The sequence below is a fragment of the Pseudomonas sp. sp1636 genome (assembly GCF_030376615.1).
GTDB lineage: Bacteria > Pseudomonadota > Gammaproteobacteria > Pseudomonadales > Pseudomonadaceae > Aquipseudomonas.
Genome location: NZ_JARRAB010000015.1, coordinates 1 through 57671, shown reverse-complemented (window position 1 = coordinate 57671; position 57671 = coordinate 1). Strand labels below are relative to the sequence as shown.

At 65.2% G+C, this 57671-nt stretch carries 45 protein-coding genes (1 of these 45 running past the window's edge); 20 read left to right on the top strand and 25 right to left on the bottom strand.

Features of this window, described 5'->3' with window-relative positions:
- The 4 genes from P8H27_RS15310 to P8H27_RS15295 all read right to left on the bottom strand — a co-directional run.
- Positions 1–2250 carry the 5' portion of an efflux RND transporter permease subunit gene (locus P8H27_RS15310; protein ID WP_289638459.1) on the bottom strand. The gene continues 858 nt to the left of window position 1, outside the view, so 2250 of the gene's 3108 nt are visible here — the first part of the coding sequence; the start codon lies at positions 2248–2250; the stop codon falls past the left edge of the window.
- Positions 2247–5339 carry an MdtB/MuxB family multidrug efflux RND transporter permease subunit gene (locus P8H27_RS15305; protein WP_289638458.1) on the bottom strand — a complete coding sequence of 1031 codons (3093 nt, stop codon included), beginning with the start codon at positions 5337–5339 and terminating at the stop codon, positions 2247–2249. The genes P8H27_RS15310 and P8H27_RS15305 overlap by 4 nt, the downstream gene beginning before the upstream one ends.
- The gene (locus P8H27_RS15300; RefSeq protein ID WP_289638457.1) at positions 5336–6556 is read right to left on the bottom strand and encodes an MdtA/MuxA family multidrug efflux RND transporter periplasmic adaptor subunit; all 1221 of its coding nucleotides are present in this window, start codon (positions 6554–6556) and stop codon (positions 5336–5338) included. The genes P8H27_RS15305 and P8H27_RS15300 overlap by 4 nt, the downstream gene beginning before the upstream one ends.
- Positions 6557–6741: 185 nt before the next feature.
- The gene (locus tag P8H27_RS15295; RefSeq protein WP_289638456.1) at positions 6742–7653 is read right to left on the bottom strand and encodes a LysR family transcriptional regulator; all 912 of its coding nucleotides are present in this window, start codon (positions 7651–7653) and stop codon (positions 6742–6744) included.
- 116 nt (positions 7654–7769) lie between these two features.
- Here P8H27_RS15295 and P8H27_RS15290 point away from each other — a divergent pair, with 116 nt between their 5' ends.
- Positions 7770–8765 (top strand): aldo/keto reductase, encoded by a 996-nt coding sequence (locus P8H27_RS15290; protein WP_289638455.1) that lies wholly within the window; start codon positions 7770–7772, stop codon positions 8763–8765.
- A gap of 58 nt (positions 8766–8823) precedes the next feature.
- Here the strand turns inward: P8H27_RS15290 and tpx are convergent, their stop codons facing one another.
- The 5 genes from tpx to P8H27_RS15265 all read right to left on the bottom strand — a co-directional run bounded on the left by tpx (position 8824) and on the right by P8H27_RS15265 (position 17344).
- Positions 8824–9324, bottom strand: a complete 501-nt coding sequence (tpx, locus tag P8H27_RS15285) for a thiol peroxidase (protein WP_289638454.1) — start codon at positions 9322–9324, stop codon at positions 8824–8826.
- A gap of 157 nt (positions 9325–9481) precedes the next feature.
- Positions 9482–10858, bottom strand: a complete 1377-nt coding sequence (locus P8H27_RS15280; protein ID WP_289638453.1) for a sodium:alanine symporter family protein — start codon at positions 10856–10858, stop codon at positions 9482–9484.
- Between the two features lie 317 nt (positions 10859–11175).
- Positions 11176–14841: a translocation/assembly module TamB domain-containing protein gene (locus tag P8H27_RS15275; RefSeq protein ID WP_289638452.1), complete on the bottom strand. Its 3666-nt coding sequence runs from the start codon at positions 14839–14841 to the stop codon at positions 11176–11178.
- Entirely contained in the window at positions 14838–16565 is a 1728-nt protein-coding gene (locus P8H27_RS15270; protein ID WP_289638450.1) for an autotransporter assembly complex family protein, read from the bottom strand. Before P8H27_RS15270 ends, P8H27_RS15275 begins: the two co-directional genes overlap by 4 nt.
- A gap of 137 nt (positions 16566–16702) precedes the next feature.
- The gene (locus tag P8H27_RS15265) at positions 16703–17344 is read right to left on the bottom strand and encodes an N-acetyltransferase (protein ID WP_289638448.1); all 642 of its coding nucleotides are present in this window, start codon (positions 17342–17344) and stop codon (positions 16703–16705) included.
- Positions 17345–17483: 139 nt separating this feature from the next.
- On the opposite strand from P8H27_RS15265, the gene xthA reads away from it, so the two are divergent.
- From xthA to P8H27_RS15245, 4 genes are all read left to right on the top strand, one after another.
- Entirely contained in the window at positions 17484–18296 is an 813-nt protein-coding gene (xthA, locus tag P8H27_RS15260) for an exodeoxyribonuclease III (RefSeq protein WP_289638446.1), read from the top strand.
- 151 nt (positions 18297–18447) lie between these two features.
- Positions 18448–19830 carry a phosphate ABC transporter substrate-binding/OmpA family protein gene (locus P8H27_RS15255; RefSeq protein ID WP_289638444.1) on the top strand — a complete coding sequence of 461 codons (1383 nt, stop codon included), beginning with the start codon at positions 18448–18450 and terminating at the stop codon, positions 19828–19830.
- A 213-nt stretch (positions 19831–20043) separates the two neighbouring features.
- Positions 20044–21042, top strand: coding sequence for a TerC family protein (locus P8H27_RS15250; protein ID WP_289638443.1), 999 nt, complete (start codon positions 20044–20046; stop codon positions 21040–21042).
- A complete protein-coding gene (locus P8H27_RS15245; protein WP_289638442.1) occupies positions 21039–21224 on the top strand; it encodes a hypothetical protein in 186 nt (61 codons plus the stop codon). Before P8H27_RS15250 ends, P8H27_RS15245 begins: the two co-directional genes overlap by 4 nt.
- 85 nt (positions 21225–21309) lie before the next feature.
- Here P8H27_RS15245 and P8H27_RS15240 read toward each other — a convergent pair whose 3' ends face one another.
- Positions 21310–22518 (bottom strand): acyl-CoA dehydrogenase, encoded by a 1209-nt coding sequence (locus P8H27_RS15240; protein ID WP_289638441.1) that lies wholly within the window; start codon positions 22516–22518, stop codon positions 21310–21312.
- Between the two features lie 154 nt (positions 22519–22672).
- Between P8H27_RS15240 and P8H27_RS15235 the strand changes: the two genes are divergently transcribed.
- The 3 genes from P8H27_RS15235 (at position 22673) to P8H27_RS15225 (ending at position 24879) form a co-directional block, all read left to right on the top strand.
- A complete protein-coding gene (locus P8H27_RS15235; RefSeq protein WP_289638439.1) occupies positions 22673–23608 on the top strand; it encodes a LysR family transcriptional regulator in 936 nt (311 codons plus the stop codon).
- A 186-nt stretch (positions 23609–23794) separates the two neighbouring features.
- Positions 23795–24199 (top strand): MbcA/ParS/Xre antitoxin family protein, encoded by a 405-nt coding sequence (locus tag P8H27_RS15230; RefSeq protein WP_289638437.1) that lies wholly within the window; start codon positions 23795–23797, stop codon positions 24197–24199.
- 2 nt (positions 24200–24201) lie between these two features.
- Positions 24202–24879, top strand: a complete 678-nt coding sequence (locus P8H27_RS15225) for an RES family NAD+ phosphorylase (RefSeq protein ID WP_289638525.1) — start codon at positions 24202–24204, stop codon at positions 24877–24879.
- A 27-nt stretch (positions 24880–24906) separates the two neighbouring features.
- Here P8H27_RS15225 and P8H27_RS15220 read toward each other — a convergent pair whose 3' ends face one another.
- The 6 genes from P8H27_RS15220 to P8H27_RS15195 all read right to left on the bottom strand — a co-directional run bounded on the left by P8H27_RS15220 (position 24907) and on the right by P8H27_RS15195 (position 32056).
- Positions 24907–26034 carry an acyl-CoA dehydrogenase family protein gene (locus P8H27_RS15220; RefSeq protein WP_289638436.1) on the bottom strand — a complete coding sequence of 376 codons (1128 nt, stop codon included), beginning with the start codon at positions 26032–26034 and terminating at the stop codon, positions 24907–24909.
- Positions 26035–26159: 125 nt separating this feature from the next.
- Positions 26160–27344 carry an acetyl-CoA C-acyltransferase gene (locus P8H27_RS15215; protein WP_289638523.1) on the bottom strand — a complete coding sequence of 395 codons (1185 nt, stop codon included), beginning with the start codon at positions 27342–27344 and terminating at the stop codon, positions 26160–26162.
- Between the two features lie 107 nt (positions 27345–27451).
- Positions 27452–28219: a 3-hydroxyacyl-CoA dehydrogenase gene (locus P8H27_RS15210; protein ID WP_289638435.1), complete on the bottom strand. Its 768-nt coding sequence runs from the start codon at positions 28217–28219 to the stop codon at positions 27452–27454.
- Positions 28220–28235: 16 nt separating this feature from the next.
- Positions 28236–29888, bottom strand: coding sequence for an acyl-CoA synthetase (locus P8H27_RS15205; protein ID WP_289638434.1), 1653 nt, complete (start codon positions 29886–29888; stop codon positions 28236–28238).
- A gap of 113 nt (positions 29889–30001) precedes the next feature.
- Positions 30002–31036 (bottom strand): AraC family transcriptional regulator, encoded by a 1035-nt coding sequence (locus tag P8H27_RS15200; protein WP_289638433.1) that lies wholly within the window; start codon positions 31034–31036, stop codon positions 30002–30004.
- Between the two features lie 54 nt (positions 31037–31090).
- Complete coding sequence (locus P8H27_RS15195; protein WP_289638432.1) at positions 31091–32056, bottom strand: LysR family transcriptional regulator; 966 nt, start codon at positions 32054–32056, stop codon at positions 31091–31093.
- Between the two features lie 261 nt (positions 32057–32317).
- Here P8H27_RS15195 and P8H27_RS15190 point away from each other — a divergent pair, with 261 nt between their 5' ends.
- The 7 genes from P8H27_RS15190 (at position 32318) to P8H27_RS15160 (ending at position 40340) form a co-directional block, all read left to right on the top strand.
- Positions 32318–34021 carry an AMP-binding protein gene (locus P8H27_RS15190; protein WP_289638431.1) on the top strand — a complete coding sequence of 568 codons (1704 nt, stop codon included), beginning with the start codon at positions 32318–32320 and terminating at the stop codon, positions 34019–34021.
- A gap of 92 nt (positions 34022–34113) precedes the next feature.
- Entirely contained in the window at positions 34114–35622 is a 1509-nt protein-coding gene (locus tag P8H27_RS15185) for a CoA-acylating methylmalonate-semialdehyde dehydrogenase (RefSeq protein ID WP_289638430.1), read from the top strand.
- 44 nt (positions 35623–35666) lie between these two features.
- Positions 35667–36440 carry an enoyl-CoA hydratase gene (locus tag P8H27_RS15180; RefSeq protein ID WP_289638429.1) on the top strand — a complete coding sequence of 258 codons (774 nt, stop codon included), beginning with the start codon at positions 35667–35669 and terminating at the stop codon, positions 36438–36440.
- A gap of 25 nt (positions 36441–36465) precedes the next feature.
- Positions 36466–37362: a 3-hydroxyisobutyrate dehydrogenase gene (mmsB, locus tag P8H27_RS15175; protein WP_289638428.1), complete on the top strand. Its 897-nt coding sequence runs from the start codon at positions 36466–36468 to the stop codon at positions 37360–37362.
- On the top strand, positions 37359–38447 hold the full coding sequence (locus P8H27_RS15170; RefSeq protein ID WP_289638427.1) for an enoyl-CoA hydratase/isomerase family protein: 1089 nt from the start codon (positions 37359–37361) through the stop codon (positions 38445–38447). Before mmsB ends, P8H27_RS15170 begins: the two co-directional genes overlap by 4 nt.
- Positions 38448–38479: 32 nt before the next feature.
- Positions 38480–39631, top strand: a complete 1152-nt coding sequence (locus P8H27_RS15165) for an acyl-CoA dehydrogenase family protein (protein ID WP_289638426.1) — start codon at positions 38480–38482, stop codon at positions 39629–39631.
- 106 nt (positions 39632–39737) lie between these two features.
- Positions 39738–40340: a TetR/AcrR family transcriptional regulator gene (locus tag P8H27_RS15160; RefSeq protein WP_289638425.1), complete on the top strand. Its 603-nt coding sequence runs from the start codon at positions 39738–39740 to the stop codon at positions 40338–40340.
- A gap of 19 nt (positions 40341–40359) precedes the next feature.
- Here P8H27_RS15160 and P8H27_RS15155 read toward each other — a convergent pair whose 3' ends face one another.
- The 9 genes from P8H27_RS15155 to P8H27_RS15115 form a co-directional block, all read right to left on the bottom strand.
- Positions 40360–40749, bottom strand: coding sequence for a MerR family DNA-binding transcriptional regulator (locus tag P8H27_RS15155; RefSeq protein ID WP_289638424.1), 390 nt, complete (start codon positions 40747–40749; stop codon positions 40360–40362).
- Between the two features lie 412 nt (positions 40750–41161).
- On the bottom strand, positions 41162–42496 hold the full coding sequence (locus tag P8H27_RS15150; RefSeq protein WP_289638423.1) for a DcaP family trimeric outer membrane transporter: 1335 nt from the start codon (positions 42494–42496) through the stop codon (positions 41162–41164).
- 215 nt (positions 42497–42711) lie between these two features.
- Complete coding sequence (locus P8H27_RS15145) at positions 42712–43716, bottom strand: branched-chain amino acid ABC transporter permease (RefSeq protein WP_289638422.1); 1005 nt, start codon at positions 43714–43716, stop codon at positions 42712–42714.
- Between the two features lie 2 nt (positions 43717–43718).
- Complete coding sequence (locus tag P8H27_RS15140; RefSeq protein ID WP_289638421.1) at positions 43719–44606, bottom strand: branched-chain amino acid ABC transporter permease; 888 nt, start codon at positions 44604–44606, stop codon at positions 43719–43721.
- A gap of 73 nt (positions 44607–44679) precedes the next feature.
- Positions 44680–45894, bottom strand: a complete 1215-nt coding sequence (locus tag P8H27_RS15135) for an ABC transporter substrate-binding protein (protein WP_289638419.1) — start codon at positions 45892–45894, stop codon at positions 44680–44682.
- Between the two features lie 103 nt (positions 45895–45997).
- On the bottom strand, positions 45998–46720 hold the full coding sequence (locus P8H27_RS15130) for an ABC transporter ATP-binding protein (protein ID WP_289638418.1): 723 nt from the start codon (positions 46718–46720) through the stop codon (positions 45998–46000).
- Positions 46717–47493 (bottom strand): ABC transporter ATP-binding protein, encoded by a 777-nt coding sequence (locus tag P8H27_RS15125; protein WP_289638417.1) that lies wholly within the window; start codon positions 47491–47493, stop codon positions 46717–46719. The genes P8H27_RS15130 and P8H27_RS15125 overlap by 4 nt, the downstream gene beginning before the upstream one ends.
- Positions 47494–47912: 419 nt before the next feature.
- Positions 47913–48503, bottom strand: coding sequence for a peroxidase-related enzyme (locus P8H27_RS15120; protein WP_289638416.1), 591 nt, complete (start codon positions 48501–48503; stop codon positions 47913–47915).
- A gap of 57 nt (positions 48504–48560) precedes the next feature.
- The gene (locus tag P8H27_RS15115; protein WP_289638414.1) at positions 48561–50243 is read right to left on the bottom strand and encodes an AMP-binding protein; all 1683 of its coding nucleotides are present in this window, start codon (positions 50241–50243) and stop codon (positions 48561–48563) included.
- Between the two features lie 163 nt (positions 50244–50406).
- On the opposite strand from P8H27_RS15115, the gene P8H27_RS15110 reads away from it, so the two are divergent.
- From P8H27_RS15110 to P8H27_RS15090, 5 genes are all read left to right on the top strand, one after another.
- The gene (locus P8H27_RS15110) at positions 50407–51570 is read left to right on the top strand and encodes an isovaleryl-CoA dehydrogenase (protein ID WP_289638413.1); all 1164 of its coding nucleotides are present in this window, start codon (positions 50407–50409) and stop codon (positions 51568–51570) included.
- Positions 51571–51673: 103 nt separating this feature from the next.
- Positions 51674–53281, top strand: coding sequence for a carboxyl transferase domain-containing protein (locus P8H27_RS15105; protein WP_289638411.1), 1608 nt, complete (start codon positions 51674–51676; stop codon positions 53279–53281).
- Positions 53282–53416: 135 nt separating this feature from the next.
- A complete protein-coding gene (locus P8H27_RS15100; RefSeq protein ID WP_289638409.1) occupies positions 53417–54214 on the top strand; it encodes a gamma-carboxygeranoyl-CoA hydratase in 798 nt (265 codons plus the stop codon).
- Positions 54215–54299: 85 nt separating this feature from the next.
- Positions 54300–56255, top strand: a complete 1956-nt coding sequence (locus tag P8H27_RS15095) for an acetyl/propionyl/methylcrotonyl-CoA carboxylase subunit alpha (protein ID WP_289638407.1) — start codon at positions 54300–54302, stop codon at positions 56253–56255.
- 230 nt (positions 56256–56485) lie between these two features.
- Positions 56486–57388, top strand: coding sequence for a hydroxymethylglutaryl-CoA lyase (locus P8H27_RS15090; RefSeq protein ID WP_289638406.1), 903 nt, complete (start codon positions 56486–56488; stop codon positions 57386–57388).
- The last annotated feature ends 283 nt before the right edge of the window (positions 57389–57671 follow it).

The window sequence follows — 57671 nt, the reverse complement described above, 5'->3', positions numbered from 1 at the left end:
GTACTGGTTGAGGCTGTCGTAGATGGTCGACACCTGGCGCTGACTGAAGGCGTTGTTGAGCAGTGCGGTGATCATGTTCATGTCCACGCCGAGGCGTTTGGCCGTGTCGCGGTCGACCAGCAGGCGGATCTGCTGGGCGCCCTCGGTCTCCTTGGCGTCGATGTCGGTCAGCTCGGGCAGCGTTCGCAAGGCCTCGCGCACCTTCGGCAACCACTCGCGGAGCAGCTCTAGGTCGCCGGACAACAGCATGTATTCGTTTTCCGAGCTACGCCCTTCCCGCCCGCCGATCTGCAGATCCTGATCCGGCATGAGGAACATGCGCCCACCGGCCACCTTCGGCGCGTTGCGGCGCAGGCGATTGATCACCTCCTGGGCCGACAGGTCGCGCTCGGCGATGGGCTTCAGGCGCACTATCATGAAGGCGTTGTTGATCCCGCCGGAGCCGCCGATGAAGCCGGCCACGCTGTCCACTGCCGGATCGGCCAGCAGCGCGCGGCGGTAGATTTCCATCTTCGGCTGCATGACCTGGAACGACAGGCCGTCGTCGCCGCGGATCATGCCGATCAACTGGCCGGTGTCCTGCTGCGGCAGGAAGGTCTTGGGTACGCTGACGAACAGAAAGACATTCAGCGCGATGGTCGCCAGCAAGCTGAACAGCATCAGCAGCGCATGGTTGAGCGCCCAGTCCAGGCTGCGCCGGTAACCGTCCAGCACCCGCGCCTGCATCCGCGCCGCGCAACGCTGCAAGGCATTGGGCTGACGCTCGAGCTGTTCGGCCTTGAGCCAACGGGCGCACAGCATCGGCGTGAGGGTCAACGAAACCAGCAGCGAGACGACTATGGCCACCGCCAGGGTGATGGAAAACTCGCGAAACAGCCGTTCGACGATGCCGCCCATAAACAGGATCGAGATAAACACCGCGACCAGCGACAGATTCATCGCCAGCAGGGTGAAGCCCACCTCGCGCGCGCCCTTGAGGGACGCGGCCATGGGCGTTTCACCGGCCTCGATATGGCGGGTGATGTTTTCCAGCACGACGATGGCGTCGTCCACCACCAGGCCGGTGGCGATGATCAACGCCATCAGCGACAGGTTGTTCAGGGAAAAACCCAGCAGGTGCATCGCCGCGAAAGTGCCGACCAGCGACACCGGCACCGCCAGCGCCGGGATCAGCGCGGCGCGCCAACGGCCGAGGAAGGCGAACACCACCAGGATCACCAGGGCCACGGCGATCAACAGGGTGCGCTCGGCCTCGTGCAGGGTGGCGCGGATCACCGGCGAGCGATCCATCGCCACGGCCAACTTGACGCTGGCCGGAATCACCGCACGCAGCGCCGGTAGCTGCTCGCGGATGCTGGCGATGGTTTCGATGATATTGGCCCCGGTCTGGCGGTTGATCACCATTAGCACGGCTTGTTCATCGTTGTAGAATCCGCTGTTATAGCGATCCTCCACCCCATCGCTGACCGTGGCCACATCGCCCAGGCGCACCGCGGCGCCGTCCCGATAGCGAATGATCAGCGGCAGGTAATCGGCCGCTTTCTCCAACTGGTCGCTGGCTTGCACCTGCCAATAGCGCTCGCCATTTTCCAGCGCGCCTTTCGGCCGCTGGGCATTGGCTGCGCTGATCGTCTGGCGCACCTCGTCCAGGGCGATGCCGTACTGGTCGAGCAGGCGCGGCTCCAAGGCCACGCGCACCGCCGGCAGCGAGCTGCCGCCGATGCTCACCTCGCCGACGCCGCTGACCTGCGCGAGCTTCTGCGCCAGGATGGTCGAAGCCACGTCATACAGCTGGCCCTTATCCAGCACCTCGCTGGTCAGCGACAGCACCATGATCGGCGCCTGCGACGGGTTGAACTTGCGGTAGCTCGGCATGCTGCGCATGCCGCTGGGCAGCAGCTCGCGCGCGGCATTGAGCGCCGCCTGTACCTCGCGGGCGGCGACGTTGCTGTCTTTATCCAGCTCGAACTGCAGCATGATCCGCGTGCTGCCCTGGCTGCTGCGGCTGTTCATCTGGCTGATACCGGCGATGGTGCCGAGCGAGCGTTCCAACGGCGTGGCCACGCTGGAGGCCATGATCTGCGGGCTGGCCCCCGGCAGGCTGGCCTGCACGCTGATGGTCGGAAAATCCATCTGCGGCAGCGGTGCCACCGGCAACAAGCCGAAGCTGACGCCGCCGAGCAGGAGGATCGCCAGGCTCAGCAGCAGGGTCGCCACCGGTCGGCGGATAAAGGGCGCGGAGAGGTTCACACCAGCACTCCCGCCGCGCTGCGCCCGCTCAGGCGCCGCGACAACCGGTCGAAGTACAGGTAGATCACCGGCGTGGTGAACAGGGTCAGCACCTGGCTGAGCAACAGGCCGCCGACCATCACCAGGCCCAGCGGATGACGCAGTTCGGCACCGGAACCCGAGGCCAGCATCAGCGGAATGGCGCCGAACAGCGCCGCCAGGGTGGTCATCAGAATCGGCCGGAAGCGCAGCAAGGCCGCCTGGTAGATCGCCGCTTCCGGGGCCATGCCTTGATTGCGTTCGGCGTCGAGGGCGAAGTCGATCATCATGATCGCGTTCTTCTTGACGATGCCGATCAACAGGATAATGCCGATGACCGCGATCAGGCCCAGCTCGTTGCCGGTCAAGAGCAGCGCGAGCAACGCGCCGACCCCGGCCGAAGGCAAGGTCGAGAGGATGGTGATCGGGTGGATGTAGCTCTCGTAGAGCACGCCGAGGACGATGTACATGGTGACGATGGCGGCCAGGATCAGCAGCAGGGTGCTCGACAGCGAGGCGCGAAAGGCCTCGGCCGCCCCCTGGAACCGGGTCTGCACCCCGCCGGGCAAGCCGATGTCCTGCTCTACCCGCTCGATCGCCGCCACCGCCTCGCCGAGGGCAACACCTGCGGCCAGGTTGAACGACAGGGTCGCCGCCGGGAACTGGCCGATGCGGTTGGTCAGCAGACTGGCGGCGCGCTCGTCGATGCGCGCCAGCGACGACAAGGGAATTTGCCTGCCGTCGGCCGTCGCCACGTGGATCTGGCGCAATGCGGCCGGGCCGATGCTGCCGGCGTTGTCGCTTTCCAGCACCACCCGATACTGGCTGGCCTGGGTGTAGATGGTCGAGATCTGCCGTTGGCCGAAGGCGTCGTAGAGCGCATCGTCGATGGCGGCGACGCTCACGCCGAGGCGCGAGGCAGCGTCCCGGTCGATCTGCAGGAATACCTGCAGGCCACGGCTTTGCAGGTCGCTGGCGACATCGCTGAGTTGCGGCTGCTGACGCAGCGCGGCAACCAGCTTGGCCACCCATTCCTCCAGCAACGCCTGGTCTGGCGACTCCATGCTGAACTGGAACTGGGTGCGGCTGACCCTATCCTCGATGGTCAGATCCTGCACCGGCTGCAGGTACAGCTCGATGCCGGCCAGTTTGGCCAAGCGCGGGCGCAGGCGCTCGATCACCTGACTGGCCGTGACATCGCGCTCGGCATGCGGCTTGAGGTTGATCAACAGACGCCCGCTGTTGAGGGTCGGGTTGTCGCCATCCACGCCAATGTAGGACGACAGGCTGGCCACCGCCGGATCCTGCAGGATCAGCTCGGCCAGGCGCTGCTGGCGCTCGCTCATGGCGCCGAAGGAAATCGACTGCGGCGCCTCGGAAATGCCCTGGATCACCCCGGTGTCCTGCACCGGAAAGAAGCCCTTGGGCACCGCCAGGTAGAGCAGCACGGTCAACGCCAGGGTGACGATGGCGACCAACAGGGTCAGCGGCTGGCGCCTGAGCACCCATTGCAGGCAGATGCCGTAATGGGCGATCAACTTGTCGATCCACTGGCCGCTGCTGCGGTAGAAGCGCCCCTGCTCGGCCTGCGCCTGATGCTTGAGCAGGCGCGCGCACATCATCGGCGTCAGGGTCAGCGACACCACCAGGGAAATCAGGATCGCCACCGCCAGGGTGATGGCGAACTCGCGGAACAGCCGGCCGACCACATCGGCCATGAATAACAGCGGAATCAGCACCGCGATCAACGAGATGGTCAGCGAGATCAGGGTGAAGCCGATCTGCTTGGCGCCCTTGAGCGCGGCATTCAGCGGGGTTTCGCCGGCTTCCAGGTGGCGGGCGATGTTTTCCAGCATGACGATGGCGTCGTCGACCACGAAGCCGGTGGCAATGGTCAGGGCCATCAGGGTCAGGTTGTTGATGGTGAAGCCGGCCAGGTACATCACGCCGAAGGTGCCGATCAGCGACAGCGGCACGACTATCGACGGAATGATGGTCGCCGACAGCTTGCGCAGGAACAGGAAGGTCACCAGCACCACCAGCAGCACCGCCAGCAGCAACTCGTGCTGTACGTCACGTACCGCGGCGCGAATGGTCTGGGTGCGGTCGGTCAGCACACTGACCTCGACAGTGGCCGGCAAGCCTGCACTGAGAGTGGGCAACAAGGCCTGGATGCGCTCGACCACCTCGATCACGTTGGCGCCGGGCTGGCGCTGCACATTGACCAGCACCGCCTCGTTGCGGTTGGCCCAGGCCGCCAGGCGATTGTTTTCCGCGCCGTCGACGATCTCGGCGACCTCCTTCAGGCGCAGCGCCGCGCCGTTCTGGTAGCTCAAGATCAGCTCGCGGTATTCCTCCGGGGATTTGAGCTGGTCGTTGGCATCCAGTTGCGAGACGCGGGTCGGGCCGTCGAAGTTGCCTTTGGGCTGGTTGACGTTGCTCGCGGTGATCAGGCTGCGCACATCGGCGAGATTCAGGCCGTAGGCGGCCAGGGCTTGCGGATTGACCCGGATGCGTACCGCCGGGCGCTGGCCGCCGGCCAGGGTGACCAGGCCGACGCCGCTGGTTTGCGCCAGCTTCTGCGCCAGGCGGGTATCGACCAGGTCGAACACCTGCGGCAACGGCATAGTGGCCGAACGAATCGCCAGGGTCAGCACCGGGGTATCGGCCGGGTTGACCTTGTTGTACACCGGCGGCGCCGGCAGATCGTTGGGCAGCAGGTTGCTCGCCCCGTTGATCGCCGCCTGCACCTCCTGCTCGGCAACCTCCAGTTGCACCTCCAGGTCGAAGCGCAGGGTGATCACCGAGGCGCCCGCGGAGCTGCTCGAAGACATCTGCTTCAAGCCCGCCATCTGGCCGAACTGGCGTTCCAGCGGGGCGGTCACCGCACTGGCCATCACGTCCGGGCTGGCGCCGGGATAGAGGGTCATGACGCGAATGGTCGGGTAATCCACCTCGGGCAAGGCCGATACCGGCAGCAGGCGATAGGCGATCAGGCCGCTGAGCAGGATCGCCAGCATGATCAGGGTGGTGGCGACCGGGCGCAGGATAAACAGGCGGGAAGCGTTCATGCGTCTGCCGGTGTCCGCACTGCCCGCACGTTGGTTTGCTTGGCGGTCGGAGCCTGGCTTTCGCCGATCACCTCGACGGCGCTGCCGTCACGCAGGCGGTCGGTGCCCTCCAGCACCAGGCGCTCGCCCAGCTCGACGCCCTCCTCGATCAGGGTCAACTCACCATTGCTCGGCCCGGTCACGATCGGCCGCACCTGCACCTTGTCTTGCGCGTCGACCACATAGACGAAGGTGCCGCGCGCGCCGAACTGCAAGGCTGCAGCGGGTATCAACAGGGCCTGCTCGCGGGTCTCCAGCAGCAGGCGGACGTTGACGAACTGGTTGGGAAACAGCAGCTCCTCGGCATTCTCGAAACGTGCCTTGAGCTTGACCGTGCCGGTGGCGGTATCGATCAGGTTATCCAGGCTGTCCAGCTGCCCTTCGGCCAGTTTGAGCGTGTCGTTGCGATCCCAGGCTTCGACCCGCAACCGCTGCCCAGCCCTGAACTGGCGCAACACCGCCGGCAGCTCGGCCTCGGGCAAGGTGAACAGCAGGGCAATCGGCAGGGTTTGGGTAATCACCACCAGCGGCAGTGCATCGGCGGAGTTGACCAGGTTGCCGCGATCCACCTGGCGCAGACCGAGACGGCCACTGATAGGCGCACGCACCTGGGTGAAGTCGAGGTTCAGGCGCGCCTCTGCGACCGCCGCCTGGTTGCTCTTGAGCACGCCGCGGTATTGGTTGACCAGGGCCTGCTGGGTGTCCAGGGTCTGTTTGGCGATGGAGTCTTCGGCGTACAGGCCACGATAACGGGCCAGATCCAACTCGGCGTTGTGCAGTTGCGCCTGATTCTCCTGCTGCACGCCCAAGGCCTGTTGCAGGGCCACTTCATAAGGCCGTGGATCGATCACCGCGAGCAGGTCGCCGGCCTCGACCCGCTGGCCATCCTCGAACAACAACTTGACCAGCTCACCTTCCACCCGGCCGCGTACATGCACCGTGTTGTAGGCGGTCACCGTGCCCAGGGCTTTCAACTCGACCGGGAAATCGCCTTGCGTGACCGCCGTCACCCGCACCGGCACCGGCCCGCCATCGCGCCAGTGGCCGCCCGCCTGGGCCTGCGGTTCGTTGGGCCAGAACCACCAGATCAGGGCGATGATCAGCGCCAACAGAATCAGACCGATCAGCCATTGGCGTGACTGCTTCGAGGTACGGGGTAATGCGGTTGTCTCAGACATGGCCAGGTCACTTCTTTGGAGTGCCTGAACGATAAGCAGTGTCAGGCACGAAGCAAAGCCTCTTTACCGGCTATTTACCTCTAACTTAGGTTGCTAAGCCCATGCCCTGTCGATAAAAAACCGCCTGACACAGAGCGCTGACGCTGGCTTTACGAGGGTTTCGCCCCGGCTGCCAGCGGCTCGGCTCAATTCGGCCGTAGCGAATCGTGCCGGGCAAACAGTTCGACCAACCAATCGACGAACACCCGCACCCGCCGCGACAGCTGTCTGTGCGGCGGGTAGAGCGCCGCCAAGGGCATCGGTGCCGGGCGGAAGTCGGCGAGGATTTCGCGCAGGCTGCCGGCTGCCAGTTGCTCGCGCAGGTGGTAATAAGGCGCCTGGATGATGCCCATCCCCGCTTCGCAGGCGGCGACATAGCCTTCGGCGGTACTCAGGGCGATGTTGCCGGGCAGCTCCAGCTCGACCCGCGCGCCCGCCACCATAAAATCCAGGGGAAGACGCCGTCCGGTGCGGGCGGAGAAGTAATTGACGGCGCGGTGCCCCTCCAACTCGGCGAGCGTCTGCGGGATACCGTAGCGCTGCAGGTAAGCCGCACTGGCGCAGGTAATCTGCGGCAATGCGCTCAACGGCCGCGCCACCAGGCTGGTGTCGTACACCTCGCCGGCACGCAGCACGCAGTCCACCCCTTCGCGAATCAGCTCCACCGGGCGGTCGCTGGCGCCGACTTCCAGTTCGATGCGCGGGAAACGGGCGCAGAAATCTGGCAACGCCGGAATCACCAGCCGGTGCGCCAGCGAGGCCGGCAGGTCGACCCGCAGCCGCCCCTGTGGGCCGCTGCCGCTCTGCGAGAAAAACGACTCGGCTTCCTCCAGATCAGCCAACAAACGCAGACAGCGCTCGTAGTAGGCCTGACCATCCGGGGTCGGGCCGACCTGGCGGGTGGTACGACGCAACAGTTGCACCCCGAGATGGGCCTCCAGCTGCTTGATCAGCTGGGTGGCCGAGGCCCGCGGCAGACCCAGGCTGTCCGCAGCCTTGCCGAAGCCGCGCAATTCGACGATCCGACTGAACACCCGCATGGCGAGAAAACGATCCATCTGCAGCACCACTATTTCGAATAAGCAAATAGTGAATACGTTTTCAGTAGGTTTATCCACTCAGCCTTAACATTCAGACTGGGCGTGACCCTTCCCCACCACACAGGAGCACCCCCATGAAAACTCGCCGACTCGGCCGTAACGGCCCTCTGGTTTCAGCCATCGGCCTCGGCTGCATGGGCATGAGCGAGTTCTATGTCGCCGGCCGCGATGAGCGCGAATCCATCGCCACCGTACACCGCGCCCTGGAACTGGGCCTGAACCTGCTCGACACGGCAGACGCCTATGGCCCGCACAGCAACGAGCTGTTGCTGGGCAAGGCCCTGGCCGGCAGGCGCGAGCAGGCCTTCCTGGCCAGCAAGTTCGGTTTGTTGCGCGATCCGCAGGATCCGCAGCGGCGTGGCGTCAGCGGCCGGCCGGAGTACGTGCGCCAATCGATCGAGGGCAGCCTAAAGCGCCTAGGCACCGACTACCTGGACCTCTACTACCAGCACCGCATCGACCCCGAGGTGCCGATCGAGGAGACCGTCGGCGCCATGGCCGAGCTGGTGCAGCAGGGCAAGGTGCGCTACCTCGGCCTGAGCGAGGTTGCCCCCGAGACCCTGGAACGTGCCCAGCGGGTACACCCGATCAGCGCGGTGCAGAGCGAATACTCGCTATGGACCCGCGACCCCGAGGAGAATGGCGTGCTGGCGACCTGCCGCCGGCTGGGCATCGCCTTCGTGCCCTACAGCCCGCTGGGCCGCGGCTTTCTCACCGGCACCTTGAAGAGCCCGGAAGACTTCGCCGCCGACGACTACCGGCGCTTCAGTCCGCGCTTCCAGGGCGACAACTTCGCCAAGAATCTGCAACTGGTCAGCCAGGTCGAGCGACTGGCCGCGGATAAAGGCGTGCTGGCCTCGCAACTGGCGCTGGCCTGGGTGCTGGCCCAAGGCGAGGATCTGCTGCCGATCCCCGGCACCAAGCGCCGCAGCTACCTGGAACAGAACGTCACCGCGCTGGACATCCCGTTGAGCGCCGTCGAGATCGCCGCGCTGGACGCCATCTTCCCGCCGCGAGCCGCCGCCGGCGAACGCTATGCGGCGGAGTCGATGGCGATGCTGACGCGCTGAGTCCGCCAGGAAAAACCCGGCCTACCGAAGTAGGCCGTTTTGTCTGAATCGCTTGCGCTTACTTGAGTGCGGCCAGCGCCGCTTGGTAATTCGGCTCGTTGCCGATCTCGCCGACCAGCTCGCTGTGCAGCACCTTGTCGTGCTCGTCCAGCACCACCACGGCGCGGGCGGCAACGCCGGCCAGCGGGCCGTCGGCGATGGCTACGCCGTAGTCCTTGAGGAACTCGGTGCCGCGCATGCTCGACAGGTTGACCACGTTCTCCAGGCCTTCGGCACCGCAGAAGCGCGCCTGGGCGAACGGCAGATCGGCGGAGATGCACAGCACCAGGGTGTTCTCCAGTTTGCTGGCACTGGCATTGAAGGTGCGTACCGAGGTGGCACAGGTTGGGGTGTCGACGCTGGGGAAAATATTCAGCACTTTGCGCTTGCCCGCCAGGCTGCTCAGGCTGACATCGGCCAGACCGGCGCCGACCAGGGTGAAGGCCGGCGCCTGCTGCCCGACCTGTGGCAGCTGACCTTCGACTTGTACCGGGTTGCCATGCAGGGTTACTTGAGTCATCGAGGTGTCCTCTTTTGCCGGAACGGGGGGATATTTAGTTGTCGGAAAAATACACAACGCAATCAGAGTTAACCATGCCGCCTACGAAAAAGCCCCGAAATCCGGGGCTTTTTCATTGCAGCAAATAACCAGCGTTTATGCAGAAAATCGGCAGCGGCTAACGCTGCAGGCTTTCGATGCCGCCCACGCGAGTCTCACGGGCGAAGTGGTCGCGGGTCAGCTTGACCACCACCGGACTGAGCAGCAACAGCGACAGCAGGTTGGGAATCGCCATCAGGCCATTGAGGGTGTCCGCCACCAGCCAGGCGAAGTCCAGTTGCGCGACTGCCCCGAACGGCACAGCCAGCACCCAGAGGATGCGGAATGGCAGGATAGCCTTGGTGCCGACCATGAATTCCCAGCACTTCTCGCCGAAATAGCTCCAGCCGAGGATGGTGGTGAAGGCGAACACCACCAGGGCAATGGTCAGGATATAACCACCGACACCCGGCATGGCCGACTCGAAGGCTGCCGCCGAGAGTGCCGCGCCGCTGACGCCGCTGGTCCAGACCCCGGAGCAGATGATCGCCAGGCCGGTCAGGCTGCAAATGACGATGGTGTCGATAAAGGTGCCGAGCATGCCGATCATGCCCGAACGCACCGCGCTGTTGGTGGTGCCGGCTGCCTGGGCGATACCGGCCGTGCCGAGGCCGGCTTCGTTGGAGAAGATGCCGCGGGCCACACCGAAACGGATCGCCGCCATCACCGCCGCACCAGCGAAACCGCCAGTCGCTGCGACTGGGGTGAAGGCGTAGGTGAAGATCATCTCGAACGCGGCCGGGATCTGGGCAGAGTTGACCACCAGCACCACGATGGCGGCGACGATGTAGGCCACGCACATGAAGGGCACCAGGGTCGCGGCGACCTTACCGATGCGTTTGATGCCGCCGAGGATAACCAGGCCGACGAAGAACATGGTGACCAGACCGGTGACCCACAACGGCACGTTGAAGGTGGTTTCCAGGGCCGCGGCCATGCTGTTGACCTGCACCATGTTGCCGATGCCGAAGCCGGCCAGGCCGCCGAAGATGGCGAACGCAGTGCCTAGCCACAGCCATTTCTTGCCCAAGCCGTTCTTGATCGCATACATCGGCCCGCCGACGTGCTCGCCGCGCTCGTCTTTCTCGCGGTAATGCACCGCCAGCACCACTTCACAGTATTTGGTGGCCATGCCGACCAGGGCGGTGCACCACATCCAGAACAGGGCGCCGGGGCCGCCAAGAAAAATTGCAGTGGCCACGCCGGCAATATTGCCGGTGCCCACGGTTGCCGCCAGGCAGGTCATCAACGCTTGGAACGGAGTGATTTCGCCGCTTTCGGCATCGCCTTTCTTGCGGCCTTGCCACATTAGTTTGAAACCGTCACCGATCTTGCTCAGCGGCATGAATTTCAGGCGTAGCATCAGGAACAAGCCGGTGCCGAGGATCGCCACCAGCATCGGTGGCCCCCAGACAAGACCGTTGAGTTGATTGACCAAACTGTTGAGGGTTTCCATCTAAAGTTCCTTATTCTTGTAGTAATTGCGAGGTTGGGTACCCTGCGCATGCTCGACCGCCGGATAGGCAGTACTGATTGACCGACTGACGCCATCAGCGCCACATCCAGCAGGGCGAACGCTGGAAACGTTCGCCCTGCTGGAGCGGGCGTCAGTATATGAAGAGATGTGCAGTCTATTTTACTGTTTAGCCAGCAGTACTTAGCTGTATCTGCCGTTAAAAGCCGAATAAGCCAGATGTAGTTGGCCACATACTGAAAAGACACCGCACATTCAGCGATTTAAGCGCAAGCGGGCACTCGGCACGCCGGGGGGGACTAGAAATCGCGCCGGTAGAACAGGTCTAGGGAACTGGCCAGACCGCTGGCAGCTTCGAGGTAGAGGCGTTTGCTCAGTTCATAACGCAACGCGACAGTATTCACCGGTTCGAATACGCCGACGCCGTAACGCAAGCTCAGGCGCTCAGACAGGCTGCCACTGGCCACCACGCTGGTATTGACGCCGCTGCCCTCACTGTCCAGCTGGAAGTCGCGAATGCCGAGCGTCTGTGCCACGCTGCCGGTCACCGAGGCACTCCCGGCCAAGCCCATGGCCAGCGCCGCCTGGCCCAGCATGTTGTCGCCGCTGCTCTGCCCCAGAGGCCGGCCCTGCACCAGGTAGGAGAGCGCCTGCTGCTGACTCATGGCCGGCTCGGCAAACACCTCGGTGCTGGGTTGTTCGGCATTGCCGCTCAGGCGCAGGCCGGCGACCACCGCATCGACTCGGCGAATCGCCTCGACATCCAGATAGGGCTGATCGATCGGCCCGGCGAACAGCAAGCGCGCACGGCGGAGGGTCAAGCGTTGGCCATAGGCACGAAAACGGCCATTGTTCAGGTTCAGCTCACCGCGAGTGTCGAGGTCGTTGCCGATGTGCACGCGTCCGGCCAGATCGGCATTCAGGCCGAAACCCTTGAAACTCAGGCGCTCCTGCCCCACCTCGACGGCGATGTCCATGGCGATTGCCACCGGCTGCGGCTCGACGCGGTCACTGCCGACGATCAGCGCATCCTCCGAGACCTTGACCGTCGACGGCGGCAGTTCGCGGATGACAATCTGACCGCGCGGAATCAGCACCTTGCCAGTGATCGACAGCTGTTCGGCGGCGATGCGCAGGGTCAAGTCCGGTGCGACCTCCAGCTGCGCATAGGGCTCGATATCGAGCGGCAAACGGCTGCCACGCACCCGCAACTCGCCCAGCAAGTCGCCATCCCAGGACAACTCGCCGGCCAGACCGGCCTGGCCGCTGTCGCCACTGCGCCAGCCGCCGCTGAGTTGCAGGCTGGCCCCGGCAATCACGGCCTGCACCTGCAACGCCTCGACAGTGCTGGGCAATTGGCCGCCGGACAGTTCACCGCCGCTGAGCTGCAAACGACCCGCTACCTGGGGGGCCAGCAAGCTGCCGGACAGACTGCCACTGCCGTCGAGCCGCCCGGCCAGACGCTCGACCATCGGCACGAACGGCCGCGCCAGTGCCAGATCCAGAGCGCTCAGACGAAACTCGCCGGACAAGGGTTTAGTGGCCGGCCGCGGATCGAGACGGGCTTGCAACAACAGCTCGCCGATTTTCGGCCCGCGCAGATCCAGCCGGGTATCGATTTGCTGCGGGCGCAGCTGGCTCTCCAGGCGCAGGCTGTCGTAGGCAAAGTCCAGCCATTGGCCTTGATCGCGAATGCGCCAGGTGCCACTGCCGGCATCCAGCAGCACCCGGCCGCTCGGCCCCGCGGCAGGCAAGTCGAGTTGCACTTCGGCATTCAGCAGGCCTTGCCAGGCGAAGTCCTTGGGTAGCCATGGCGCCAGGCTGTCGAGGGGGAAATCGCGCAGACGATAGCGCAGCCTGGGCTCGGGCAGCAGCCGCTGCGCCTCGCCGCACAGGCTGGCCGCGGCGGAACGCCAGCAGTGCGCGGCGAGGCTGAGCTGGCCGTTGGCCAGGCGCAGCAGCGCGGCGGGTTGTTGCAAGCGCCAATTCTGACCGCCGCTGTGCACCTCGGCGCTGCTCAGGCGTCCGCGCCAGGCACCTTGATCCAGACGGCCGTCGAGGGCCAAGGCGCTCTGCAGCAAGGGGCCCGCGAGTTTCAGTTGCAGGCGTTGCTGGCGCCGATCGCCCTGCCCGCTGGCCGTCAGCCGGCCCAGTTCGGTTTCGCCCAGGACAATGCCTTGGCCGTCCAGCGCGATCCGCGCCTGCTGGGCAGCGTCGAGCGAAGCATCGAGTTGCAGGTGCTGCAGACGTCGGTCGCGGTAGCCCAGGCGCTGCCCTTGCAGGCTCAGCTGGCCTTGGGGCGCCTGCAGGCTGCCGGCCAGGTCGAGTTGGCCCGCGAGTTGCCCGTGCAACTGCGGCCAGAGCTGGCCCAGGCGCGCTAGCTTCAGGCGCAATTGCCCGCTCAGGCGCTGGTTCAACTCGGCACTGCCGTCGATGCGATTGTCGCCCAGGCGCAGCGCCAATCGCGGCAGCCCCCAGCGCTGCCCGGCCCCGCTAACCTGGGCCTGGAACTGCGCCGGCTGGCCTCGCAAGCGGCCGTTGAGGTCGACCTGCGCATTCAGGCGCAGTTGCTGATCCTTCAACTGGCCCTGGCTGTGCAGCGGCCCGCCCAGGCTGCCCGGCAGTTCCGCCAGCCAGTAGGCCGGATCCAACTCGTGCAGCTGCAAGCGCGCATCCCAGCGCAGGCCATCGGCAAAACCCAGGCTCAGCTGGCCATCGGCCCGGCCCTGGCCGGCACGCAGCTGCAGATCGGGCAGGTGCAACTGCTGCCAATCGCCACTGAGCGGGCTCGCCAGAGTGAAAGCCCCGGCCGGGCCATCCAGCTCGGCGGCGAAGTGGCCCAGGTAGTTGCCGTCGCGATAGCTCAGCTCACCGCTCAGCCGCTGCAATGCCAACGGTGGTTGTGCAAGATCGGGATACAGGCGGCGCCAGGGAAAGTCCTGCCAATCGAAACTACTGTCCAGGCCGAAGCCCTCGCGCCAGTCCAACTGGCCACTGAGGTGCACACGCTGCTCGGCGCTGGCGCTCAGATCCAGCGCGGCGATCTCGGCCCCGTCTGCGTTCAGCAGCCCTTGCAGGGTCAGAGCCAGCGGCCCGCCCTCGCCCGGCAACTCGGCGTGGCCGCTGACTTGGTAGCCGTCGGCCAGATCGCCGCTGGCATTCAGCGCTATCTGGTTCAGGTGCAAGGTAGCCGGTAATTCGCTGCTGGCCATGAACCCATCGGCCAGCAACTGCGCGCTGGCCGGTAGATTATCCGCCAGCGGCTGCACGCTGCCGCGCAAACGCCCATTCAGGTAGCCCGTGCTGTCGGCGCTGACCCGCAGGCTCTGCTGCAGATCGCCGACAATCTGGACGGCCAGCTGCCAGCCCTGTTGCTCGGGCGCCGGCAGTTGCAGCGTGCCGGCGATGCTCAATGGCCAGTCTCCGCTGGGCCGCAACTGGCCGCTCAGTTCCAGCGCCAAGTCGCCGCGCTGCAGGCGCAGGCTGTCGATCCGCAAGCCCCCATTGCTCCAGCGCGCCGTCAGGTGCAGGCCTTGCAGCTGCTCATCGCCATTCAGTTGCAGGCTGCCGATGCGCACCTCGCCCAGTTGCAGGGCCAATGGCAGCTGCACCTGCGGCAAGCGCAATGGTGCGTCGTCCGTCTCCTCGTCAGGCGGCAAGCTCAGCTCGACGCGCTCGACCCGCAGCCGCTCGATACACAGGCGCATGCGCAACAAACACAGCGGTGACCAGGCCACCTCGGCCAGGTGGAGCTTCACCAGGTTGTCGCCCTGCTGCCAACGCAACTGTTCGGCGCGCCACTGCCCGCCCAGTTGGCCGCTGAAGGTGCTCACCTGCAAGCCCGGCACCTGGGCCAACGCCCAACGGCTGCCGGCCTGGCTGCCGAGCAGCCAGGTCAGCGTCAACACCAGCATCAGCAAGGCGCCGAGCAGAGCATAGAGACCGGATCTCAAGCCGCGCCTCACAGTTCCGGCCCCATCGAGAAATGCACCCGCACACCGCCCTGGTCATCCAGCGGATGCGCCAGGTCGAGGCGCAACGGGCCGACCGGCGAGACCCAACGCAAGCCGATGCCGACGGCGTTTTTCAAGGAGGGAAAGTCCAGCGAATCGAAGCTGTTGCCCTGATCGACAAAGGTCGCCAGGCGCCAGCGCTCGGCCACGCCGTACTGGTATTCGGCGCTGGCGGCGAACAGGTAACGGCCGCCAATTTTATCGCCCTGGGCGTTTTCCGGCGACAGGCTCTGGTAGTCGTAACCGCGCACGCTCTGATCGCCGCCGGCGAAGAACCGCAGCGACGGCGGCACTGCGGAAAAACCGCCGGATTCAGTCGCACCGAACTGCACCCGGCCGAGCAAACGATGCTTCTGCGCCAGGCTGGTCAAGCCTTTGAGCAGGACATTGGCGTGCAGCACATCGGCGTCGGAGAGTAAGCCGCGTTTGGCCGCCGACAGATCGAATTGCAGGCGGTAGCCATGCTGAGGGTCGACCTGATTGTCGCTGTGCAGGTACGCGTAGCTGATGTCGGGCATCAGCAAGGTGCTCAGACCTGAATCGTCGCCCAGCCGGTATTGCTCATGCTGCCACTTCAACGAGATGACCCGTTGCCAGCCACTGTCCAGCTTGCTGTGCCACTCCGGCCCCAGGCTCAGCAGGCGGCTGAGGCTGTCGGTGTCGGCCAGTTCCTGATACTGATAGCCGCCGGCGTAGCGCAACTTGTCGGTCAGCGGCGGGTCGCCGGGCACGTCGTACCACAGGCCGACGTTCTGCCGCGGCGCCGACCACTCCATCTCGGCGCCGTAGCTGTGGCCCTGCGGGTTGACCCAATGGCGTGTCCAGTTGGCGCGACCACGCGGACCGACATCGGTGGAAAACCCCAGCCCCAGCCCCAGGCTGCGTGGCTTGCGCGTTTGCAGCTGAACATGCACCGGAATCCGCTGTTGCTCGGCGGCGTTCGGATTGGCCTCGACGCTCACCGACTCGAAATAACCACTGGAGCGCAGCCTCTGGTACAGCTCGGCGATCCGCTCGGAGTCATAGGGCGCGTCGACGGCAAACGGCACCATGCGTTGCAGCAGTTGCTCTGCGAACGGCGCATCGCCGGCGAAACTGACGGCGCCCAACTGGTAGCGCGGGCCACTGGCATAGACCAGTTCGATGTCGGCGACCCCGGCGCGCGGGTCGATACTCAGGCGTTGCCGGGTGAAGCGCCCCGCGAAAAAACCATAGCGCGAGGCCTGGTTCTGGATCTGCCGCTTGGCGCTGTCGTAACGGCCATGATTGAGTACCGCGCCGGTTTTCAGCCGGGAATCGCTGGGCAGGCGGAATTCGCGCATCTGGTTGGCCGGCCCGTCGATGCGCAAGATCACCTCACGCAACCTGACCGGTTCGCCGGGGACGATGCGGACGCTCAGGCGTAATGGTTCACCGGCGCTGACCTCGCTGACGATCTGCGCCTGGTAGTAACCCAGGGCCTGCGCAGCCTTTTCCGCCTGCGCCTCGGCTACCCGGCGAAAACGCTGCAAGGCCTCGCGGTCGCGCTCGCCCAGGCTGCCGATATAGCCTTCCACATTGGCCTTGAGCGCGGGATTGGCCGGCTGCACCCTGACCACCAGACGCGCCTCGGCCAGCACCGACGTGCTCAGCAGGAACAGCGCCAATCCGGCGCAAACTGTGGGAAACGTTCTCATGAAGGCGATGCTAGCACGTGCCAAGCCGCATGCCAGAGCGCATGGCAGTGTTCTCGCAGTTACGCTTTATTACTGCACTCCAGCCCCCAGCGGGGAAACGCCAGTCTGCGCGCCCCCCCCTGCTGACCTGCGAGCCATCAGGCGCTGGTTCTGACGGCCGGCTGCGGGTTGGGATGGAGGAACACATGTTCGATGATCGGCCCAACCGCCACTTCGCCGATTTCTTCATAGCCATGGCGCTTGTAGAAGTCCAGATAATGCGGGTTGCCGGTGTCGATCACCACGCCGAGCGAACCGGCATCCTCGGCGCACCAGTGGTGCAGCGCTTCGAGCAGTTGCTCACCCAGGTGCTGGCCCTGGAACTCGGGGTGCATGCCAAGCAATGGCAGCACGTGGTAAGACCCGGGCGGCAGGCAGGCCAAGATGGCATCGTGGTAGGCCAGATAACGTTTGGTACAGCGAAACCCGGCGGTCAACAGCATGCGCATGCGCCAGTTCCAGCTTTCGGTGATATCCAGGCGCCGCTGCGGTGGGGCGATCAGCGCCATGCCGATCAGGCGGTCATCGATCAGTAAGCCAATCGCCGGCAGATCCTCGCCGAAGTGTTGTTGCACCAACTCGCGGACGGTGGCGCGCACGCGCTGGTCATAGCCAGGCCGCTCGGCTTCGAACAGATAAGAAAAGGTCGGCTCATGTCGATAGGCGAGGTACAGCAGCGAGCGCGCTTCGCGGGCATAGCCGCTATCAAGCATGCGGACTTCGACAGGATTGTTCGGCATCGGGAGCGACCTCTGTTCTTATCCAACCTGGCTTGTGGCAACCCTAGCATCGCAACCCGACGACAGCCAGAACTGGCCGGGCGGTCGCTGGATCGGCTAGCATCCTAGCTTGCCCCAACGACCCCAGGACTTGCCGCCCATGAAGATCGTCTCCTTCAATATCAACGGCCTGCGTGCGCGCCCCCATCAATTGGCGGCCTTGATCGAGAAACACCAGCCGGACGTGATCGGCTTGCAGGAAACCAAAGTCGCCGACGAGCAATTCCCCGAAGCGGACATTCGCCAACTCGGCTACCACGTGCATTACCACGGCCAGAAAGGCCATTACGGCGTCGCCCTGCTGTCGCGCCAAGAGCCCCTGGCGCTGCACAAGGGCTTCCCCGGCGATGACGAGGACAGCCAGCGGCGCTTTATCTATGGCACCTTCGCCGATGCCCAGGGCAACCCGGTGACCGTGATGAACGGTTATTTCCCCCAAGGCGAAAACCGCGACCATCCGCTCAAGTTCCCCGCCAAGCAACGCTTCTACGCCGACCTGCAGCAACTCTTGCACAACCAGTTTCAGCCAGAGCAAGCGCTGGTGGTGATGGGCGATATCAATATTTCGCCGCAAGACTGCGACATCGGCATTGGCGAGGAGAACCGCAAGCGCTGGCTGAGAACCGGCAAATGCAGCTTTCTGCCGGAAGAGCGCGAGTGGCTGGCCCGCTTGAAGAACTGGGGCCTGGTCGACAGCTTCCGCCAGCTCAACCCCACGGTCAGCGATCGGTTCAGTTGGTTCGACTACCGCAGCCGCGGTTTCGAGGACGAGCCCAAACGCGGTCTGCGTATCGATGTGATCCTGGCCTCGCAGCCCCTGCAAGCGCGCTTCAAGGACGCAGGGATCGACTACGAGTTGCGCGGCATGGAAAAGCCTTCCGATCATGCCCCGATCTGGCTGGAGCTGAGCTGAAGACGCCCCCCCCTGAGCTAGGTTGGGCTCGGCACCGCTCAGCCTACGCGTGCGTAGCCCCTCCCCGGCCAACGCCATGTTGTCATATTGCAGTCATCTATTTGTCTTACCGTCGCGGCACCTTCAATTGCCTCTACAAGGTGTCCACCGCATGCCGCGCGCCCTGCCTACTTGTAATCAGCCCACCTGGAACAGTACCGGCGCCGCCCTGCTGCTCGGTTTTATCTGCTACGCACTGCCCTGGTCGGTGTTCGCCGCCCTGCCGATCCCCGCGGACAACCGCAGCGTCCTGCGGATTCAGGGCTCCAACACCATTGGCGCCACCCTTGGCCCGGCGCTGGTCAGAGGCCTGTTCGAAGAACAGGGCCTGAACGCCATACACCTCGAAGCCGGCGCCGTCGACAACGAGCAGAAGGTCATCGGCACAACCCGCGACGGGCGCCGGGTGACCGTCGAAGTCGCCGCCCATGGCTCCGGTACCGGGTTTAGCGCCTTGCAGGACGGCAGCACCGATCTGGCCGCCTCCTCACGGCCGATCAAGGCCAGCGAACTCAGCGCCCTGGCGGCCTTGGGCGACCTGCAAAGCCGGGAGGCCGAGCAAATCATTGCCCTCGATGGCCTGGCGATCATCCTGCACCCGGGCAACCCGCTCGGGGCGTTGCGTATCGATCAGTTGGCGCAGATATTCTCGGGCGAGCTGCAGGACTGGGCGCAGCTAGGCGGTAACCGCGGGCCGATCAAGCTGTACGCGCGCGATGACAACTCGGGTACCTACGACACCTTCAAGGAACTGGTGCTGAGCGCCCACGAGACAACCCTGGCGGCCAGCGCGCAGCGCTTCGAGTCCAGCGAAGCATTGTCCGACGCGGTCAGCCAAGACCCGAACGGCATCGGCTTTATCGGCCTGCCCTATGTCCGCCAGGCCAAGGCCGTGGCCATCGCCGCCGGCGATTCGCAAGCAATGCGGCCCAGCCTGAACCTGATCGCGACCGAGGACTACCCGTTGTCACGGCGGCTGTTTCTCTATAATCAGCCAGGCTTGCCCAACCCCTGGGCCAAGGCGCTGGTCAGTTTCGCCCATAGTCCACGCGGCCAGGCGATAGTCGCGCACAGCGGCTTTATCGCGCAGACCGTGCAAGCGATAACCATCGTCCCTGACAGCGGCATGCCTGAGACCTACCAGGCCCTGGCCCGTGAAGCAAAACGGCTGTCGGTGAACTTCCGCTTCCAGCAAGGCAGCGCCGTGCTGGACAACAAGGCCCTGCGCGACCTCGAGCGGCTACTCGCCTACCTGAAAGAGCAAGACAAACTGCGCCAGAAGGTGGTGCTGGTCGGCTTCGGCGATGCCAAGGCCGATCCGGCCAGGGCCGAGTTGCTGTCAAAACTGCGGGCCATGGCCGTGCGTCGCGAACTGGCCAGGCACGGGGTCGTGTTCCGCGAGATCACCGGGCTCGGCGACGAGCTGCCGGTGGCCGTGAATGACGCCGAGGACGGGCGGATCAAGAACCGTCGCGTCGAGGTGTGGGTGTATTGAGCCCCTGGCGCAGCGAGGCCGGAGAGTTGCCTGGATCAACCCTCATCCACCAGCACCGCCCCGCCCGACAGCAACACCGCGGAGTTGCCCCACAGTCTTTTCGGCTCTAGCCTTACTGCATGTGACACCGGGCCCCTCTGGCGGCGAGCTCCTCACCGTGATGTCGGAGTCACTAAGTTGGTTCTCAACTTAGCCTGATGACAGGGAGGGCTCATGACCGCGCTACATGCTTTTTTTACCGAGCCCTTTCTTGGCACGCCCAGTTGGTTCTGGCTGGCCTTTATCGCCATTGTCCTGGCGTTGTTGGTATTCGACCTCGGCGTGCTGCATCGCGACCAGCATGCGATTGAAATGCGTGAAAGCCTGCTGCTGTACAGCGGCTATTTCAGTGCGGGCTTGTTGTTCGGCGGCTGGATCTGGTGGCAGCTCGGTGCCAGCAAGGCAATGGAGTTCTACACCGGCTTTCTGGTCGAGCAATCGCTGTCGATGGACAACGTGTTCGTCATGGCGATGATTCTCGGTTTCTTCGGCATTCCAAGGCGCTACCAGCACCGGGTGTTGTTCTGGGGCATCCTCGGGGTTATCGTCCTGCGTGCGATCATGATCGCCCTGGGCACGGTGCTGGTGCAGCGTTTCGATTGGGTTCTCTACGTATTCGCGGCCTTTCTGCTGCTGACCGGGGTGAAGATGCTGTTCAGCCGCGAAGTGGCGCACCCGGATCTGGCGCACAATCGCGTGCTGAAATTCTTGCATCGGCATACCCGCATCAGCGACGAACTGCATCAGGGGCGCTTTCTCGTGCGCCTACGCGACCCGGCCAACGGCCAGCGGCGGCTCTACGCCACCCCCCTGTTGTTGGCGCTGGTGCTGATCGAACTGGCTGACCTGGTGTTCGCGGTGGACAGCGTGCCCGCGGTATTCGCCATCACCCAGGATCCGTTTATCGTTTACACCTCGAACATCTTCGCGATCCTCGGCTTGCGCGCGCTGTACTTCGCCCTCGCCGCACTGATGCATCGCTTCATCTACCTGAAATACGCGTTGGCGCTGGTGCTGATCTTTATCGGCGGGAAGATTTTCCTGCACGGCTTTATCGGCAAGGTTCCAGCATTGCTGTCGCTTAGCGTAACCTTCGGTTTACTGGCGGGCGGCGTACTGTTGTCGTTGCTGAAAACCCGCAATCACCCGGCAAAGGATCGGCAAGCCCATTGACTCACCCCGACGTACAGATCGAAACCCTGCGGCAACACGGCCGTCAACTCTGGCAGGTGCGCATGGGCCGGCGTGCGCTGACCTTTCACGAAGAACTGAGCGCGCGCACCTTTGCCGCACAGTTGCATATGCGCCTGAGCTGGCTACGGCAACAAGCCATGCAGGAAAACCTGGACACTTGACCCTCCTGAGCACTCCCGGACAAAGCCCAAGGCCCGTATAAAGGCGAGCCTTGGGCTTTGTACCGCGGGGGCGGGCTGGCGCCCTTCAACGCGCCATGTATTTACCGATCTCGAACTTGCCGATGGCCATGCGATGCACTTCGTCCGGGCCGTCGGCCAGGCGCAGGGTGCGCTGCATGGCGTACCAGTAAGCCAGCGGGAAGTCGTTGGAGACCCCGGCACCGCCGTGGATCTGGATGGCGCGGTCGATCACCTTGAGCGCGACATTCGGCGCCACCACCTTGATCTGGGCGATCTCGCTGGCGGCGATCTTGTTGCCGACGGTGTCCATCATATAAGCCGCATTCAGGGTCAACAGGCGCGCCATGTTGATCTCCATGCGCGAGTCGGCAATGTGGTCGAGGTTGCCGCCCAGGCGCGCCAGCGGCTTGCCGAAGGCGGTACGACTGATCGAGCGCTGGCACATCAGCTTCAAGGCACGCTCGGCCATGCCGATCGAACGCATGCAGTGGTGGATCCGCCCCGGGCCGAGGCGGCCTTGGGCGATCTCGAAGCCGCGGCCTTCGCCGAGCAGCACGTTCTCGTAGGGCACCCGAACATTCTCGAACAACACTTCGGCGTGACCATGCGGTGCATCGTCGTAGCCGAACACCGGCAGCGAGCGCACGACCTTGACTCCGGCGGCGTCCATCGGCACCAGGATCATCGAATGCTGCTGGTGGCGCGGCGCATCGGGGTTGGTCAGGCCCATGAAGACCATGATCTTGCAGCGCGGATCGCAGGCGCCGGAAGTCCACCACTTGCGCCCGTTGATCACCCACTCGTCGCCCTCGCGCACGGCGCGGGCTTGCATGTTGGTGGCATCGGATGAGGCCACGCCCGGTTCGGTCATGGCGAAGGCCGAACGAATCTCCCCGGCCAGCAGCGGCTTCAGCCATTGCTCCTTCTGCGCCTGGTTGGCGTAGCGCACCAGCACTTCCATATTGCCGGTGTCCGGCGCGGCGCAGTTGAACGGCTCGGAACCGATCAGCGAGCTGCCCATGATTTCCGCGAGCGGCGCGTATTCGGTATTGCTCAGGCCGGCGCCCAGTTCCGACTCGGGTAGAAACAGGTTCCACAGACCTTCGGCCTTGGCCTTGGCTTTCAGCTCTTCCATGATCGCGGTCGGCTGCCAGCGGTCGCCTTGATTGACCTGCTGCTCGAACACGGCCTCGGCCGGATAGACGTGGGTTTGCATAAACGCGCTGACGCGCTCACGCAATTCCTGAACCTTGGGGGAGTAGGCGAAATCCATGGGCTACCTTCTACGAGCTGTTTGGTGAGGTGTTCGATCTGAAAATGATGCTAGAACAGGGACTAAGATTTATCTAATCTATTCCCGCCGTGTATAAACATTCATCACCGATATATGATCCACGGACACCGACAACCCTCGGAGCGCGCGCGGAATGAATCTGAACAAGGTCGACCTCAACCTCTTTATCGTCTTCGATGCCATCTACACCGAGGCCAACCTGACCCGGGCCGGGCAGATCGTCGGCATCACCCAGCCCGCGGTGTCCAATGCCCTCGCCCGCCTGCGCGAGACCTTCAACGATCCCTTGTTCGTGCGCACCGCCCAGGGCATGGTGCCCACGCCGATGGCGCAGAACATCATCGCCCCGGTACGCAGCGCCTTGCAGCAGCTGCGCATCTCGGTGCAGGAAAGCCGCATCTTCAATCCGGCCGAGGCCAACAAGACCTATCGCATCAGCATGACCGACCTCACCGAGGCGGTGATGCTGCCCTCCTTGTTCCAGCGCCTGCGCCGCCTGGCGCCGAATGTCAGCCTCGAGAGCATGCTCGCCCGCCGGCGCGAAACCACCAAGGAACTGGCTGCGGGTCGGCTCGACTTCGCCGTCGATGCGCCGCTCAACACCGATCCCCAGGTGCGTCACGTCAAGATGATGGAAGACCGCTACGTCTGCGCCATGCGCAAGGGGCATCCGCTGGCCGGTAAGGACAAGATCGGCCTGGACGAATACCTGGCGCTGACCCATATCCATATTTCCAGCCGCCGTAGCGGCCTCGGCTATATCGACCTGTCGCTGGGCAAGATGGGCCTGAAACGGCGGGTCGCCTTGCGTTCGCAACATTACCTGATGGCCTCCACCGTGCTGCAGAACACCGACATGGCGATCACCGTGCCGGAGCGCTTCGCCCGGCGTAACGACCTGCACTACGTCGAGCTGCCGGTTAGCGACGTGCCGGCCCTGGAAACCCACCTGTACTGGCACGAAAGCACCGACCAGGATCCGGCCAACCGCTGGATGCGCGAGCAGATCATCGAAATCTGCCAGCACGTTATCGCCCAGGAAAAGAAGCTCGATAAAGCCTCAGATTAACTCTGCAAGATATTGATTTAAAATATAAAAATGTGACTTTTAAACCAAACTCTAGCTTTCCAACGTGCTCCTGCGCAACCTCCGTTCGAGACTCACATCGATCTCCTGGCCCCCGCTTTCGCGCCATTGCGCCATATCTATATGAGGACTAACATTACAAATAAGTCCTCATATGGAGATAGTGCCATGACCGCTAACGCACAACGCAAGGCTCCGGCCCTCGACCTCGAGTCGACCAAGGCGGGTCAGGTCGCGCTGAAATTCTTCTTCAATCTGATGGACAAGTGGCAGTGCACGGTCGAGGAACAGATGGTGCTGCTCGGTTCAATCGGCCGCAGCACCCTGTACAAATACCGGCAGTTGCCGGAGATCCGCCTGCCGCGCGACACCCTGGAGCGGGTCTCCTACCTGATGGGCATTCACAAGTCCCTGCGCATCCTGTTCGGCGACCAACCCTCGACCTATGAGTGGGTGAGAAAAGCCAACAGCGAGGCGCCGTTCAATGGCAACAGTGCCCTGCAATTGATGCTTGCGGGCAGCGTGGTCGATCTCGCCGACGTGCGCCGCTACCTCGATGGTGTGCGCGGTTGAGCATGTTGAAGCAGACCCTGCCGGTCTGGCCGCGGGCCTATCGACTGGTTACCAGTGCCTATCCGTCGATCTCGCTGTTCGAGGACGTGCTGGATCCCGCCGACCTCGAACAAGCCTTCCTGATCGAGGGGCTGACCAACGACCGCCTGCGCGAAGAAGCCGGCCTGCTCGCCCACGTGGCGCCGCAAGACCGGGTCAGCGGCCCGGGTTCGTCGCCGCTGATGGCCGCCTTTACCCATGTCGGCGCAATCAGCCGTTTCACCGCCGGGCAGTATGGCGTCTACTACTGCGGCGACAGCCTGCACACCGCGGTGGCGGAAACCCGCTACCACCGCGAACGCTTCCTGCGTGCGACCCGTGAGCCGAGCATGGAACTGACCCTGCGTGCCTACGTCTGCCGGGTGGTCAAGGCGCTGGACGACATTCGCCAGGATCACGAGCAGCTGCACGACCCGGATCCCGCCGCCTACCCGATCGCCCAGCGCTTCGCCGCCGAACGGCGCAAGCAGGACTCCTGGGGCCTGCTCTATCGCAGCGTGCGCCACCCCGAGGGCGAATGCGCGGCGCTGTTCCGGCCGCCGGCGGCGAGCATCCCGCGCCAGGGCGTGCATCTGCGCTACGTCTGGGATGGCAAGCTGCAGCGCATCGTCGACGTGTTCGAGATCAAGCACCTGGCCTGATCGCGCAGAGCCGCCTACAAAAGCCTGTTACAGGCTGCGGGCGATCACCAGGCGTTGCACGTCGCTGGTGCCTTCGTAGATCTGGCACACGCGTACGTCGCGGTAGATGCGCTCGAGCGGAAAGTCCTTGAGGTAGCCGTAACCGCCGAGGGTCTGCAGCGCCGCCGAGCAGACCCGCTCGGCCATCTCCGAGGCGAACAGCTTGGCCATCGAGGCCTCGGTCAGGCAAGCCAGGCCGGCTTCGCGCAGGCTGGCGGCGTGGTGCACCATCTGCCGCGCCACGGCGATCTGGGTGGCCATGTCGGCCAGGCGGAAGGCCACCGCCTGGTGCTCGATGATCGGCTTGCCGAAGGTCACCCGCTCATGGGCGTAGTCGCGCGCCGCCTCGAAGGCCGCGCGGGCCATGCCGACGGATTGCGCGGCGATGCCGATGCGCCCGCCTTCGAGGTTGCCCAGGGCGATGCGATAGCCCTCGCCCTCCTCGCCCAGGCGCAGGCTGGCCGGAATGCGCAGCTCGTCGAACTGGATCTGGCAGGTGTCCGAGGCGTGCTGACCGAGTTTTTCCTCGACTCGCAGCACCTTATAACCGGGCGTGTCGGTGGGCACGATAAAGGCGCTGATGCCCTTCTTGCCGGCTGCCGGATCGGTCACGGCGAAAACGATCACCAGCCCGGCATGGTTGCCGGAGGTGATGAACTGCTTGCTGCCGTTCAGCACATAGTGCTCGCCGTCGCGCCGGGCGCGGGTGCGCAGGTCGCTGGCGTCCGAGCCGGCCTGGGGTTCGGTGAGGGCGAAGGCGCCGAGCATGCTGCCGGCCGCCAAGGGCTTGAGAAAACGCTGCTTCTGCTCCTCGCTGCCGTACTTGAGGATCGGCATGCAGCCCACCGAATTGTGCACGCTCATGATGGTCGAGCAGGCGCCGTCGCCGGCGGCGATTTCCTCCAGGGCCATGGCGTAGGCCAGGTGGCCGGTCTCGGCGCCGCCCCACTGCTCCGGCACCAGCATGCCCATGAAACCCAGCTCGCCCATTTCTCGCAGCGCCTCGGCGGGGAAGCGGTGCTCGCGATCCCACTCGGCGGCGAACGGCTTGAGCCGTTCCTGGGCGAACTGGCGGGCCATGTCGCGGATCTGCAAATCTTGTTCTGAAGGAATCATTCTCGGTCTCTCCGCAAACGGGGGGATTTCGTCCTTGCCGCATAGCCTGTAGGAGCCAGCTTGCTGGCGATGCTTTTGACCTAAAAAGATCGCCAGCAAGCTGGCTCCTACCAGGTGGTTAGCGTCTACAGCAGTTCGATGGCCATGGCCGTGGCTTCGCCGCCGCCGATGCACAACGAGGCGACTCCGCGCTTGAGGTCGTACTGCTGCAGGGCGCTGAGCAGGGTCACCAGCACCCGCGCGCCGGACGCGCCGATCGGGTGGCCGAGGGCGCAGGCGCCGCCATGCACGTTGAGCTTATCGTGGGGGATGTCGAGGTCGCGCATGGCCGCCATCGGCACCACGGCGAAGGCCTCGTTGATCTCGAACAGATCGACCTCGCTCAGCGCCCAGCCGGTGCGGTTCATCAAGCGCTGCACGGCGCCGACCGGCGCGGTGGCGAACAGGCCCGGCGCATGGGCGAAGCTGGCGTGGCCGCGAATCGCCGCCAGCGGCGTGAGGCCGCGTTTCTCCGCCTCGGACAGGCGCATCAGCAGCAGCGCCGCGGCGCCGTCGGAGATCGAGCTGGCATTGGCCGCGGTCACCGTACCGCCCTCGCGAAACGCCGGTTTCAGGGTGGGGATCTTCTCCGGGCGCGCCTTGGGCGGCTGCTCGTCGCTGTCGATCAGGCGCGATTCGCGCCCCACCTTGGCTTCGACCGCGACTATTTCGGCGGCAAAGCGCCCTTGGTTCATGGCCTGCTGCGCCCGGCTCAGGGAAGCGATGGCGAAGGCGTCCTGCTGCTCGCGACTGAAGCCGTAAGCCTGGGCGCAGTCCTCGGCGAAGGTGCCCATCAAGCGGCCCTTGTCGTAGGCGTCTTCCAGGCCGTCGAGGAACATATGGTCGAGCACCCGGCCGTGGCCCATGCGGTAGCCGCTGCGCGCGCGCTCCAGCAGATAGGGCGCATTCGACATGCTTTCCATGCCGCCGGCCAGCACCACGTCGGCGCTGCCGGCGAGCAGCAGGTCGTGGCCGAGCATCGCCGCCTTCATCCCCGAACCGCACATCTTGTTCACCGTCGAACACACCGTGCCCAAGGCCAAGCCGGCGCCGAGGGCCGCCTGACGCGCCGGCGCCTGACCCTGGCCGGCCTGCAGCACGCAGCCCATCAGCGCCTCGTCCACCGCGTCACAGGCCAGACCGGCGCGTTCGAGGGTGGCGCGGATCGCCACGGCGCCCAGCTGCGCGGCGGTGACGTCCTTGAAGTCGCCGAGAAAGCCGCCCATCGGCGTGCGCGCGGCGCTGACTATTACTACCGGATCGGAATTCATGGTCATCTTGTTGTCTCTCATCGCCAAATTCTCTAGCCCGGATACAATCCGGGGTTGCCGTTACAGCGCTCCCGGATTGCATCCGGGCTACCCACTGTTTAGACCATTTATTTCGCCGCCATGCGCAAGGCGCCATCCAGGCGGATAACCTCGCCGTTGAGCATGCTGTTCTCGATGATATGGCGCACCAGCGCGGCGTATTCGTCCGGCCGGCCGAGGCGCGGCGGGAACGGCACGTTGGCCGCCAGCGAATCGCGGACTTCCTGCGGCATGCCGGCCATCATCGGCGTCTCGAAGATACCCGGAGCGATGCACATCACGCGGATCCCCGAACGCGCCAGATCGCGCGCCGCCGGCAGGGTCAGGGCCGCCACCGCGCCTTTCGAGGCGGCATAGGCGGCCTGGCCCATCTGCCCGTCGAAAGCGGCGACCGAGGCCGTATTGATGATCACCCCGCGCTCGCCCTGCTCGTTCGCCTCGCCCTGGGCCATGGCCTCGGCGGCCAGGCGCAGCATATTGAAGCTGCCGATCAGGTTGACCTCGATCACCCGGCTGAAACTGTCCAATCCGTGCACGCCGTTGCGCCCCAGGATCTTTTCCGCCGGCGCGATGCCGGCGCAGTTGACCAGCCCGTGCAGGCCGCCGAAGACCTGCAGGGCAGTGGCCACCGCATGGCGGCCGTCTTCCTCGCGGGTGATGTCGGTCTGCACGAAGCGGGCGTTGCCACCCAGTTCCTCGGCCCGCGCCGCGCCGGCCTCGGCATTGATGTCGGCCAGTACGACCTTGCCGCCCTGCTCGACCAGGGCACGGGCGCTGGCCAGGCCCAGGCCGGAACTGGCACCGGTGAGCAGGAACACTCGGTTTTCGATACGCATGCTTGCAATTCCTTGTTCAGTGGCTCGCGGCCGTTTGGGCCTTGGCGATCTCTTGGTTGCGCAGGAGAAAGCGCTGGATCTTGCCGCTCGGGGTCTTCGGCAGCTCGCTGACGAACTCGACCTCGCGCGGATAGGCGTGCGCGGAGAGGCGCTTGCGCACGTATTGCTGCAGCTCTTCGGCCAGGGCGGGGGCGGCGCGGAACTGCGGCTGCAGCACGACGAAGGCCTTGACCAGTTCGGTGCGTTCCGGATCGGGCTTGCCGATCACCGCCGCCTCGATCACCGCCGGATGCTCGATCAGCGCGCTCTCCACGTCGAAGGGGCCGACCCGGTAGCCGGAAGTGGTGATCACGTCGTCGCTGCGGCCGACGAAGCTGATGCTGCCGTCCTCGTTCAGCTCGACGGTATCGCCGCTTAGGTAATAGTCGCCGACGAAGGCGCGGGTTGCCATGCCCAGGTAGCCGGGAAACCAGAACAACGGCGAGCGCGACCGGTCGAGCGCGAGAATGCCCGGCTGGCCTGGCGGCAGCTCGCGCTGCTGTTCATCGAGCACCACCACGCGATGGCCGGGGACGGCGAAACCGGCGGCGCCGAGGCGCACCGGATGGGCCAGCGCATGGTGGTTGCACAGCACCATGCCCAGTTCGGTCTGGCCGTAGTGATCGTGAATGGTCACGTCGAGGCCGCCCGCGAACCAGCGAATCACCTCCGGGGTCAGTGGTTCACCGGCGCTGCTGACCGCACGCAGGCGCCCCTTGAGCAGCGGTTCGACCTGCTCCCTGGCGGCCAGCAGCAGGCGGTAGGCAGTCGGCGAGCCGGCCAAATTAGTGATGCCGTATTGGCGGATGATCCGGCAGGTGCTCTCCACCGTGAACGGCCCTTCGTAGAAGGTGGTCGGATGGCCCATGGCCAAGGGGCCGGTCACCGCGTAGTAAAGGCCATAGGCCCAACCGGGATCGGCCAGGTTCCAGAACGCATCCTCGGGGCGCAGATCCACCGCCTCGCGCATATAACCGACGAACGCCAGGATCGCCTTGAGCGGCACCGCCAGCGGCTTGGCCGGGCCGGTGGTGCCGGAGGTGAACATCATCAGGAAGGGGTCTTCGGCCGAGCGCAGCACCGGCTCGAACTCGGCCGAATGACGCTCCAGCTCGGCCCAGAAACTGAAGTCGCCGCGCTGGATGCCCTGGCCCTTGGCGCCAGCGACCGTGACGATCAGCGGCGCGTCCGCGACCTCGTCCAGCTTGGCCCGATTGGCCGCATCGGTGACCACCAGCCTGGCGCCGGAACTCTGCACCCGGTGCTCGATGGCCTTGGGGCCGAAGGCGGTGAACAGCGGTTGGTACACCGCACCCAGGCGCCAGGTGCCGAGGACGGTGATCAGCAACTCGACATTGCGCGGCAACAGCCCCGCCACGCAATCGCCCGCCCGCACGCCCTGGGCCTGGAGGAAATTGGCGAAACGCGCCGACTGCTGTTGCAGCTCAGCGAAGGTGTAGCTGGCGCTGCTGCCGTCGCGACCTTCCCAGAACAGGGCGATGCGCCCGGGTAAGGCGTGCCGGTCACAGCATTCGACGCAGGCGTTGAGCGCATCGAGCGAACCCGCCAGAGTCGTGGCGGCGGCACTCGGATAGTCGAACTCGCGGGCAGCGTTGAGGTAATCGCGCATCAGGAAGACTCCCGGTTTGTTGTTGTCTGGAGTAACCACGATAGTCGCGGTGCAGGTGCGTCGCGGCAATGTCGAGGCGGGTCAATCTGGCTGAGCAATTTGGACAATCGCGCCTAATCAGGCTGTAACTCGGGGTGCATCAGCGCGCGATATTGTCCCGGCGTGGTTCCGGTCCACTTCTTGAACGCCTTGTAGAAGGCGCTGCTGTCGGCAAACCCCAGCTCGAAGGCCAGCTCGGTGAAATTACCCGCGTCGCTGTCCAGGCGAGCGATGGCCAGGTCGCGGCGCACCTGATCCTTGAGCCCCTGGTAGGACTGGCCTTCCAGCGCCAACTTGCGCCGTAGGGTCGAGGGCGCCATGTAGAAGTGCCCGGACAGCGCCTCGAAGTCCGGCCAGCGCTCGGCCTTGAGGTTGCGCAGGTAGGCCTTGATGCGGGCGGCATGGCTCTGCGGATCGCGATACCGAACCAGGATATTGGCCGGCGCCCCGGCGAGGAAACGCTTGAGCTCGCGCTCGCTGCGGCGCAGCGGCTGCGCCAGGCAATCGGCATTGAACAGCAGGCGACTGTGCGGGCGGGCGAAACGCAGGTTGGCGCTGAACATCACCCGGTAATCTTCCAGGTAGTCCGGCTGCGGGCAACGCAGCTCCACCGCCAGGATCGGGATACGCCGCCCCAGCAGCCAGCAAGCCAGGCCGTGCACGATGATCCACAGGGTAAAGCAGCCAAAGGCCCGGCAGGCCTGTCCCGGCGGCTCGTCGATAACGATGGCCGCCAGCCCGGCCTGGTGCTCCAGACGCAGTGTCAGGTCGTCGAACACCAGGCTGAGAAAGGCCAAGGCGTTGTCCAGCGCCGCGCCCAGGCTTGGCTCTTTCAGCGCCGAACGGGCCATGAAGGCGTAGCTGCCGGACTTCATCCGCCGCGCGTTCATGCCGAAGAACTCGTCGTCCATGGCCTTGGCCAACAGCAACCACAGCCGTGCATAAGCCTGCGCGGAAACCCGCGCATAGGGCTTGTCCAGCAGCTCGGGAGCGATCTCGGCCTGGCTCAGCAGCGCGCTGGCATCCCGGCCCTGGGCACGCCATTCGCGCAGGGCTTCGCCGACCAGCCTGACCGAGATGGTGCCTTTGTCGACGCTGCGAGCGGTCATGCCGGGGCTCCGTTCATTTGCATAGCCTCAGTCGCCTGGCAATCGCCACCTGGATCATTTCCCGCTCGACAAGCCGGGAGCCGGGTAGGCCATTTCCGTGGACTCACCGAGGAGCAAGGGCCGATTGAGTTCGGCACAGGCACGCAGGTACTCGGCCACCAGGGTGATGCGTTTGAGTCTGCGCAGGTCTTCGCTGTAGTACATCCAGAACTGGCGGGTGACCTCGATCTCCTCGGGCAGGATCTCGTTCAGCCGCGGGTCGGGGCCGGCGATAAAGCACGGCAGGATAGCCATTGCGCGGCCCTCCAGAGCCGCATGATAGTGCGCGATCACACTGGTGCTGCGTAATTGGCTTGAGGCACCGGGAATCAGATCGTTGAGGTAGAGCAGCTTGGGACTGAACGCCAGATCATCAACATAGCCGATGAACGAGTGGCCGTTGAGATCCTCGCGACTGTGGATCGGCGCATGGCCCGCCAGATAATCCGCCGTGGCATACAGGCGCAAGCGGTAATCGCAGAGTTTGGAGCAGACATAGGGGCCGCGCTCCGGGCGCTCCAGGGTGATGGCGATATCCGCCTCGCGCCGCGACAGGCTGACGAAGTGCGGCACCGGCAGCACATCGAGCGAAATTTGCGGATAAGCCTCGAGAAAATGGCTCATCTGCGCGGTGACGAAATAGCAGCCGAATGCTTCGGTGCAGCCGATGCGCAGATGCCCGGAGAGCTCCATGCTGGAACCGGACACCTGCTCGCAAGCGGCCTGCAGGGTGCTCTCCAGGGTTTCCGCATGGCCCAGCAGGCGCTGGCCCTCGACGGTCAGGACAAAGCCGGCCGAGCGCGATTTCTCGAACAACAGCGCCCCCAGGCTCAGCTCCAGGGCACGGATGCGCCGCGACACCGTGGTGTAGTCCACTTCCAGGCGGCGGGCGGCGGCACTCGCCGTGCGGGTACGCGCCACGGCGAGAAAGAAACGCAGATCATCCCAGTTGAGTTTGTCGCCAGCCGTATTTTTTTGCATATGGGCTCAGCTTTTTCAGGTAGGCATATCGGAAATGTGCACACATATACCCCGCGCGCCACTTCTTGACCAGCCCGCCCCCGCGGAATGCCGAACAGCTCTATGCCCGCCCGTACACTCGATCAGCTATAAGTTTTTTGCATATCTGTTCGGCTTATTTACACCTTCTTACTGCGCAAACGCCTACCTATACTCGGCCCATAAGCCTGATCGAGCTGGGTATCAGGCCAGTCCCGACAACAACAAGACAGGGCCGAAACCATGAACAGCAATTGCCAACCCTTCCTCGCCGCCCGCGACTTCCTGCTGGCCAACCGCAGCGACTACGCCACCGCCGTGCGCGATTTCCGCTGGCCGCAACTCGACAGCTTCAACTGGGCGCTGGACTACTTCGACGCCATGGCCGCCGGCAACCAGGCACCGGCGCTGTGGATAGTCGAGGAAGACGGCAGCGAGCGGCGTTACAGCTTCGCCGAGCTGGCCGAACGCTCCAATCGGGTGGCCAACCACCTGCGTGAGCGGGGCGTGCGCCGTGGTGAGCGCATCCTGTTGATGCTCGGCAACCACATCGCCCTGTGGGAAACCATGCTGGCGGCCTTCAAGCTCGGCGCCGTGGTGATCCCGGCCACCGCCCTGCTCACCAGCGATGATCTGCGCGACCGCATCGAGCGCGGCGGCGTGCGTCACCTGGTGGTCGGCAGCGAGCATACCGCCAAATTCGCCGACCAGGCCCCGGGCTGCACGCGCATCTGCGTCGGCGAGGCCGTCAGCGGCTGGGTCGAGCATGATGCCGCGAGCCATTACCCCGTCCACTTCCAGGTCGATGGCATCACCAAGGCCAGCGACCCGCTGCTGCTGTATTTCACCTCCGGCACCACCAGCAAGCCGAAGATGGTGCTGCACAGCCACCAGAGCTACCCGGTCGGCCACCTGTCGACCCTGTACTGGATCGGCCTGCAGCCGGGCGATGTCCACCTGAACATCTCCTCGCCGGGCTGGGCCAAGCATGCCTGGAGCTGCTTCTTCGCCCCCTGGAACGCTGGCGCCTGCGTGTTCATCCATAACGTCGCACGTTTCAGCGCCCCGGCCCTGCTCAAGGTGCTGGAAAGTCACGGCATCACCAGCCTGTGTGCGCCGCCGACGGTCTGGCGCATGCTGATCCAGGAAGACCTGGCCGGCTGCCGCGAGCGCCTGCGTCTGCGCGAGCTGGTCGGTGCCGGCGAACCGCTCAACCCGGAGATCATCGAGCAAATCCAGCAAGCCTGGGGGCTGCCCCTGCGCGACGGCTTCGGCCAGTCGGAAACCACCGCGCTGGTCGGCAACACCCCCGGCCAGCCGCTCAAGCCCGGTTCCATGGGCCGTCCGTTGCCCGGCTACAGCGTGTGCATGCTCGACCCGGACGGCGCGCCCGCCAGCGAAGGCGAAGTCGCCCTGCCCCTGACGCCCCATCCGCTGGGCCTGATGCTCGGCTACGAAGACAGCCCGGAGAAAACCGCCGAGGCGATGCGTGACGGTTACTACCGCACCGGCGACACCGCGGCCATCGACGCCGACGGCTATATCACTTTCGTCGGCCGCGCCGACGACGTGTTCAAGGCCTCCGACTACCGCATCAGCCCCTTCGAACTGGAGAGCGCGCTGATCGAGCACCCGGCGGTGATGGAAGTGGCCGTGGTGCCCAGCCCCGACCCGCTGCGCCTGGCGGTGCCCAAGGCGTTCCTGATCCTGGCCCACGACCAGACCGGCAATGCGGCGCTGGCCGAACAGATCTTCACCTTCGCCCGCGAGCACCTGGCGCCCTACAAGCGGGTGCGGCGCATCGAGTTCGTCCTTGAGTTGCCCAAGACCATCTCCGGCAAGATCCGCCGGGTGGAACTGCGACAGATGGAGGCGCAGCGCCGCCAGGGCGAGGCGCGCGGCGCCCAGGAATATTTCGAAGAAGACTTCCCGCAACTGAAGGGCTGAACCGGGCCGCTACGCCCACCCCTACCCCCCGCCCCTCGGCCCAAGGCGCCGAGGAGGCGTACTCGACCTACGACCGCAGACAGGATCCGAAAATGACCTCTTCCACAGTTCCCAGCGTCAAGCTATTGATCAACGGCGAATTCGTCGAATCCAAGACCCAACAATGGCGCGACGTGGTCAACCCGGCCACCCAGGAAGTCCTGGCGCGCGTGCCCTTCGCCACTGCCGAGGAAATGCACGCCGCCGTGGCCAGCGCCGCCGAAGCCTTCAAGACCTGGCGCAAGACCCCGATCGGCGCCCGCGCGCGGATCTTCCTCAAGTACCAGCAACTGATCCGCGAGAACATGAAAGAACTGGCGGCGCTGCTCACCGCCGAACAGGGCAAGACCCTGCCGGACGCCGAGGGCGACGTGTTCCGCGGCCTGGAAGTGGTCGAGCACGCCGCCAATATCGGCAGCCTGCAGATGGGCGAGCTGGCCAACAACGTCGCCGGCGGGGTCGACACCTACACCCTGCTGCAACCGCTGGGCGTATGCGCCGGGATCACCCCGTTCAACTTCCCGGCGATGATCCCGCTGTGGATGTTCCCCATGGCCATCGCCACCGGCAACACCTTCGTCCTCAAGCCGTCCGAGCAGGATCCGCTGGTGACCATGCGCCTGGCCGAGCTGGCCCTCGAAGCCGGCGTACCCAAGGGCGTGCTCAACGTCATCCACGGCGGCGTCGAGGCGGTCAATCTGATCTGTGACCACCCGGACATCAAGGCGGTGTCCTTCGTCGGTTCGACCAAGGTCGGCACCCATGTCTACAACCGCGCCACCGCCAACGGCAAGCGCGCGCAGTGCATGATGGGCGCGAAAAACCACGCCATCGTCCTGCCGGATGCCAACAAGCAGCAGACCCTGAACAACCTGCTGGGCGCCTCCTTCGGCGCCGCCGGCCAACGCTGCATGGCCCTGCCGGTGGTGATCCTGGTGGGCGAGGCGCAAAGCTGGCTGCCGGATCTGATCGAACGAAGCAAAACCCTCAAGGTCAACGCCGGCACCGAGCCAGGCACCGACATCGGCCCGGTGATCTCCTGCGCCGCGCTGGAGCGTGTCAACGGCCTGATCGCCAGCGGCATCGCCGAAGGCGCCACCCTCGAACTGGATGGGCGCAACCCGAGCGTGCCGGGCTACCAGGACGGCAACTTCGTCGGCCCAACGATCTTCTCCGGGGTCACCGCACAGATGAGCGTTTACCAGGAGGAAATCTTCGGCCCGGTGCTCTGCATCATGCACGCCGCCAACCTCAACGAGGCGATCGAGCTGATCAACGCCAACCCGAACGGCAACGGCACCGCCCTGTTCACCCGCTCCGGCGCCGCCGCCCGCCACTTCCAGGAAGAGATCGACGTCGGCCAGGTCGGCATCAACGTGCCGATTCCGGTGCCGGTGCCGCTGTTCTCCTTCTCCGGTTCGCGCGGTTCCAAGCTCGGCGACCTGGGCCCCTACGGCAAACAGGTGGTGACCTTCTACACCCAGACCAAGACGGTCACCCAGCGCTGGTTCGACGAGGACGACAGCAGCGCCGCGGTCAACACCACCATCACCCTCAAGTAAGGCTGCCGGGCCGGCCTGGCGCCGGCCTCTCAGGAGACATCGCCATGGACTATCAAACCCTGCTGGTCGAGGTGCGCGAACGCGTCGGCCTGATCACCCTCAACCGACCGCAAGCGCTCAACGCCCTGAACAGCCAGCTGATCGGCGAACTCAACCAGGTGCTCGACCGCCTGGAAACCGACCCGGAAGTCGGCTGTATGGTCATCACCGGCTCGGCCAAGGCGTTCGCCGCCGGCGCCGACATCAAGGAGATGGTCGACAAGGGCTACCCGCAGATCTACCTCGACGACTTCTTCGCCGCCGCCGACCGCATCGGCAACCGGCGCAAGCCGCTGATCGCCGCGGTGGCCGGCTACGCCCTGGGCGGCGGTTGCGAGCTGGCGCTGATGTGCGACTTCATCTACGCCGCCGACACCGCCCGCTTCGGCCTGCCGGAGCTGAGCCTGGGAGTGATCCCCGGCATCGGCGGCACCCAGCGCCTGACCCACGCCCTGGGCAAGGCCAAGGCCATGGAGCTGTGCCTGACCGGCCGCCAGCTCGGCGCCGAGGAAGCCGAGCGTGCCGGCTTGGTGGCGCGGGTATTCCCCGCCGCCGAGCTGCTCGAACAGACCCTGGCGGCGGCCCGTGGCATCGCCGCCAAGTCGCTGCCGGCCAGCATGCTGGTCAAGGAATGCGTCAACCGGGCCTTCGAACTGGGCCTGGCCGAGGGCGTGCGTTTCGAACGCCGGCTGTTCCATTCGCTGTTCGCCAGTCACGACCAGAAGGAAGGCATGCGCGCCTTCGTGGAAAAACGCCAACCGCAGTTTCAGCACCGCTGAGCCCCCCATTACAGAGGTATTCACCATGCATATCGGATTTCTCGGTCTCGGCAACATGGGCGGCCCCATGGCCCGCAACCTGCTCAAGGCCGGCCACAGCGTCACCGTCTTCGACCCCAGCGCCCAGGCTGTCGCCGCCCTGGTAGAGGCCGGCGCCACGAGTGCCGCATCGCCTGCCGCGGTGGCCCAGGCGCCGGTCGCGGCCATCGTCAGCATGCTGCCGGCGGCGGCCCAGGTGAAGCAGGTCTACCTCGGCCAGGACGGCCTGCTGGCGCAAGTCGCTCCGGGCGTGGTGCTGATCGACAGCTCCACCATCGACCCGCTCAGCGCCCGCGAAGTGGCCGCCCAGGCAGCCGCCCAGGGCAATCCCATGCTCGATGCGCCGGTCTCCGGCGGCACCGGCGGCGCCGCAGCGGGCACCCTGACCTTCATGGTCGGCGGCGATGTCGCCGACTTCGACCGCGCCCAACCGATCCTCGCCGCCATGGGCAAGAACATCGTCCACTGTGGCGCGGCGGGCAACGGCCAGGTGGCCAAGATCGCCAACAACATGCTGCTGGGTATCTCCATGGTCGGCGTCGCCGAAGCCATGGCCCTCGGCGTGGCGCTGGGCATGGACGCCAAAGTCCTGGCCGGCATCATCAACACCTCCAGCGGCCGTTGCTGGAGCTCGGAGATCAACAACCCGTTCCCCGGCGTGCTGGACAACGCCCCGGCCGCGCGCGGCTACAGCGGCGGTTTCGGCAGCGACCTGATGCTCAAGGATCTCGGCCTGGCCACCGAAGCGGCCAAGCACGCGCGCCAGCCGGTACTGCTCGGCGCCGCCGCCCAGCAGCTGTACCAGAGCTTCAGTCTGCAGGGTAACGGCGGCCTGGACTTCTCCGCCATCATCAAGCTGTACCGCCAGGAAGCCCAGGCATGAGCGGCGCCGAAGCCCCGGTGCTGGCCAGCGTGCGCAACCGCATCGGCCACCTGTGCCTCAACCGTCCGAGCGGCCTGAACACCCTGACCCTGCCCATGGTGCGCCTGCTCCTGCAGCACCTGCATGCCTGGGAGCAGGATCCCGAGGTGCTCGCCGTGGTGCTGCGCGGCAACGGCGAGAAGGCCTTCTGCGCCGGCGGCGACATCCGCATGCTGTACGACAGCTACACCAGCGGCGGCAACCAGCACGAACTGTTTCTCGAGGAGGAGTACGCCCTCGACCAGTACCTGCACGGCTACCCCAAGCCGGTGCTGGCGCTGCTCGACGGCTTCGTCCTCGGCGGCGGCATGGGCCTGGCCCAGGCGGCCTCGCTACGGGTGGTCAGCGAGCGGGCCAAGCTGGGCATGCCGGAAGTCGGCATCGGCTTCTTCCCGGATGTCGGCGGCAGCTACTTCCTGCCCCGCCTGCCCGGCCAACTGGGCTTCTACCTGGGCCTCACCGGCCTCCAGGTCGGCGCCGCCGACGCGCTCTACGCCGGGCTGGCCGACCATTGCCTGGCCAGCGAACGGCTGGTCGAGTTCGACCAGGCGCTGGACAGCCTGAGCTGGTCGGGCTCGCCGCTGCAATGTTTGCAGCAACTGCTCGAGGCCATGGCCTACGGCGAGCTGCCCTCTAGCGAGCTCAAGGTTCTGCGCCAGGCCATCGACGATTACTTCGCCCTGCCCGACCTGGCGGCGATCCGCGCCGCCCTGCTCAGCGAGAACCGCCCCGAGCTGCTGGCCTGGGCGCAGAACTGCGTGCGGGTGCTGGACAGCCGCTCGCCGCTGGCCATGGCGGTGACCCTGGAGCTGCTGCAGCGCGGCCGTAATCTGCCGCTGGCCGACTGCTTCGCCCAGGAGCTGCACCTGGACTACCAATGGTTCGAACGCGGCGACCTGATCGAAGGCATCCGCGCGCTGATCATCGACAAGGACAAGGCCCCGCGCTGGAACCCGCCGACCCTGGCCGAACTGGATCCGCAGCGGGTGCAGGCCTTCTTCAGCGGCTTTCGCTGCGCCGCCAGTAACCCCCTGCGCCACGCCTGAAGCACGCGGCCAGAACCGAGGAGACCGCTGTAATGCACGACAGCCAATTGACCGAAGAACAACGCATGATCCGCGACCTGGCCCGCGACTTCGCCCGCAGCGAGGTGGCGCCGCATGCCCAGGCCTGGGAGAAGGCCGGCTGGCTCGACGACGCCGTGGTGGCGCAGATGGGCGAGCTGGGTCTGCTCGGCATGGTGGTGCCCGAGGACTGGGGCGGCAGCTACACCGACTACCTCGCCTACGCCCTGGCCGTGGAGGAAATCTCCGCCGGCGACGGTGCCCTCGGCGCCCTGATGAGCATTCACAACTCGGTCGGCTGCGGGCCGCTGCTCAGGTACGGCAGCGAGGCGCAGAAACGCAGCTGGCTGCCGCGGCTGGCCAGCGGCCAGGCCATCGGTTGTTTCTGCCTGACCGAACCCCAGGCCGGCTCCGAGGCGCACAACCTGCGCACCCAGGCCGTGCTCGACGGCGATGAGTGGGTGCTCAACGGCGCCAAGCAGTTCGTCAGCAACGGCAAACGTGCCGAGCTGGCCATCGTCTTCGCCGTGACCGACCCGGCACTGGGCAAGAAGGGGCTGTCGGCCTTCCTGGTGCCGACCAAAACCCCGGGTTTCCTGGTCGAGCGCAGCGAACACAAGCTGGGCATCAAGGCCTCCGACACCTGCGCGGTGACCCTGGCCGACTGCCGCATCCCCGCCGCCAACCTGCTCGGCGAGCGCGGCAAGGGTCTGGCCATCGCCCTGTCCAACCTTGAGGGCGGCCGTATCGGCATCGCCGCCCAGGCCCTGGGCATCGCCCGCGCGGCCTTCGAGGCGGCCCTGGGCTATGCCCGCGAACGCATCCAGTTCGGCAAGCCAATCGCCGAGCACCAGAGCGTGGCCAACCTGCTCGCCGACATGCACACCCAGCTCAACGCCGCGCGCCTGCTGATCCACCACGCCGCCCGCCTGAAGAGCGCCGGCCTGCCCTGCCTGTCGGAGGCCTCGCAGGCCAAGCTGTTCGCCTCGGAGATGGCCGAGCGGGTGTGTTCCAAGGCTCTGCAGATCCACGGCGGCTATGGCTACCTGGAGGATTTCCCGGTGGAGCGCTACTACCGCGATGCGCGTATCACCCAGATCTACGAGGGTTCCAGCGAAATCCAGCGCCTGTTGATCGCCCGCGAACTGGCGCATTACCCGTTGTAAGCGGCCACTGGCCAAACCGCTCAGGCAAATCGAGCGCTGGCGACCTGGGTTTTTCCCGCCCGGGGCGCCATGCTCGACGCTCGCCCAGCCACCATCCTGAACAGCCATGCCCGCCACCCAGCGAATCGCCGATCCCTCACGCTATCAGGCCACCCGCAAGCAGGCCCTGTGCCTGTTCGCCGCACGCGGTTTCAGCCGGGTCGGCATGCGCGAGCTGGCCGACTACCTTGGCATCAAACCCGGCTCCATCTACAACCACATCGAAAACAAAGAGGCGCTGCTGTTCGAGTTGATCGAAGAACTCTACGAAGAGTTGCTGCATGGCGCCCGCCAAGTGAACCAGCAGGCGGCGACTCCAGCCGAGTGTTTGCACGGACTGCTCGAGGCGCACCTACAGCTGCACGCGAGCATGAGCGCGCATTTCCGCCTCGCCGAATACGACAGCCACTGCCTGACCAGCGAGCAACAGGCACAGATCGGGGCGCTGCGCGGCCGCTACGAACAGCAGCTGGTGGCAAGCGTGGAGCGCTTCACCGGGCAGCCGCTCGGCAACAACCGCCGCGCCGCCTTGAGTGGCATCGTGGCCCTGCTCAATCAGCTGCCGGCCTGGGTCGAGACGCCGCAGCTGAGCGCGCCGGCACGTCTCAACCTGCTGCGCGACATGGCACTGAGCGCCCTGCAGGGCGCCTTGCGCGCACTCCCGGATTGAGCGGCGGCGGCCCAAGGCTTCAATGGGTTTCGGGGATTTCCAGCAAGGCGGCGCGGCAACGCTCTTCGGCCGTGTCCAGTTCCAGCTGCATCTGCTGGATATCGAGCAACTGCTGCTCCAGCTGCAGGCGCCGTTCGGCGATCTTGCCCAGCATGATGTTGAGCTGGTTGCGGTTGTCGCCCCGCGGGTCGTACAGCTCGATCAGGGTCTTGCATTCGGCCAGGGAGAAGCCGATGCGTTTGCCGCGCAAAATCAGCTTGAGCGCGACCCTGTCCTTGGCCGTATAGATCCGCTCCTGGCCGCGCCGGGTCGGTAACAGCATGCCCTGCTCTTCGTAGAAACGAATGGTCCGGGTGGTCACGTCCAGCTCGCGCGCCAGTTCGGAAATGCTGTAGGTCTTGGCGGTCATGCTTGATCCTTGGTCGATTGCCCATGGGAAAGGCCGCGCCTGAGTCCGCACGGCACGGGTTCATGGTTATGAGCCTGGGAACGCTAACAACTCATTACGTTAACGTCAACGCAACGACTGACCAGAACAGGCACACCGGCCGCAGGCAGGCGGTGAAGGTGACCGGCCGCTATCCAGATCGGCATAAGCGGCGAGAGACGACGATAAAAAAACCGGGCCACCAGGGCCCGGCAAACTTCACACCGGAGAACAATCGGATCGAGCGGCTAGCAGTAGCTGACGATGAAGCGGTTCTCGCCCAGGTCGCTGCCGAAGTTGCTGCGGGTGGTGCCTCCGCGCAACAAGGCAAAACAACGCAAAAGCAAGAATCGTCCCCAACCCTAGCTGCAGCGCCGTCAGACGGCGCGAGCGATCAGAAGTTGTACTGCGCCGAGGTCTGGACGCGGTTCAACTCGCCATTGCGGCCATCTTCCGTTTCGCGCCTCGCGTGAATCAGTTCGAGGCCGAAAGTCGTGTTGGCAACCGGGCTCCACAGCAGGTTCAGGTGAGCGGTGTCGGCACTTTCGTTCATGTTCCGCGTCGTCGCAGCGCTCGGGCTGCTCGCCCGGGCGGTCGACAGCGCCAGCGTGGAACGCAGGTTGTCTGCCCAGAAGTGGCGGTAGGCGAGGATCGTGCCCCACTGGTTGTTCAGGTTGAGTTTGCCGGCGGCATCGACGTCGCCGTCGGAGAACACGGCCTGGCCCATGTAGCGGCCGAGCGCGTTGCCGGCGGTGAGCGAGAACTGGAAGGTGTCCTTGCCGACGGTCGGCACTACGCCGTAAGCGGCGAGCGCGCCACCCCACTGGTCGTCGGCGGCCGTGGCCGTATCGACGCGAATGTTGCGCGCCATCGCGGCCAGGGCGAAGCGGCCGGCGGAGGTGTTGAAGTCCACTCGAGCAACGAGGTCGGGCACCTTGTCGTCGTCGCTCGCCGCATTCGTACCGCCGCCGGCATTGGCCGTCGTCAGGTAGGACTCGGGGCTTTCCGCCGCGACCGACCAGGAGCCGCCGTCGAAGCCCTCGGTCCAGCGCACCTGGGTCTGGCGGATGAAGAGTTCGCCGACCGGGCCGCCGAAGTCCAGGGTCTCGGGCAGGGAGCCCGCGTCCATGAAGGTAGACCAGGTCTGGCCGGCGAGCAGGCCGCCGAGGCTGCCGAAGGCATGGCGGGTGCGCAGGCCGTTGGAGTTGCTGACGATCTCGTTGCCGTTCGCGCCGAAGAAGTCGGCCTCGACGAAGGTCTTGAGCTCGCCCCAAGCGGTCGGGGTGCTGGTGGCGACGTTCAGACGGGTCTGGCGGGCGTGAAGGGTCACCTGGCCGTCCTCAGTGTCGTTGTCCAGGGCAATCGAACCCGGAACCAGCAACTGGTCGAGCGTGCTGCCTGCGCCCGCGCTGCTGTCGCTATATATCAGGTCGGCCTTGACGTAGCCGCCGAACTTGACCGAGGTATCGGAGCCGGGCAGCTTGAACGAACCTGGGGTGGTGCCGGCGGTCACGCTGTTGGCGGGTGAAACCGCCTTGGCGGTTTCGGCCTGCTTCTGCTCGAGCGCCGCAATGCTGTTCTGCAGCGCTTCGATCTGCGCCTTCAGCACCTCCAGGTCGGACGCGGTGTCGGCGCTGGCGGGCGCCATGAAGCCAGCAAGGCTGGCAGCAATCGCCACGCAGAGGACTTTGGCCTTGAAGGGCCTGGTAATCGAGTTTTCAACGTACATGGGTCTCTCTTCTTGTAGGTGGGTAGTGCCGCAACACCAGGCAACCAACTGCCAAGCAATACCCGCGACGGCCAATGCAACCGACCTGTTACCCACGGGGTTTCCCGTGGCGTCTAGACAACCCCGCCGACGACTCGGCAGAGCAAAAATCAGGCAAACAGCGCCCCCGGCGCGGATCTCGATCCGCACCTTGAGCAGACAACAGCAGGCTTGCTTTAGAAGTTGCGCCTGGCCAGTTTCAGCACCCAGCCGACGATGCCGGCCCGGAACAGCAACACGCAGGCGACGAAGATCACCCCGAGGATCACATGCACCCACTCGCCCAACGGCCCGTTGGACAGGTAACTCTGCAGGGTGACCACCACGCCGGCGCCGACCAGTGGGCCGAGCACGGTGCCGACACCGCCGAGCAGGGTCATCAGGATCACCTCGCCGGACATATGCCAGTGGGCGTCGGTCAGCGAGGCCAGCTGAAACACCACGGTCTTGGTCGAGCCGGCCAGGCCGGTCAAGGTGGCGGAAATAACGAAGGCCAGCAGTTTGTGCGCCTCGACGTTGTAGCCCAGGGAGATGGCCCGCGGCTCGTTCTCACGGATCGCCTTGAGCACCTGGCCGTAGGGCGAATGGATGGTGCGCTGGATCACGGCGAAGCCGAAGATGAACACCGCAAGGACGAAGTAGTACAGGGTCAGGTTGTCGCTCAGGTCGAACAACCCGAGCAAATGGCCACGGGGTACGCCCTGCAGGCCGTTCTCGCCTCCGGTGAACGGCGCCTGCAAATAGATGAAGAACACCAACTGCGACAGCGCCAGGGTGATCATGGCGAAATAGATGCCCTGGCGTCTGATCGCCAGCAGGCCGAACAGCAGCCCCAGCAAGGTGGAGGCCAGGGTGCCGGCGAGTATCCCCAGCTCGGTGCCCAGGCCGCTGTACTGGCTGAGCATATATCCGGTGACGTAGCCGCCGGTGGCGAGAAAGGCGGCGTGGCCGAACGACAGCAGGCCGGCATAGCCGAGCAGCAGGTTGAAGGCGCAGGCGAACAAGGCGAAGCACAGCAGCTTCATCAGAAATACCGGGTACACCGCCAGCGGTGCGACCAGCGCGATACCGAACAGTGCCAGGTAGAACCAGCGCTGGCGCCGCTGTGCCGCCTGCTGGCGCTCGCGCACCACTTGCGGCGGCAGCACCAGGCTGCCCTGTTTGATGTGCAGACTCGTCATGCTTATGTCTCCTTTCCGAACAGTCCCGCGGGACGAACCAGCAGCACCAGCACCATCACCAGGAACACCACGGTATTGGCCGCTTCCGGATAGATCACCTTGGTCAAACCCTCGATCAGGCCCATGGCCAGGCCGGTGATGATGGCGCCCATGATCGAGCCCATGCCGCCGATCACCACCACGGCGAACACCACGATCAGCAGGTTGGCGCCCATGGTCGGGGTGACCGAATAAATGGGTGCGGCCAGCACCCCGGCAAACGCCGCCAGCGCCGCGCCATAGCCGTAGGTCAGGGTGATCAGCAGCGGCACGTTGATACCGAAGGCCTGCATCAACTTGGGGTTCTCGGTGCCGGCACGCAGGTAAGAACCGAGTCGGGTGCGCTCGATCATGTACCAGGTGGCCAGACACACCACCAGCGCCGCCACCACGACCCAGGCACGGTAGGTGGGCAGGAACATGAAGCCCAAGTTATAGCCACCCTTGAGCAGCTCGGGCATCGGGTAGGCCGCACCGGAGACGCCGAACAGCTTGACGAAGCAGCCCTCGACGATCAGCGCCAGGCCGAAGGTCAGCAGCAGGCCATAGAGATGATCCTCGCCGGCGATCCGGCGCAGCAGGCCGCGCTCGATAAGCATGCCGAGGGCGCCGACCAGCAGCGGTGCCAGCACCAGCGCCACCCAATAGTTCACCCCCAGGTAGTTGAGGCCGAGCACGGCGGCGAAGGCACCGAGCATGTACTGGGCGCCATGGGCGAAGTTGATGATCCGTAGCAGACCGAAGATGATCGCCAGGCCCAGGCTGAGCAAGGCATAGAAGGCCCCGTTGATCAGCCCGAGCAACAGCTGGCCGAGCAGCACGCTCAGCGGAATGCCGAGTACCATAGTCATGATTTTCCACCCACTGGAAGTCCGTGACACCCGGCTGCCGGCAGCCGGGTGATGAGCTGGGGTTAGCTGCCGATCAGTTCTGCGTCAGCAGCTTGCACTGGCTCGCGGCCAGCGGACGGAAGGCCTCGTCCCCGGGGATGGTGCGCACGATCTTGTACAGATCCCACTCGCCCTTGGACTCGGCCGGGGTCTTCACCTGGGCCAGGTACATGTCGTGAACCATGCGGCCATCGGCGCGAATCTTGCCGTTCTTGGCGAACATGTCGTTGACCGGAGCCGCCATCATCTGCGCCCGCACCGCCTGGGTATCGTCGCTGCCAGTGGCCTTGACCGCATTCAGGTAGTGCATCGCGGCCGAGTAGATACCGGCCGGCACCATGCCCGGCATCTTGCCGACGCGTTCCTCATAGCGCTTGGCCCAGGCGCGGCTTTCCTCGTTGAGATCCCAGTACCAGCCGGTGGTCAGCATCAGTCCCTGGGTCACATCCAGGCCCATGGCGTGGATGTCGTTGAGAAACACCACCATGCCGGCCAGCTTCTGCCCGGACTGGGCGACGCCGAACTGATTGGCGGTCATCAGCGAATTGACCGTGTCGGCGCCGGCGTTGGCCAGGGCGATCACATCGGCACCGGAACCCTGGGCCTGCAAGATGTAGGATGAGAAGTCGCTGCTCGGGAACGGATGGCGCACCTTGCCCAGCACGGCGCCGCCATCGGCTTCGACCACCTTGGTGATGTCGCTTTCCATGGCGTGGCCGAAGGCGTAGTCGGCGGTCAGGATGAACCAGCTCTTGCCGCCATTGGCCAGCACCGCCTTGGCCGTGCCGTTGGCCAGGGCGTAGGAGTCGTAGGTCCAGTGGACATGGTTGGGCGAGCAGAATTCGTTGGTAATGCTGGAGGCCGCCGCGCCGGAAATCAGCGCCAGCTTGCCGGCTTGCTCCACCACCTGGCTCGCCGCCAGCACCACCGAGGAGGCGACCAGGCCGGTGACCATGTCGACGTTGCGCTCATCGACCCACTGGCGCACGGTGTTGGCGCCGACATCCGGTTTGTTCAGGTCGTCGGCACTGAAAATGACGATCTTCTTGCCGTCGATCTGGCCGCCGAAGTCCTCGACCGCCATCTTCAGCGCTTCCAGGCCGCCCGGCCCGGAGAGATCGCGGTAGGTGCCGGACATGTCGGCCAGGTAGCCGATGCGGATTTCGTCGTCGCTGACCTGGGCCTGGGCGGCGCCGGCGATCAGGCTGGAGACGAGGATGGCGCTTGCAGTCTTCTGGAACAGATTCATTTGGTTACCTTCCACAGTTATTGTTGTTGTCGCGGGCAAAGCAATCCCGATCCGACGGGCCTGAGCCGCGCCGTACTGCATGTTTCGAGGGGTGAAACCGGGTTCAGACGCCTAGGCAGCGGTGCAGCAGTTCCTGCTTGGACGACAGCTCGGCGGCGCTGATTTCCTCGACGATCTGGCCGTGATCCATCAGGTAATGCCGATCGGCCAGCGGCGCGGCGAAGCGGAAGTTCTGCTCCACCAGCACTATGGTCAGGCCCTTGTTCTTGAGCTTGATCAGCACCTCGGCCAGCTTCTGCACGATCACCGGGGCCAGGCCCTCGGTGATCTCATCCAGCAGCAGCAGGTTGGCGCCGGTACGCAGGATGCGCGCCATGGCCAGCATCTGCTGCTCGCCGCCGGACAGCCGGGTGCCCTGGCTGAAGCGTCGCTCGTAGAGGTTGGGGAACATCTCGTAGATCTCGTCGAGGCTCATGCCGCCGCTGCGCACCATGGGCGGCAGCAGCAGATTCTCCTCGACGTTGAGGCTGGCGAAGATGCCGCGCTCCTCCGGACAGAAGCCGACGCCCAGCCGCGGGATCAGGTGCGCAGCCATACCCAGGGTCTCGTTGCCGTTGACCACGATCGAGCCGGTGCGGCGGCCCACCAGGTTCATGATCGCGCGCAGGGTGGTGGAACGACCCGAGCCGTTGCGCCCGAGCAGGGTCACCAGCTCGCCGCGGCGCACCAGCAGGTCGATGCCGTGGAGGATGTGCGACTCGCCGTAGAAGGCATGCAGGTCGCTGACCCGCAGTTGCTCGTAATCCGGACTGTGCAGGCTGGTCATGCGTGAGCCTCCTCGAGGACGGCCGCTTCGCTGCCCAGGTAGGCCTCGCGCACCTGGGGGTTGGCCGACACGCTGGCGTAGTCGCCCTCGGCGAGGATCGCACCGCGCGCCAGCACGGTGATGCGGTCGCACAGCTGGCTGACCACACTGAGGTTGTGCTCGACCATCAGCACCGTGCGCCCCACCGCGGCGCGGCGCACCAGGCCGATGACCATTTCCACGTCCTCCGCGCCCATGCCCTGGGTCGGCTCGTCGAGCAGCAATACCGTCGGATCCAGTGCCAGGGTGGTGGCCAGTTCCAGCGCGCGCTTGCGCCCATAGGGCAACTCGATGGCCAGGGTGTCGGCGAAATCGAGCAGGCCGACCTCGTCGAGCATCTGCAGGGCGCGCTCGTTGAGCACCTCGAGGCTGCGCTCGGACTTCCAGAAGTGGAAAGCGTTGCCCAGCTTGCGCTGCAATGCCACGCGCACGTTCTCCACCACGCTCATGTGGCCGAACACCGCGGAAATCTGGAAGGAGCGCACCAGGCCGAGACGGGCGATCTCGTTCGACTTCATGGCGGTGATCGCCTTGCCCTGATAGAGGATCTCGCCGCGGCTGGGCGGAAGGAACTTGGTGAGCAGGTTGAACACCGTGGTCTTGCCGGCCCCGTTGGGTCCGATCAACGCATGGATGTGTCCCTTCTGCACACGCAGATCGACCGAGTCCACCGCGGTGAAGCCGCGAAATTCCTTGGTCAAACCCCGTGTTTCCAATACGAACTCTGGTGACATGTGGAGCCCTCTAACCTTGATTGTTGTTATCGGTTATGGCGGTGCTGACACTATTACCTTTACGTAAACGTGAATACTATACGAAGGTCTACCTGCGACCAGAAAGTCTGGATATGACGCTTCAAACTGAGAGCAGCTATTGATGCGGCCAGCCCCTAGTTATTCCGACCGCGGTTATTGCTGGCGAAGCCTGCCGAACCATGCCCCCATGACCGGCGAGTCAGAGTATAGGCAGGCATTCGTAAAATAATAACGAGCAAAAAATCAGGTGCGTTATGCATAAAAGTCGCATCGATTGAAACCGTTGCACCCGCCGCGCACAGCCCTGCCCACGCCCCTGAACGCACGGTGGAAAGACGGCAAAGTCATGGGCTCCCCGGCATGCCAGGGGAGCTTGCGCTGCAGCTAGCGGCGTAGTTTCAAGCCGGCGCCCTGGGCACACGGCCCATCAGGTAGAACTCGGCATTGGGCGGCGTGCCGGCCAGCGATACCAGGCGGTTGGACAGGCTGAAGAAGGCGGTGATGGCGCCGATGTCCCAGATGTCGTCGAGGCTGAAGCCGACCGCCTGCAGGCGTGCCTGCCAGTCGCCATCCAGGCCGCCACGCTCGAGGCCGACGTGAAAGGCGAAGTCGAGCATCAGGCGCTGGCGCTCGGCGAGCGGCGCGGTGCGGTGGTTGACCGCCACCTGGTCGGCCAGCAGCGGATCCTTGCTGTAGATGCGCAACACCGCGCCATGCGCCACCACGCAGTACAAGCAGCCGTGGCGGGCACTGGTGGCGACCACGATCATCTCCTTTTCCGCCGGCGTCAGGCTGTCGGATTGACGTTCCATCAAGGCGTCGTGGTAGGCGAAGAAGGCGCGGAACTCGTCCGGACGATGGGCCAGCATGAGGAACACATGGGGCACGAAGCCGGCCTTCTCCTGCACCGCGAGTATTCGCTCACGCATATCGTCAGGTAATTGCTCGAGGTTTTCGGGCAGCGCAAAGCGGCTGATCTGCGGGGACATCGGATACTCCTTTATCTGAAACGGCGCCAGGCTCGCTGGCGCCGCAGGTGCCAAAGCCTAAGGTTTCGAGGTGAGCTCCAGGCGCTCGATGCTGAGCTCGCGCATGCGGAATTTCTGCACCTTGCCGGTGACCGTCATCGGGAACTCGTCGACCAGCAGGAAGTGGCGCGGCACCTTGAAATGGGCGATGCGGCCCTTGCAGAACTCGGTCAGTTCCGCCGCAGCCGCCTGGTGGCCCGGGTGGCACTTGATCCAGGCAACGATTTCCTCGCCATATTTGTCGTCGGGAATGCCCACCACCTGCACATCGGCCACCGCCGGATGGCCGAACAGGAACTCCTCGATCTCGCGCGGATAGACGTTCTCGCCACCGCGGATGATCATGTCCTTGTTGCGCCCGACGATGCTCAGGTAGCCCTGCTCGTCCATCACCGCCAGGTCGCCGGTGTGCATCCAGCGCGCCGCATCCAGAGCTTCGGCGGTGGCCGCAGGATTGTTCCAGTAACCGAGCATCACGCTGTAACCACGGGTACAGAGTTCACCGACCTGCCCACGCGGGACGATGCGTCCCTGCTCGTCGATCACCTTGCTCTCCAGATGGGGCTGGGTGCGGCCGACGCTGCTGACCCGGCACTGCAGATCGTCATCGGCGGCCGTCTGGGTCGACACCGGGCTGGTTTCGGTCATGCCGTAGGCGATCTGCACCTCGGCCATGTGCATCTCGCCGATCACCCGTTTCATCACCTCGATCGGGCAGGTGGCGCCGGCCATGATCCCGCTGCGCAGGCTGGACAGATCCAGGCCGGCGCGCTCCGGCAGATCCAGCTCGGCGATAAACATGGTGGGCACGCCGTAGAGCACCGTGGCCCGCTCCTCGGCCACCGCCTGCAGGGTGCCCAGCGGTTCGAAGGCGGCGCCCGGGTAGATCATGGTGCTGCCATGGGTCAGACAGCCGAGGTTGCCCATCACCATGCCGAAGCAGTGGTACAGCGGCACCGGGATCACCAGGCGGTCATGCTCGGTCAGGCCCAGGCTTTCGCCGACCATATAGCCGTTGTTGAGGATATTGTAGTGGCTGAGGGTGGCGCCCTTGGGGAAGCCGGTGGTGCCCGAGGTGTACTGGATATTGATCGGGTCGTCGAACTGCAGCTGGGCACTGCAGGCGCGCAACTGCTCCGGGCCGACCTCATCGCCACGGGCCAGGAACGCCGTCCAGTCGAACATACCGACGGCCGGTTGCTGGCCGAGACTGATCACCCCACGCAGCTCGGGCAATAGGCGGCTTTGCAGTGCACCGACGGCGCAACCGGCCAGCTCCGGCAACAGTTCACCGAGCATCGCGTGGTAGTCGCTGCTCTTGAACGCATCGGCGCAGATCAGCCAGCGGCAGCCGGAATGCTTGAGCGCATACTCGAGTTCGCTGAGGCGGTAGGCCGGGTTGATATTGACCAGCACCACGCCAACCTTGGCGCTGGCGAATTGGGCGATGCACCACTGGGCACAGTTCGGCGCCCAGATGCCGAGGCGCTCGCCGGGCTGCATGCCGATGGCCAACAAGGCGCGGGCACAGCGATCCACCGCCTCGCCCAGCTGAGCCCAGCTGTAACGTAGCTGTTGATGACGAACCACCAGCGCCTCGCGCTCGGCGAAACGCGCCACCGTCTGATCGAACGCCGCGCCTATGGTCATGGCCAACAGGGGTTTGTCCTGCAATCCGCGGGTGTAACTGGGTGAAGTCATGGAATTCCTCGCTTGTTCTGCTTGTTCTGAGGCTGGCGTTTGAACTTCGATTGGCGCTCGAGGCTTGACAGCTCACGAAGCCAGCTTTACGTTAACGTAAAGGTATATGGACTGACAACCCATACCAATGTACGAGCCGACAACGACAATCAAGGTGCCTTCCATGAGCTATCCGTCCCTCAACTTCGCCCTCGGCGAAACCATCGACATGCTGCGCGAGCAGGTGCAGGCCTTCGTCGCCGCGGAACTGGCGCCGCGCGCCGCGGCCATCGACAGCGACAACCTGTTCCCCGCCGACATGTGGAAGAAGTTCGGCGACATGGGCCTGCTCGGGGTCACCGTCTCCGAGGAATACGGCGGCGCCGGCCTGGGCTACCTGGCCCACGTGGTCGCCATCGAGGAGATCAGCCGTGCTTCGGCTTCGGTCGGCCTGTCCTACGGCGCCCACTCCAACCTGTGCGTCAACCAGATCAACCGCAATGGCACGCCCGAGCAGAAGGCCAAGTACCTGCCCAAGCTGATCAGCGGCGAGCACGTCGGCGCCCTGGCCATGAGCGAGCCCAACGCCGGCTCCGACGTGGTGTCGATGAAGCTGCGCGCCGAGCGCCGCGGCGACCACTTCGTGCTCAATGGCTCCAAGACCTGGATCACCAACGGCCCGGACGCCAACACCTACGTGATCTACGCCAAGACCGACCTGGACAAGAGCGCCCACGGCATCACCGCCTTTATCGTCGAGCGCGACTGGAAGGGCTTCTCCCGCGGCAACAAGTTCGACAAGCTGGGCATGCGCGGTTCCAACACCTGCGAACTGTTCTTCGATGACGTCGAGGTGCCGGAAGAGAACATCCTCGGCAAGGAAAACGGCGGCGTACGGGTGCTGATGAGCGGCCTGGACTACGAACGCGTGGTGCTGGCCGGCGGGCCGATCGGCATCATGCAGGCCTGCCTGGACGTGGTGCTGCCCTATATCCACGACCGCAAGCAGTTCGGCCAGAGCATCGGCGAGTTCCAGATGATCCAGGGCAAGGTGGCCGACATGTACACCCAGCTCAACGCCAGCCGCGCCTACCTGTACGCCGTGGCCCAGGCCTGCGACCGCGGCGAGACCAACCGCAAGGACGCCGCCGGGGTGATCCTCTACAGCGCCGAACGCGCGACGCAGATGGCCCTGGAGGCGATCCAGATTCTCGGCGGCAACGGCTACATCAACGAGTTCCCCACCGGCCGCCTGCTGCGCGACGCCAAGCTCTACGAGATCGGCGCCGGCACCAGCGAGATCAGGCGCATGCTGATCGGCCGCGAGCTGTTCAACGAGACCAAGTAAGGCGATTGCCGCACGTAGGGTGGAAAACCGCGCAGGTTTTCCACCAGAGCCGGTGGATGCATAAAGCGTCATCCACCCTACGGATTGAACCGGAGCCAAATCGATGGCCATCCTGCACACCCAGATCAATACCCGCTCGCCGGAGTTCGCCGCCAACAGCGCGGCGATGCTCACTCAGGTCAACGACCTGCGCGCCCTCCTCGCCCGCGTCCACGAGGGCGGCGGCGAGAAGGCCCAGCACCGGCATATTTCACGCGGCAAGCTGTTGCCGCGCGAGCGGATCAACCGCCTGCTCGACCTCGGCTCGCCGTTTCTCGAGGTCGGCCAACTGGCCGCCCATGGCGTCTACGGCGAAGAAGTACCGGCCGCCGGGGTGATCGCCGGCATCGGCCGGGTCGAAGGCATCGAATGCATGATCGTGGCCAACGACGCCACGGTGAAAGGCGGCAGCTACTACCCGCTGACCGTGAAGAAACACCTGCGCGCCCAGGCCATCGCCCGAGAGAACCGCCTGCCGTGCATCTACCTGGTGGACTCCGGCGGCGCCAACCTGCCGCGCCAGGACGAGGTGTTTCCCGACCGCGAACACTTCGGCCGGATCTTCTTCAACCAGGCCAACATGAGCGCCATGGGCATCCCGCAGATCGCCGTGGTCATGGGTTCCTGCACCGCCGGCGGCGCCTATGTGCCGGCGATGGCCGACGAGGCGATCATGGTGCGCCAGCAGGCCACCATCTTCCTCGCCGGCCCGCCGCTGGTGAAGGCCGCCACCGGCGAGGTGGTCAGCGCCGAGGAGCTGGGCGGCGCCGACGTGCACTGCAAGACCTCGGGGGTGGCCGACCACTACGCCGACAACGACGAGCACGCCCTGGCCCTGGCCCGGCGCAGCATCAGCAATCTGAACTGGCGCAAGCTCGGCGTGCTGAATAATCGTCAGCCTATTGCTCCGCTGTACGACAGCGAAGAGCTGTATGGGGTGATCCCGGCCGACGCCAAGCAACCCTTCGATGTGCGCGAGGTGATCGCGCGCACCGTCGACGGCTCGCTATTCGACGAATTCAAGGCGCTGTTCGGCGCCACCCTGGTCTGCGGCTTCGCCCATATCCACGGCTACCCGGTGGCGATCCTCGCCAACAACGGGATCCTGTTCGCGGAGTCGGCGCAGAAAGGCGCGCACTTCATCGAGCTGGCCTGCCAGCGCGGCATCCCCCTGCTGTTCCTGCAGAACATCACCGGTTTCATGGTCGGGCAGAAATACGAGGCCGGCGGCATCGCCAAGCACGGCGCCAAGCTGGTCAACGCCGTGGCCTGCGCCAAGGTGCCGAAGTTCACCGTGATCATCGGCGGCAGCTTCGGCGCCGGCAACTACGGCATGTGCGGCCGGGCCTACGACCCGCGTTTCCTGTGGATGTGGCCGAACGCACGGATCGGCGTGATGGGCGCCGAACAGGCCGCCGGCGTGCTGGTGCAGGTCAAGCACGAACAGGCCGAACGCGCCGGGCAGACCTTCTCCGCCGAGGACGAGGCCAAGCTCAAGCAACCGATCCTCGAACAGTACGAACGCCAGGGCCACCCCTACTATTCCAGCGCGCGGCTGTGGGACGACGGCGTCATCGACCCGGCACAAACCCGCGAGGTACTCGGCCTGGCGCTGTCCGCCAGCCTCAATGCGCCGATCGAGCCGAGCACCTTTGGTGTTTTCAGAATGTAACGGTATCAAGGCGCCCCCCCAACCTGTAGGAGGCGCGACCTCGCGGCGAACGCAGGCGACAGCCTGCCCGAAGCTAAAGCTTCGCCCCGAGGTCGGGCCTCCTACAAAAAGCAGCATCGAGGAACGCGACAGACCATGACCGATTTCAGCACCGTACAACTCGACAAAGACCCGCGCGGTTTCGCCACCCTCTGGCTGAATCGCGCCGACAAGCACAACGCCTTCAACGCCGAGATGATCCGCGAGCTGATCCTCGCCCTCGATGCCGTGCAGGCCGACAAGAGCCTGCGCTTCCTCCTGCTGCGCGGGCGCGGCAAGCACTTCTCCGCCGGCGCCGACCTGGCCTGGATGCAGCACGCCGCGACCCTCGACTACAACGCCAACCTGGCCGATTCGCGCGAGCTGGCCGAGTTGATGCACAACCTCTACCAACTGAAGATCCCGACCCTGGCCGTGATCCAGGGTGCGGCCTTCGGCGGCGCGCTGGGTCTGATCGCCTGTTGCGACATGGCCATCGGCGCCGACGATGCCCAACTGTGTCTGTCGGAGGTGCGCATCGGCCTGGCGCCGGCGGTGATCAGCCCCTTCGTCGTGCAGGCCATCGGCGAACGCGCGGCGCGCCGGTATGCCCTGACCGCCGAGCGCTTCAGCGGCGAGCGGGCCCGTGAACTGGGCCTGTTGGCCGAGTGCTACCCGGCCGAGGCACTGGACGACGCGGCCAACGACTGGATCGCCAATCTGCTGCTCAACAGCCCGCAGGCCATGCAGGCGAGCAAGGATCTGCTCAAGGAAGTCGCCAGCGGCGTACTCACCCCGGCCCTGCGCCGCTACACCGAAAACGCCATCGCCCGCATCAGGGTCAGCGCCGAAGGCCAGGAAGGCCTGCGCGCGTTCCTGGATAAACGCAAACCCAGCTGGCAGGAGCAACCATGACTATTCCTTGCGATCTAGTGCTCCATACCGTTCAGTGCGGCAGCTGGCTCGATAAACGTCAATCCCTCCGGCAGGAGCAACAAGCATGAGTCACAAGCACATCGACACCCTGCTGATCGCCAACCGTGGCGAAATCGCCTGCCGCGTCATGCGCACGGCCAAGGCCATGGGCATCAAGAGCGTGGCGGTGCACAGCGCCGTCGACCGTAATGCCCGCCACGTGCGCGAAGCGGACATCGCCATCGACCTGGGCGGTGCCAAACCGGCCGACAGCTACCTGCGTATCGACGCCCTGCTCGAAGCGGCCCAGGCCAGCGGCGCCCAGGCCATCCACCCGGGCTACGGCTTTCTCTCGGAGAACGCCGGCTTCGCCCGCGCCATCGAGGACGCCGGGCTGGTGTTCCTCGGCCCGCCCGCCAGCGCCATCGATGCCATGGGCAGCAAATCCGCGGCCAAGGCGCTGATGGAAGCGGCCGGGGTGCCGCTGGTGCCCGGCTACCACGGCGCGGCTCAGGATCTGGAGACTTTCCGCGCCGCCGCCGAGGTGATCGGCTACCCGGTACTGCTCAAGGCCACCGCCGGCGGCGGCGGCAAGGGCATGAAGGTGGTCGAACGCGAAAGCGAGCTGAGCGAGGCCCTGGCTTCCGCCCAGCGCGAGGCGCAATCGTCGTTCGGCGACGCGCGCATGCTGGTGGAAAAGTACGTGCTCAAGCCGCGTCATGTGGAGATCCAGGTATTCGCCGACCAGCACGGCCACTGCCTGTACCTGAATGAGCGCGATTGCTCGATCCAGCGCCGCCACCAGAAGGTGGTTGAGGAAGCCCCGGCTCCGGGCCTCAGCCCCGAACTGCGCCGGGCCATGGGCGAGGCCGCGGTCAAGGCCGCCCAGGCCATCGGCTATGTCGGCGCCGGCACCGTGGAGTTCCTGCTGGACGAGCGTGGCGACTTCTTCTTTATGGAGATGAACACCCGCCTGCAGGTCGAACACCCGGTCACCGAGGCCATCACCGGCCTGGACCTGGTCGCCTGGCAGATTCGCGTGGCCCGTGGCGAGGCGCTGCCGCTGACCCAGGAGCAGGTGCCGCTGGTCGGCCACGCCATCGAGGTGCGCCTCTATGCCGAAGACCCGGATAACGACTTCCTGCCGTCCACCGGCAGCCTGAGCCTGTACCGCGAGGCCAGCGCTGGCCCGGGTCGGCGGGTCGACACGGGCGTGGCCGAAGGTGACGAGGTGTCGCCGTTCTACGACCCGATGCTCGGCAAACTGATCGCCTGGGGCGACAACCGCGAGGAAGCGCGCCTGCGTCTGCTGGCCATGCTGGATGAAACCGGCGTGGGCGGGGTCAAGACCAACCTGGCGTTCCTGCGCCGCGTACTGGCGCATCCGGCCTTCGCCGCCGCCGAGCTGGATACCGGCTTTATCCCGCGTTATCAGGAGCAGCTGCTGCCGCCCCCCAGCGGGCTACCCGTCGAGTTCTGGCAACTGGCCGCCGAAGCCTTTGTGCAGAGTGAGCCCGCACGGCGCAACCATGAGGACTTCCATTCGCCCTGGGTAGCGAACAGTGGCTGGCGAGTCGGACTGCCGGCAGAGATCGACCTGCAGCTGACCTGCAATGGCGAACGCCAGGTGATTCACCTGCGCCACAGCGCGCCAGCCGCTGTGCGACTCGACGGTGAACGCTTGCTGGTCGAGCGTGACGGCGTGCGCCAACAGCATCTGGCGATCCGCCGTGGCGATACGCTGTACCTCGAGTATCGGGGAGTGCTACACGGCGTCAGCCGCGTCGATCCAATCGCCGAAGTCGAAGCCAGCCACAGTCACCACGGCGGCCTGACCGCGCCGATGAACGGCAGCATCGTGCGCGTGCTGGTCGAAACCGGCCAGCAGGTCGAGGCCGGCACCGCCCTGGTGGTGCTGGAGGCGATGAAGATGGAGCACAGCATCCGCGCGCCCCATGCCGGCACGGTCAAGGCGCTGTACTGCGGCGAAGGCGAGATGGTCGCCGAGGGCAGCGTGCTGGTGGAACTGGACGAGGTCTGATTAGCGCCCGTAGGGTGGGCAACGCGAAGCTTGTCCACCGACATCAAGGACTCGAGGACGACAGACGGTGGAAAACGCTTCGCGGTTTTCCACCCTACGACAGGCGTAGGGCACCCCGTGCCCACCATTGCCCTGCCGGCGTGCTCAGTACCTAACCCGGATGCAATCCGGGAATGGCCAGCTATCCTTGCCCCGGATTACATCCGGGCTACCACTACAGAGAAGCGCATATGAACCTACCGCAACATGTCCGCCTGGTCGAAGTCGGCCCGCGCGACGGCCTGCAGAACGAGCAGCAGCCGATCGGCGTGGCCGACAAGGTGCGCCTGGTCGACGACCTGTCCGCCGCTGGCCTTACCTATATCGAGGTCGGCAGCTTCGTCTCGCCCAAGTGGGTGCCGCAGATGGCCGGAAGCAGAGAGGTATTCGCCGGCATCCTGCAGCGCCCGGGCGTCACCTACGCCGCCCTGACGCCGAATATGAAAGGCTTCGAGGCCGCCCTGGCGGCCGGGGTCAAGGAGGTGGCGGTATTCGCCGCCGCCAGCGAGGCCTTCTCGCAGAAGAACATCAACTGCTCGATCGGCGACAGCCTCGAACGTTTCCTGCCGCTGATGGAGGCCGCCCAGCAGCAGGGCATCCGCGTGCGCGGCTACGTGTCCTGCGTGCTCGGCTGCCCCTATGAAGGCCAGATTGCACCCGAGCAGGTCGCCCGGGTGGCCAGGGAACTGTTCGCCATGGGCTGCTACGAGGTCTCCCTGGGCGACACCATCGGCGCCGGCACCGCCGGCGCCACCCGTCGGCTGATCGAGGTGGTCGGCCGCGAGGTGCCGCGCGACAAGCTGGCCGGGCACTTCCACGACACCTACGGTCAGGCCCTGGCCAATATCTACGCCAGCCTGCTCGAGGGCGTCGCGGTGTTCGACAGCTCGGTCGCAGGCTTAGGCGGCTGCCCCTATGCCAAGGGCGCCAGCGGCAACGTCGCCAGCGAAGACGTGCTCTACCTGCTCAACGGTCTGGGCATCGAGACCGGCATCGACCTGGATCAGCTGATCCAGGCCGGTGCGCGTATCTGCACCCTGCTCGGCAAGGAGAACGGCTCGCGGGTGGCCCGCGCCCGCCTGGCCCAGGCCTGAACACTGCCACGCCTTTCCCCGGCCGCGGTCACTCAGTGTCGCGGCCTTTTTTGTTCGCCAACCGGCGGCTCGCGCAGAAGTACGGTTAGTTGGTTAACTCAAGTTCGCCGGCTTGAGTCTTACCTGTGGGAGGCCCGACCTCGGGGCGAGGTCTTTGTTCTGCACCGCGACACCACAACCTGGCAGCCCTGCGGGCTGCATTCGCCGCGGGGGGCGCCTCCTACAAGGTTCTGAATAGGCTCTAGCCTTGTAGGACGGGGAGCGTTATTTATCCGCGCTCGAG

Excerpts from the sequence above, each read along its gene's own strand:
- P8H27_RS15195 (WP_289638432.1), bottom strand. The coding sequence starts at position 32,056 with ATGCAAAAAAATACGGCTGGCGACAAACTCAACTGGGATGATCTGCGT.
- P8H27_RS15215 (WP_289638523.1), bottom strand. The coding sequence starts at position 27,344 with ATGAATTCCGATCCGGTAGTAATAGTCAGCGCCGCGCGCACGCCGATG.
- P8H27_RS15095 (WP_289638407.1), top strand. The coding sequence starts at position 54,300 with ATGAGTCACAAGCACATCGACACCCTGCTGATCGCCAACCGTGGCGAA.
- P8H27_RS15225 (WP_289638525.1), top strand. The coding sequence starts at position 24,202 with ATGTTGAAGCAGACCCTGCCGGTCTGGCCGCGGGCCTATCGACTGGTT.
- P8H27_RS15170 (WP_289638427.1), top strand. The coding sequence starts at position 37,359 with ATGAGCGGCGCCGAAGCCCCGGTGCTGGCCAGCGTGCGCAACCGCATC.
- tpx (WP_289638454.1), bottom strand. The coding sequence starts at position 9,324 with ATGACTCAAGTAACCCTGCATGGCAACCCGGTACAAGTCGAAGGTCAG.
- P8H27_RS15135 (WP_289638419.1), bottom strand. The coding sequence starts at position 45,894 with ATGAATCTGTTCCAGAAGACTGCAAGCGCCATCCTCGTCTCCAGCCTG.
- P8H27_RS15115 (WP_289638414.1), bottom strand. The coding sequence starts at position 50,243 with ATGACTTCACCCAGTTACACCCGCGGATTGCAGGACAAACCCCTGTTG.
- P8H27_RS15180 (WP_289638429.1), top strand. The coding sequence starts at position 35,667 with ATGGACTATCAAACCCTGCTGGTCGAGGTGCGCGAACGCGTCGGCCTG.
- P8H27_RS15160 (WP_289638425.1), top strand. The coding sequence starts at position 39,738 with ATGCCCGCCACCCAGCGAATCGCCGATCCCTCACGCTATCAGGCCACC.
- P8H27_RS15190 (WP_289638431.1), top strand. The coding sequence starts at position 32,318 with ATGAACAGCAATTGCCAACCCTTCCTCGCCGCCCGCGACTTCCTGCTG.
- P8H27_RS15270 (WP_289638450.1), bottom strand. The coding sequence starts at position 16,565 with ATGAGAACGTTTCCCACAGTTTGCGCCGGATTGGCGCTGTTCCTGCTG.
- P8H27_RS15295 (WP_289638456.1), bottom strand. The coding sequence starts at position 7,653 with ATGGATCGTTTTCTCGCCATGCGGGTGTTCAGTCGGATCGTCGAATTG.
- P8H27_RS15255 (WP_289638444.1), top strand. The coding sequence starts at position 18,448 with ATGCCGCGCGCCCTGCCTACTTGTAATCAGCCCACCTGGAACAGTACC.
- P8H27_RS15205 (WP_289638434.1), bottom strand. The coding sequence starts at position 29,888 with ATGCGCGATTACCTCAACGCTGCCCGCGAGTTCGACTATCCGAGTGCC.
- P8H27_RS15235 (WP_289638439.1), top strand. The coding sequence starts at position 22,673 with ATGAATCTGAACAAGGTCGACCTCAACCTCTTTATCGTCTTCGATGCC.
- P8H27_RS15110 (WP_289638413.1), top strand. The coding sequence starts at position 50,407 with ATGAGCTATCCGTCCCTCAACTTCGCCCTCGGCGAAACCATCGACATG.
- P8H27_RS15165 (WP_289638426.1), top strand. The coding sequence starts at position 38,480 with ATGCACGACAGCCAATTGACCGAAGAACAACGCATGATCCGCGACCTG.
- P8H27_RS15090 (WP_289638406.1), top strand. The coding sequence starts at position 56,486 with ATGAACCTACCGCAACATGTCCGCCTGGTCGAAGTCGGCCCGCGCGAC.
- P8H27_RS15130 (WP_289638418.1), bottom strand. The coding sequence starts at position 46,720 with ATGACCAGCCTGCACAGTCCGGATTACGAGCAACTGCGGGTCAGCGAC.
- P8H27_RS15300 (WP_289638457.1), bottom strand. The coding sequence starts at position 6,556 with ATGTCTGAGACAACCGCATTACCCCGTACCTCGAAGCAGTCACGCCAA.
- P8H27_RS15290 (WP_289638455.1), top strand. The coding sequence starts at position 7,770 with ATGAAAACTCGCCGACTCGGCCGTAACGGCCCTCTGGTTTCAGCCATC.
- P8H27_RS15185 (WP_289638430.1), top strand. The coding sequence starts at position 34,114 with ATGACCTCTTCCACAGTTCCCAGCGTCAAGCTATTGATCAACGGCGAA.
- P8H27_RS15305 (WP_289638458.1), bottom strand. The coding sequence starts at position 5,339 with ATGAACGCTTCCCGCCTGTTTATCCTGCGCCCGGTCGCCACCACCCTG.
- P8H27_RS15125 (WP_289638417.1), bottom strand. The coding sequence starts at position 47,493 with ATGTCACCAGAGTTCGTATTGGAAACACGGGGTTTGACCAAGGAATTT.
- P8H27_RS15210 (WP_289638435.1), bottom strand. The coding sequence starts at position 28,219 with ATGCGTATCGAAAACCGAGTGTTCCTGCTCACCGGTGCCAGTTCCGGC.
- P8H27_RS15220 (WP_289638436.1), bottom strand. The coding sequence starts at position 26,034 with ATGATTCCTTCAGAACAAGATTTGCAGATCCGCGACATGGCCCGCCAG.
- P8H27_RS15120 (WP_289638416.1), bottom strand. The coding sequence starts at position 48,503 with ATGTCCCCGCAGATCAGCCGCTTTGCGCTGCCCGAAAACCTCGAGCAA.
- P8H27_RS15145 (WP_289638422.1), bottom strand. The coding sequence starts at position 43,716 with ATGACGAGTCTGCACATCAAACAGGGCAGCCTGGTGCTGCCGCCGCAA.
- P8H27_RS15100 (WP_289638409.1), top strand. The coding sequence starts at position 53,417 with ATGACCGATTTCAGCACCGTACAACTCGACAAAGACCCGCGCGGTTTC.
- xthA (WP_289638446.1), top strand. The coding sequence starts at position 17,484 with ATGAAGATCGTCTCCTTCAATATCAACGGCCTGCGTGCGCGCCCCCAT.
- P8H27_RS15230 (WP_289638437.1), top strand. The coding sequence starts at position 23,795 with ATGACCGCTAACGCACAACGCAAGGCTCCGGCCCTCGACCTCGAGTCG.
- P8H27_RS15150 (WP_289638423.1), bottom strand. The coding sequence starts at position 42,496 with ATGTACGTTGAAAACTCGATTACCAGGCCCTTCAAGGCCAAAGTCCTC.
- P8H27_RS15240 (WP_289638441.1), bottom strand. The coding sequence starts at position 22,518 with ATGGATTTCGCCTACTCCCCCAAGGTTCAGGAATTGCGTGAGCGCGTC.
- mmsB (WP_289638428.1), top strand. The coding sequence starts at position 36,466 with ATGCATATCGGATTTCTCGGTCTCGGCAACATGGGCGGCCCCATGGCC.
- P8H27_RS15280 (WP_289638453.1), bottom strand. The coding sequence starts at position 10,858 with ATGGAAACCCTCAACAGTTTGGTCAATCAACTCAACGGTCTTGTCTGG.
- P8H27_RS15200 (WP_289638433.1), bottom strand. The coding sequence starts at position 31,036 with ATGACCGCTCGCAGCGTCGACAAAGGCACCATCTCGGTCAGGCTGGTC.
- P8H27_RS15105 (WP_289638411.1), top strand. The coding sequence starts at position 51,674 with ATGGCCATCCTGCACACCCAGATCAATACCCGCTCGCCGGAGTTCGCC.
- P8H27_RS15265 (WP_289638448.1), bottom strand. The coding sequence starts at position 17,344 with ATGCCGAACAATCCTGTCGAAGTCCGCATGCTTGATAGCGGCTATGCC.
- P8H27_RS15250 (WP_289638443.1), top strand. The coding sequence starts at position 20,044 with ATGACCGCGCTACATGCTTTTTTTACCGAGCCCTTTCTTGGCACGCCC.
- P8H27_RS15155 (WP_289638424.1), bottom strand. The coding sequence starts at position 40,749 with ATGACCGCCAAGACCTACAGCATTTCCGAACTGGCGCGCGAGCTGGAC.
- P8H27_RS15140 (WP_289638421.1), bottom strand. The coding sequence starts at position 44,606 with ATGACTATGGTACTCGGCATTCCGCTGAGCGTGCTGCTCGGCCAGCTG.